The following is a 55,685-nucleotide window of genomic DNA, read 5'->3' as shown; positions in this document are numbered from 1 at the left end:
GGCCTGGAGCCCGTGGACGATCCGCTCGCCGGCAATCGGCACCAGCATCACGGTGCGCGCGTCGCCGGGCTCGAACCGCTCGGAGGTGCCGGACGGAATGTGCAGCCGCATCCCATGGGCCGCCTCACGGGGGAAGTCCAATCCCTCGTTGGCCTCGGCGAAATGGAAGTGGGATCCCACCTGGATCGGGCGGTCCTTGGGGTTGCGAACGATCAGCGACACCGGCGTCGCGCCCGTGTTGAACGCCACCCGGTGCTCGTCCTCGTCCGGCAGCAGCTCCCGCTTGCCGGGATGGACGTCCACCTTGCTGGACGCCTCGTCGAACGGACTGCTGATGGTCACCAGCTTCGTCCCGTCCGGGAACGTCGCCTCGACCTGGACGTTGTCGATCATCTCCGGCACACCGTCCATGACCTCGCTGCGCTGCAACACATGGCGCCCGGACTCCATCACCGAATCGACCGTCGCCCCAGCCCGCGCCTCCTCATAGACATGCGCCGTCAACAGCGCCATGACCTCGGGATAGTTCAACAGCAGACCGCGCTCACGCCGCCGCTGGGCAACATCGGCCGCCACGTGAATCAACAGACGCTCCTGCTCATGCGGAGTCAGATGCACGCCGATCCCCCTCTCCTGTTCGTCGCTTCACCCGCGCGGCAAGCACCAGGCAGCGGAAAGGAGATGCCGCCCGTCGTACCTGCCGCAGACCGATCCTGAGGGAGGAAAGAACTTATGGGCAGCAAAACAGGCTGGTCGGCCCGAATGGAGTGAACCGGGATCACAGGGCGCATGCGGGGCGCAAAACCCGTGTGGGGGCGGAGAGGCATCGGCGGCTTCCGCCGGTACGCCCCACGATCTTCCGCTCGGCGAGAGCGGACGGGAGATGCCCGGCCCACCTCCTCCTTTGCCGGCCCGCGGCCCGCCGGGCCCGCCCGGCTGCGGCCTGCCCTTGGGGAGAGCTGGCGGCCGGGGCGGGGGAGGGGTTGGACGGCGCGGTGATTCCTCTGCTTCCGCCCTGCACCCCGGCCCATCGGGCCGTCGAATGCGAGGACGCCGAAACCCTGGCCCGGCTGCTGGCCGACGGCGCCGACCCCGACGAGGTGTGCTGCGACCTGACGCTGCTGGGCCATGCCGTCGACATCGAGGGCGACAGCGCCCTGCAGAGCGGCCGGCCGCTGACCGTCCACACCACCGCCGTCCTCCTCGCCTTCGGCGCCGACCCCAGCTGCCGGACCCGGGTGGTCGCACCCCGATGGAGCTGGCCGCGTCCTACGACCACCGGCCGGCGATGCGCCTGCTGCAAGCCCACATCGACCGGCGCACCGGCGGCCGCGGCTGACTCCGGCCACGATGTCGTCCGCGTCGCCGACGCACTGCGCCGCAGCCCGCACATCCGGTCCGTCGCCCCGGCCGAACCCGGCGACGACACGGTCCGGTTCATCGACGCAACCGGTGTCGGCTACGCCCTGTCCCCGGCCGCCGTGGAACCGCTCCCCGATGGTGCTCAAGACGAGGCCTACGCCTGGGACGCTGTCGCCGCCGCGATCGGCTGCCACCCGGTCTTCGTCAGCGCGGTGAGCCGAAGCACGTAGTGGTCACATAGGCAGTCCTGTTGTCACTTGCGACGTGCGGCGTCGGACGTTTGTCGCAAGTTCGAGCTATTCGCCAGTAGAGCGAATTGTGTTGTCTGTGGTTGATTTGTCGCGGCGTGTACGGCGCACTGTGCGCAAGCATGAGCACCCGCGGGCACTCTGTGCGCCCTCCCGGTTTCCCAGGGTGACGGAAATGATGAGTGCACTGCACATGAGCCGGGTGATCCGCGGTCCCCCCTGTCCCTCGGCCGGGCGGACCGGCGGCGAAGGAGGTCAGGGTGTTGCTTCTCATCTCCCCGGACGGTGTCGAGGAGGCTCTCGATTGCGCGAAGGCGGCGGAGCATCTCGACATCGTCGACGTCAAAAAGCCCGACGAGGGTTCTCTCGGCGCGAACTTCCCCTGGGTCATCAGGGATATCCGCGACGCGGTTCCGGCGGACAAGCCGGTGTCCGCGACCGTGGGGGATGTCCCGTACAAGCCCGGCACGGTGGCCCAGGCCGCACTCGGCGCGGTCGTCTCGGGGGCCACGTACATCAAGGTCGGCCTCTACGGCTGCACGACGCCCGACCAGGGCATCGAGGTCATGCGCGCGGTCGTCCGAGCGGTGAAGGACTACCGCCCCGAAGCGCTCGTCGTCGCCTCCGGTTACGCCGACGCCCACCGCATCGGCTGCGTCAACCCGCTCGCCCTGCCCGACATCGCCGCCCGCTCCGGCGCCGACGCGACCATGCTGGACACGGCCGTCAAGGACGGGACGCGGCTGTTCGACCACGTTCCGCCGGACGTCTGTGCCGAGTTCGTCCGGCTGGCCCACGCTTCCGGTCTGCTCGCCGCCCTCGCGGGCAGTGTCAAACAGACCGACCTCGGTCCGCTGACCCGCATCGGCACGGACATCGTGGGCGTGCGCGGAGCGGTCTGCGAGGGTGGCGACCGCAATGCCGGAAGGATTCAGCCGCATCTCGTGGCCGCCTTCCGGGCAGAGATGGACCGGCAGGCCCGGGAGCACGCGGCCGGCGTCCCCGCCGTCAACTGACCGGCATGCCGACATCTGAGCCCGGTCGCGCTCCCGGACGCCGGGCCGCGCGTCTCGCCGTCGTCGACCCGGCCACCGGGGAGACCTTCGACGAGACCCCCGACCAGCAGCCGGACGGGTTGGACGCCGTGGTCGACCGGGCCCACCGGGCTTGGCACGGCTGGCGCGCCGACCCCGCCGCCCGCACCACCGCGTTACGCGCGGCGGCCGACGCTGTGGAGACGGCCGACGACGACCTCGCCCGGTTGCTCACCCGGGAACAGGGCAAGCCCCTGGCCGAGTCGTACGCGGAGATCGCCCGTACGGCGGCCCGCCTGCGCTACTTCGCCGACTTGACCCCCAGAACCCGGCGGATCACCGACGGCCGGCCCGTGCACAGCGAGATCCGCTGGCGTTCCCTCGGGCCCGTCGGCGCGATCGTGCCGTGGAACTTCCCCCTCCAGCTCGCGGCGGCGAAGTTCGCGCCCGCCCTCGCGGCGGGCAACACCGTGATCCTCAAGCCGTCCCCGTTCACCCCCCTCGCCACCCGGCTGCTCGGCTCCGTCCTCGCCCCCGCCTTGCCCGAGGACGTCCTGACCGTGGTCACCGGCCGCGAACCCCTCGGCGCCCGCCTCGCCTCCCACCCGGGCATCCGCCACGTCACCTTCACCGGCTCGGTGCCCACCGGACGGGCCGTCGCCGAAGCGGCGGCGGCCTCCCTCGCCCGGGTCACCCTGGAACTGGGCGGCAACGACGCCGCCGTCCTGCTGGACGACGTCGACGTCGACCGGATCGCGGACCGGCTGTTCTGGGCCGCGTTCCGCAACTGCGGGCAGGTCTGCATGGCGGTCAAACGCGTCTACGCCCCGGCCCGGCTCCACGCCGAAGTCGTCGAAGCCCTCGCCCAGCGCGCGAAGACCGTCGCCGTCGGCCCCGGCCTGAACCCTGGAACCAGGCTGGGCCCGGTCAACAACGCCCCCCAGTTGACCAGGGTCGAGCAGGTTACGAAGCAGGCCCTGGCGGATGGAGCCCGGGCGGCGGCCGGCGGCCACCGGCTGGACGGCCCGGGCTACTTCTTCGCTCCCACGATCCTCACCGATGTCCCGCCCGGCAGCCCGGTGGTGACCGAGGAGCAGTTCGGCCCCGTCCTGCCGGTGCTGCCGTACCGGAGCATCGACGAAGCCGTCGACGCGGCCAACGGCACCGGCTTCGGACTGGGCGGCTCCGTATGGGGCACCGATCTCGACCGGGCCGAGGCCGTGGCCGACCGGCTCGAATGCGGCACGGCCTGGATCAACCACCACGCCGAACTGTCCCTCGCCCAACCCTTCGCAGGCGTCAAAAGCAGCGGTGTCGGCGTCGCCGGCGGACCGTGGGGGCTCTACGGCAACCTCCGGCCGTTCGTCGTCCACCGTCCGCAGGAGGCATGAGATGAGGTTCCAGGCGGCCGTACTGCGCTCGTACGAGGACCCGTTCACGGTCGAGGAGGTGACCCTGCGCACGGAACCCGCCGCCGGTGAAATTCTGGTCGAGATCGCGGGCTGCGGGATGTGCCGGACCGATCTCGCGGTCCGGCGATCGGCCGGCCGCAGCCCGCTGCCGGCGGTGCTCGGCCACGAGGGGGCCGGCGTCGTGATGCGGACGGGCGGCGGCACGGACACCGCGATCGCCGTCGGCGACCACGTCGTGCTGAGCTTCGACTCCTGTGGGCACTGCCGAACCTGCCGCGGCGCGGCCCCCGCCTACTGCGACTCCTTCGCCTCCCTCAACCTCTTCGGAGGACGCAAGGAGAACGCGCCGCGGCTCACCGACGCAACCGGGGGAGCGCTGGCCCCCCGCTGGTTCGGCCAGTCCTCGTTCGCCGAGTACGCGCTCGTCCCGGCCCGCAACGCAGTCCGGGTCGACCCCGCACTGCCCGTCGAACTGCTCGGGCCGCTCGGCTGCGGCTTCCTCACCGGCGCCGGAGCCGTGCTGAACACCTTCGGCGCCGGCCCGGGCGACACCCTCGCGGTCTACGGCGCGGGAGCGGTGGGCCTGGCCGCCGTGATGGCCGCCACCGCCGCCGGCGCGGTGACCGTGGCCGTCGACCGGCATCCCGGGCGGCTGGCCCTGGCCGAACAACTCGGCGCGATCCCGCTGACCGCAGCAACGGCCGGACTGCCCGAGCAGATCCGGCGCCTGACCGACGGCGGCGTGCAGTACGCGCTGGACACCACGGCCTCCTCCCCGCTCATCAACGACGCGCTCCGGGCATTGCGCCCCACCGGCAGCCTTGGCCTGGTGGCACGGCTCCACACCGCGCTGCCGCTCGAACCGGGCACGCTGGACCGGGGCCGCAGCATCCGCCACATCTGCGAAGGGGACGCCGTACCCGGGCTGCTGATACCCCGATTGACCGGGCTATGGCGAGCCGGACGCTTCCCCTTCGACCAGCTGATCCGCACCTACCCACTGGCCGACATCAACGAGGCCGAACGCGACTGCGACGCGGGCCGCGTGGTCAAACCCGTCCTGCTCCCACAGCGAAGAAGCCGATGAGCCGGGCATACAGCACCACAGACTCACCGCATCCGACAAGCAGACACCTCGCGCTCCCCACCCCTGCCAACGGAGGAAACATGACCGGCACGGCGCCGCAACACACGGACGTGGAAGGCGTGAACGCAGGCGTGGGTCTGACCGCCCTCCTGGTCGCTGCGGCACGGGCGATCGAGACCCACCGCCACGACAGCCTGGCCCAGGACATCTACGCGGAACACTTCGTGCGCGCCGCCCCGGCGTGCGCAAACTGGCCGGTGCGCATCGAACAGGTCCCGGACGGGGACGGCAACCCACTGTGGGGGCGGTTCGCCCGCTACTTCGGCCTGAGGACCAGGGTCCTCGACGACTTCCTCCTCCGGTCGGTCCGTACGAGCGCCCGCCAAGTCGTTCTCCTGGGCGCCGGCCTGGACACCCGCGCCTTCCGGCTGGACTGGCCCTCCGACTGCGTCATCTTCGAGATAGACCGAGCGGCCGTGCTGACGTTCAAGCACCAGGTACTCACGGACCTACCAGCCACCCCGAAGGCAACGCGCGTCCCCGTGACCGTCGACCTGCGCGCCGACTGGGCCACCGCGCTGACCACCGCCGGCTTCGACCCAGCCGCACCGAGCGTCTGGCTGGCCGAGGGACTCCTCTTCTACCTGCCGGGCCCTGCCGAGACGTACCTCATCGACACGGTGGACAGTCTGACCACCGAAGGCAGCACACTGGCCTTCGAGGCCAAGCTGGAAAAGGACCTACAGGCGTACCGCGACAGCCCGATCTACACGGCGACGCGAGAACAGATCGGCATCGACCTGCTCCACCTCTTCGACAAGGGACCACGACCCGACTCCGCGGGCGACCTGACGGCCAAGGGCTGGTCCACCTCCATGTACACGCCCTTCGACTTCACCCGCCGGCACCGACGTGGCCCCCTGCCCGAGCTCAACGATGCGCTGGAGGGAAACCGGTGGGTGTTCGCGCACAAGCCATCGCCCTGACTCCCGCAACGCTCACGACGACGTCCTCACGGAGGCTCAGGGCAGGGCCCGACCACAGGCCCCGCCCGGCGGGACGCGTATCACCGGGCGGCAGTTCGGTCACGTCGAAGCGGTGCCGCCCACGGCCGGGAAAGCCGCTGACGGACCGTGTCAGACGGCCCGGGCAGCTACCAACCGGTCGCCCGGGATCCCGGCCATGTCCGGCGCGTAGCAGTCCTTGATGCCGGCGGCCCACATAGCCACGGTGATGCGGTCCTCGGCGTCCGGACCGAAGGCATCGAAGAGAGCGTGGATGTTCGCCTCCTCGAAGCCGATCGCCGTCATCAGCGATACGAAGAGGGGGCGCTCGATCAGGCCGTCCCCGTCGGGGTCGCCGAGTGCGGAGAGAGCCTCGGCGAACTCGGCGATCGTGGGACCGAACCGCTCGGCGTCGAGCACGAACGGACGGAACTCGTCCACGGTGATCACACCGTCGCCGTTGGCGTCCGGTTCGGTGGCCAACGTCGTCCAGTACCGGCGGAACGCGGCCCGGATGGCGGCCTTGGCACCGTCGTCCGAAGCGGATCCGGCCCCTGTCGCGGAGCGGGATCCTGGCCGGGCGCCGGTACCACGAGAGCCGCACCGCCCCGGTACTGCCACCGGGCCTGGTCGTACGGGCCGCCGGGGGCGGGGCGGGTCCCGGCGGTGGCGGCGGTGACGGTCACGGTGGGGTTCCGCGAGGGGTGCGGGCGGCGAGGTCCGCGGGCGGCTCACCGGGGCCGAGCAGGGCGTTGGGCCCACGCAGCCCGCGCAGGTGTGCGAGGTCGAAGACGAAGGGCAGCTCGACCACGTGGGCGGCACCGAGTTCCCCGCCCAGGGCGCCGGAACGCCAGGTGAACTCGTAGGTGAAGGTGGCGGCTCCCGAACGGGCGGCGTGCGCGCCGGCCAGGGCACGGCTGCCCACGCCGAACAGCGCGTCGCCCGTAATGGCAGACCGCAGCTCGCCGAAGGACGCTCCGGGGCGTGCCTTCCGATGGGTCTCGACGAGCCGCACCGGATCCGGGTGCGAGCGCGCCGCCGCGTCATGGACGTCCCCGGCGGTCGAGGTGGCGTACCTGCCCACAGGGGCCAGGTAGAGGTTCGCCTCCTCCGCGTTGGTCCCAATCAGCAGGTCGACGCCGACGCCGACGCCGACGCCGACGCCGACGCCGACGCCGACGCCGACGCCGGCTCCGGCGGCGTCGGGCTCGGCGGGCTGGGTGTCCGGGACGAGGCTGAAAGGGCTGAGCCCGGCCAGCGGGTCGTGGTGCGTGCGAACACGGCCGGCCCGGCGGCGCCAACATCGACCTGATCGACCTGACCGCTCGTTACACCCTGGACCACGGCTTCCACGTCGTCGTGGAGGGCACCCTGTACGCCGACCGCTACGGCACGATGCTCCAGAACCCGGTGCGCGCCCACCGTGGCGTCTCGCGCTGCTACTACCTGGGCGTGGCCTACGCGGAGACGGTACTGAGGCACGCGACGATGCCTGATGCCCTGTACCTCGAGCACGTCACCGCCGACCACCTGCGTGACTGGTACCGAGAGAAGGACCTGCTGCCCGAGGCCCTGGAGACCGTGATCGACACAGCCAGCACCCTGGACGAAACCATCCAGCAGATCCTGCGCGAGAGCGGCCTGGACCGGGTGCTCCCGGTCGATCGCTGACGAGCCGACTGAAGGCGCCGGGGAAGGGGTCTCGCCTGGGCTGCCGGGCGGGCGGAGCTGTACATGGGGCACACGATCATGCCGGTCACGGTGTGCCGGGTACCAGTCCGACCCGGTAGGCGAGGACGACGGCCTGGACGCGGTCGCGCAGGCCGAGTTTCGCCAGGATGCGCGACACGTAGGTCTTGACGGTCTCGGGCGTGATGAACATCGCCGCGGCGATCTCCGCGTTCGACAGTCCCTCGGCGATCAGCTGGAGCGCTTCCAGCTCGCGGGGGGTCAGCGCACGCACGACGTCCTGTCTGGCCGGCAGGGAGGTGTCGGCCGGTCGCAGATGCCGGGCGAAGTGGCCGATGAGGTGGCGGGTGACGGCGGGTGCCAGCAGTGCCTCGCCCTGGGCGACGGTCCGGATACCGTTGACCAGCTCCGCCGGAGGCGCGTCCTTGAGGAGGAAGCCGCTCGCTCCGGCGCGCAACGCGTCGTAGACGTAGGCGTCGACGTTGAACGTGGTGACGACCAGTACCTTCGGCGCGTCCTCGGTATCGGGACCGGCCAGTTGGCGCGTCGCTTGGATGCCGTCGAGCAGGGGCATCCGGATGTCCATCACGACCACGTCGGGGCGCAGCCGCCGCGCGGTCTGAACCGCCTCGTGGCCGTTCTCGGCCTCCCCGACGACCTCCATGTCGGGCTGCGCGGAGAAGATGGTGACGTAGCCGGTCCGCACCAGCGCCTGGTCGTCGCAGACGAGCACACGGATCGGTGGCGGCGCATCGCTCACGGGGTCACTCCTGAAGGGGCTTGGACGGAATCGTGGCGCGGACCTCGAACCCGCCTCCGGGCCGGGAGCCGGCCTTCAGTTCACCATCGAGCATCCGCACCCGTGCACGCAGCCCGGCCAGCCCGCGTCCGCCCGCAGGGTCCGGTTTCCGCTTGACCGGTGCGGCGGCGGGTCCGTCGGTGGTCACCTTGATCTCGATGTGCTCGTCGCCGTGCCGGAGCAGGATCCGTGTCGGCTTCCCGGCTGCGTACTTCATGGCATTGGTGAGGGCCTCCTGCACCACTCGGTACGCGGCCAGCTCCACGTCTACGCCCTGCGGCCGCCGCTCGCCCTGCTCGCTGAACTCGACCGGCTGGCCCGACCTGCGGGCCTGCTCGACCAGGTCCCCCACCTGCCCCAGGGCGGGCGCCCGACCCGCACTCGCCGGGTCCGCAGAAGCCGACTCGCCGGTCGCCTCCAGGACACCGAGCAGGTACCGCAGCTCCGTCAACGCCCGACGGCCGGTGTCGCTGACGGCCGTCAGTCCCTCACCGGCGCGTTCCGGCGCGGACGTGAGCAGGAACTGCGCCGCGTCGGCTTGGACCACCATGGCCGTCACGTGGTGGGTGACCACGTCGTGCAGCTCGCGGGCGATCCGCGCCCGCTCGGCGGCCGTGGCCGCCTCGGCAGCCAGTCGCCGTCGCTTCGCCTCTTCCGCCCGCCGCGTGCGCACCGTACTCCCCGTCAGCCAGGCTGCGGCCAGAGCCAGAGAGAACGCGAGATAGTCCGGTATCGACTGCGGTGAGCCGAGGTGGTCCAGGGCGATGGCCAGCACGGCGTAACCCGCACTCGCCACGACGACCAGGCCGCGGCGGAAGCGGATCTGATGGGCCCCGGCGGAGTACAGGGCCAGATACAGCCCCACACTCGCGAACGTCGTCGCGAAGCCCAGCGCCTGGTGCACGGCGAACGCGCCCGCGACGACGGCCAGACAGGCTGCGGGCCGTCTGCGGCGGACCGCCAGCGGCAGGATCTGGGCCAGGACCAGCCCGGCGCCCAGCGCGTTCGCCGGCCGCTCGGGCAGATCGCCGATCTGGGCACCGAGGTGGGACAGGGTCGGCACGAAGGCCAGCAGGGTGAGCGTCAGAGCGAGGACACCGTCCCTGAGGAGGGCATCCCGCCCCTGCCACCAGTCGAGCGGCGCCTGGAGCAGCGGGAGACTCCAGGGCGCCTGGCGGGGCATCACTTCCGTCTCCTCCAGTCGGCATGTCTCAGTGGCCCGCCCGCCGGCGGGCCCTGATGCCACCGTTCCGGTGGGCGAGGACGAGCATCGGGACGGCGAGAGCCACGCCGATGAGGACGGGCACAATCGATGCCTCCAGGCCAAAGCCGCCACCGGTCAGGAAGGCGGAGCCATGGACATCGACGGTGAACAGACCCTCGGGCGTGTGTCCGGAGACCGGGACGCCGAGCAGCTGCTCCGTGGTGTTCCAGGCGAAGTGCAGACCCGCGACGAACCAGATGTTACGCCGCCACAAGAACGCGGCTCCGAGCAGGACTCCCGCCTCCAGAGCGATCGCCAGTCCGCTCCACGCGCTCGCGCCCGGGGCTCCCAGGTGGGCGATACCGAAGAACAGCGAGGTGATCACGATGGCGGCCCGGCTGCCCCACAGTTTCTCCAGAGCCTGCAGGGCAAGACCGCGGAACAGCAGCTCCTCGGTGACCGCAGCGCCGGCCTGCACCGCGACTGCGGCCCAGACGACCGACATGAAGCCATTGCCTGCCCAGGAGAACGAATAGCCTCCGAACGCCGTGATCAGAAGGGCGGAGACGAGGATGAAGCCCAGGCCGATCCCGCCGCCCAGCAGCGCCTCCCGGCCGGCTCCGGACCAGGCGGTCTCCGGCGTAGGGCGTCGCGCGACACGCCGCATGACCACCCAGTACACGGCCACCGCGGCGGCTGCGCCCAGCACCGGCACCGGTCCGGGTCCGGTCGCCGTCAGACCCGAGACCAGGCCGACGCCGACCATTCCCGTCAGCATCCAGCCGAGCGGAGAGCGCACGATCCGGCCGAAACGGCCGCCGTCTCTCTCGCGGTCCTTGTCCGGGCCGGAGCCTGTGCCGTGTCGTACGGCTGACGTGGTGCCCATGGTGGCCTCCCCGGTAGTGGTCACACCCGTGGTGACCTGACGACCACGCTAGGAACCCGAGGACGTCCGCGAATCACCCCCGCATGGACAGTTCCTGTGGCTCTCACGGGGGATGCGCGACCCGCCCCCGCCCGCTCCGCCACGGGACGCGGTTGAAGCACGAACAGGACCGGACGTCGTACGAGACGGCGCGGAGCACGACGCCCCCAACTCCGGCCCGCCCCCGCACCGTACCCACGCCGAACTGGTCGGCAGGCCGCTGGACGGCCCGCTGCTGGACACCCACGGGTGGCCGGACCGGGAAAATGGACGACGCCCTGACCACCGAGCTCTCCCGGTGGCCCGGCGGATGTCGGCGCGGGCCGCTCGCCAGGCTTCCAGCATGGGGCGGATCAGCTCCCACCGGGCGTCGGACGGCCGCTGGGATAGCGTCGTCGCGGCTGCATACAGCCGGGATACGGCAAGGAGTTCACCGGCAAGCGGGGCGCACGGTGCCTGGTGGAGCGCGTCGCCGAGCCGGAGCGTATGCGGGTCGAACCGGCGGCGGTCGATCTGGCGCAGGTCCTGCTGCGAGTGACCTCCACAGCGGATGAGCAGGTGCGGCGCGCCGCGGGTGACCTGCAGCCGGACGCCGGACGCCGGACGCCGGACGCCGGACGCCGGACGACGGCCGACGGCCGACGGCCGACGGCCGACGGCCGACGGCTGGCGCGCTGGCTGCGCGAGGGTGGTCTGCCGCACCAGGACTCGACTCCGGAGAAGTGGCCGGCCGCCGATCCGGCCGGCGCCCCGCCCGGACGGTGGGAGCCCGCGCACCTCGGGCCGGATCGGGATATTCCGCCTCCGCCGGTCGCCGCGGTCGTGTTCGGTCCATACGAACGGGACCGTTCCCCATAGGCAGCCACAGCCTTCACGGCGCCTACGCTGCACCGTACTGGGTCGCTCAGCTGCCACATCACCGCGACAAGGTGGCCGCACACGCCAAGGACTCGGTGAACAGCCGCATGCTCGCGCGTCTGGCCGAAGCGGGCGGCCCGGCGGGGTACGCCCTGCACGGGCGGATCGCCTGGAAGATCGGCTGTCCCTGGATCGGCTACGACCGTGACGACGCGGTGGACGCCCTGCTCTTGCTCGCCGCCCAGAGGCGGCTGGACGGCCGGCTGCTCGCGGGGCAGTTGCAGGCGTTGATACGCAACGGATCGAGCTCACCGAAACGCGTCACCGACGGACTGCGCGCGGCAGCCGAGACCGGCGCGTACGTCACGGTCTGGTCCGTACCGGAGGCCGCCCTGCCCGCGCTGCTGCGCGGCACACCGGTCCGGGAAGCCGGGGCACTCCTCGCGCTCGCGGTCGAGTGCGCTTTGCGCTGCGCGGCCAAGAGCCGTACCCCCGAGGTCGAGGCGGTGGCCGCGCGCACCGGATCGAGCCAGACGGTAAAGCACGCCAGGCTGCTGCGAGACGTCCTGAGCTGAGACTACCGGCCCGTCCCCGCCCTCGTTGTGCCACGGCCGTGGGGGTGTCCGCGAGCGTCCATGACTCGACGGCGGTCTGAACCCGGAGCACGCGGGCGTAGGCTCCAGGAATGCGGATAGGCGAGTTGTCCAAGCGCACGGGCGTGAGTCCGCGCTCACTGCGGTACTACGAAGAGCAGGGCCTGCTGACCAGCTCACGCTCCGACGCGGGGCAGCGTCACTATTCCGATGCTGCGGTCCAGCGCGTGTCACTCATCCGACAGCTGTTCGACGCGGGTATGTCCAGCAGGGTGATCGCGACCGTGCTGCCGTGTGTGGACGTCCCGGGTGACCTGGGCGTCGCCGAGGAGACGTTCACGGCGATGATGCGTGATCGCGACCGGATCGACGCCGACATTGCGCACCTGATCGAGACCCGGGATGCACTCGACGTGCTGATCAGGGCCAACAGCCGACACCGGGTGGAGCTGTCCGCGGCCCCGGGACCGGTGGCGCGGTCGGCCTGATGCTGTGATCTGCGTCTCAGCCGGTTGCCCCTCACATCAATGTCAGAGGTGAGGATGGCGACAACGCCCGGAAACACCGGGTCGGTCATACAGGAGGCGGCGGAAGATGGGGCAGGCGTGGGGTTTCGGCAGGTACGGCGGGCCCGAGGTGCAGGAGTTCTTCGATCGTCCCGACCCTGTCCCCGGTCGCGGCGAGGTGCTGATCCAGGTCGAGGTCGCCGGCGTGAATCCCCTCGACCACCTTCTGCGCTCGGGTCTGGTCGACGGGCTCGACGGCGGGCGTCCGTTTCCCCGCGTGCTGGGCATGGAGGCAGCCGGAACCGTTCTCGCCCGGGGCGAGGACGTCAACGGGCTCGAGGTGGGTGACGCGGTCTTCGGCTTCGCACTCACCGGTGGCGGCACCTACGCCGAGACGACGGTGCTGTCCGCGCCGAACACCGCGCGCATCCCGGAGGGTCTGCCCGCGACCGTGGCGGCAACGCTGCCAGTAGCCGGGACGACCGCGGTGGACGTGCTCGACCAGCTCAGCCTCCCGGCCGGTGCCACGGTCCTGGTCAACGGAGTCGGGGGCGGGGTCGGCCTCGCCGTCGCCCGGCTGGCTATCGGGCGCGAGCTGCGTGTGATCGGCACCGGGAGTACCGCCAAACGCGAGCATGCCGAGGCCATCGGGGTGCGGTTCATCGACTACACCGCCGAGGACGTCGCCGCCGCGGCACGCGAGCTGGTTCCGGACGGCTTCGACGGGATCGTCGACCTGGCCGGAGGCCCCTCGCTGCGGACGGTCGCTCCGCTGGCCCAGGATCCCCGCAACGTCATCGCTGTGGGTGATATGTCTGTGCCCGATCTCGGTGGGCGTTTCGTCGAGCGTCGCGTCGACCGCGAGAACCTGGAGTGGTCGGCCCGGCTGGCCCTCGACGGACTCCTCGTACCCGTCATCACCGCGGTCCATCCGCTCTCCGACGCCCCGGCCGCCCTCGCCACCGTCGAGAACGGTCACACCTCGGGCAAGGTTGTCATCAAGGTGGCATGAGAAGTGCCCGGCCGTCGGACGCCGTCGACCGTCCACTGCGGACTGACGAGAACCCGTGGTCAACGCATCATCAACTGAGCACGTTCACCTCTGTACGGGGTTGAGCACGTTCAGGCGTACGCCGACAGGGGCCGGATCGCCGGCACCGCACCCGCGGCCTGACCGGTCCACCGGCCGCCGACTGCGGTCGTCCGCCCGGCCGGTCAGCTGCCGGCCGGGCGGACGAGGTCTGCGCGGCAGGGATACGGGGGGCCCGGCGTGCAGGTCGGCGCACAGCTCGTCCAGCAGGGCTTCTTCGTAGGCCGGGCGGGCGCGGGCGCGCATGGCACCGGCCAGGGCGGGGTCCCGGCCGGTGGCGGCAGCTGCCCGGTTTCCAGGCGCGCGGGCCGGTAGGGGGCAGGGTGGAGGACGGCGCGAACATGGGCCAGGCCCGCGGGGTCGAAGTCGGTGCGGGCGGCGATGCGCCACCCTCGTTCGGCCAGGCGGGCCAGGGCGGCCAGTTCCTGCGCCGAGGGGGTGCCCACCGTGCGCAGCAGCCGGGCGTGCCGCGCCCCGTCGTGTTCGAGGGCGGCCGCTGTCACCGAGGGGTTCTCGGTGACGAACACCCACCGCTCTCCCGCTCCGGGGGCGGGCCATGCGGCGCGCTGCAGGGTCCAGGGGGTGAAGCACCACGGGCTCCCCGGCGGGGATGCGCCGGGTGGCGGGGGAGAGGTTGAGGACGAGCAGGCCGCCGGTGAACCGGTCCTCGTCGACACCCAGCCGCGCCCAGGCCGCACGCCGGCCCCCGCCGGGCGGTGCGGGCCGGCAAGCAGCGATGGCTGGGGCCAGCCCGCCCAGGTCGGTTCCGGGATCCAGGCCGTGGGGGTCGCCGGCCGCCTCGTGGACCAGGCGGCGGCGGTCTGCCCGCCCCGTTGCGGACCTGTTGGGCCAGGGAGGCGGCCTCCTGCGGCCAGCGCCCGGTCAGGAGGTCCGGTGAGGAGCCGGCGGTCAGGGCGAGCCAGACGTACAAGGGGGCGAAGGCTGCGTCTCCGGGGTACCGGGCGTCTGGCTGCTGGGAGCAGGCGGGGGGTTCGGTGGGCAGGAGGCTGGTGGCGGTTACCGCCCGGGTGTCCGGCGGGTCGGGCTTGACCATGCCGAACTCGATGCGCGCGGGTGGCTGAAGACCGGCGGTTTGCAGACGCTCGGCCGCGTCGGTGGCCTCGCGGACGAAGACGTCCCTGCGCGGTTGCTGTTCCGGCCACGGGCACACCCGCGGCGCGTCCCCGGCGCACCGGAGGGCGGAGGCGTCACGCGCCTGGGTGCCGTCGAAACTCAGGGGCATGGCCAGCGCGGCCGCGGCGGGAGTGCAGGCCAGGAACAGGGCCCATGCCGATGCGGTCCGTCTCCTGTTCTCCTTGAGCAGCAGCGCGGCCAGGGCCGCGGCGACCAGGCCGAGGCTGGAGGCCGCGGTCGCGCCGAGACTGCGCGGGGACGGTTCCTGGTTCAAGGAGCGGCATTCGCCGGTGCCTTGCCCGTTCAGGTGGCGCAGCCAGGCGGTTTCCCCCGGGGCCGCCGGCCAGAAGCCCCGGAGGTGCCCGTCGATCAGCATCACCGCTGCCGCGAGGAGCCTGGGGGCTTTGGGACCGAGGAGGTAGAGGCGAACGTGGTGACCGAGCCTCCGCTCAAGGCCGTGAACGGCCGGCGGGCCAAGCGGCGCCGACCGTCAGCCGGTCCTCTCCCCGCTCCGCTTGTTTCTGGCCCGCACGATCAGGGTGAGGACCAGGGCGCATCCGGCCAGCGAGAACGCCCACGCGTTGACGTAGCCGGGAACGATCACGTCGACCGTCCGTCCGTCGTCCAAGCGGCACCCGAAACGCAGTGGGACGAACGAGGGGTCGTAGCCGACGACATGCTTCCCGCCGACAGCATGGCACGCCATGGACTCGCCGTAGTCGTCGGTGAACATCAGGTGCAGCAGTCCCCAGGTGTACATGCCGACCGCCCCGGCCCACACCAGGAGCGCAGCTGACTTCAGGGCCGCCGTCCACGTCGCTGCGGCCGGAGCCTTCTTGATGCGAACCAGCAGCACGATCCCGGTCCAGAGTCCGCACAGGAGGAGTGTCGGGGTGCCGACGACACCGGACAGAGTCAGCACCAGTGCTGCGAGGGGGTTGTACTCCGCGAACGGCTCGTCCGCTGACAGCATGCGCTTCGTCTCCGTTGGGTGTACTGGGAACGGAACTGCGACTCCCCAGGGCAGCGCGTCCTACGACCACCGGCCGGCGATGCGCCTGCTGCAGGCCCACATCGACCGGCGCACCGGCCGCGGCTGACTCCGGCCCGGCTGCGGAGCAGAGGGCCGGGGCAGTCGGTCAGGTGCTGAGGCCGGCGGCGCTCCTTTGCTTCGGCTGCCACTCCGCCGAGTGGCTCAGGTGGTGGTCCAGGTGCGCAGTCGGCGGGCGATTCCGGCGACTCCGAGGGCGCCGCTAGCCGCGTCCCGTACCAGGGCGACGGCTTCCTTGGGTGGGTAGTCCAGCCGGTGGCCGTTCAGGGCGAGGAACGCCTCGGTCGAGTGCCAGGCGAACGCCTCGTTCGAGTGCTCCAGGCAGGGGAGCTTGGCCAGGGTCTGCAGCAGCGCGCCGGCCTTGAGGTGAGGTGAGCCGTAGACGTCGTGGTCCAGAGCCCGGGCGCCGGTGCGGGCGACCGCCGCGTACAGCGGCCCCAGATCATCGACCTGGGGGTCGCCGTCGAGGAGCTCAGCGGCGTGCAGCAGGAAGGGAACATCCAGCCGGTGGACCGGGTCGGGCTCGCTCACGCGGCGTCGCCCCGCCCCGGCTGCGCGCGCTGGCCCATCTCGTGCCGGGCGGCCCGCTCGGAGGCCCGCTGCTCGGCAGTGGGATCGATAGTGGCGGGCTCGGCGGCGAACGCCGCGCCGCTGCGGTCCATCGACATCCTGAAACCCTCCAGGAACCGCCGCTCCACCGCGGTGGCACGGTCGTAGGCGGCCGACAGGATGTACTCCTGCATGCTCACCCCCGCTTCCCGAGCGGCCGCCGCGATCGCGGCCCGCTGCTCGGGGTCGGGGAACCGCAGATTCATCGCCTTCGATTCCGTCATGGCCCCCACGGTACCAGCGGTACCACGCCGTCGTCAGGGGCACGGCCGTAGGACACGCACCCAACCATTCGCGAGGAAGGCCTGACCGATGTCGACCTGCCTCTCACCCGACACCCCCGGCTGGGCGCCGAAGACCGAGGCCGACCTGCGCACCGTCTTGGAGCAGGGCCTGATCGGCGAGTCGCACCACCTGGACGCCAAGGAGGCCCCGGGCCCCGGGCGAGAGCTCCAACAAGGAACTCGCCCGGGACCTGGCGTCCTTCGCCGTCGACGGCGGCACCCTGCTATCGGCGTCGCCGAGGACACCGAACACCGCACCCTCACCCTTGCCCCCCAGCCGCCGACGGGCCCGGCCGAACGCGTGGAGGCTGTGGGAGGAGATCGTCCCGCTTGGCTACCAGGGCAACTGCCAGCGGGTTCGCGCCTACCTGCACGACAAGCGCACATCACCGCAGCCGGTGACCGCCCGGCCACCCTCGCCCCGGACCGTCGCGGGATGGATCCTCCGGCACCCGGAAACCCTCACCGAGGCCGAGCAGCACCAACTCAAGGCCATCCGGACGAACTGCCCCGAACTCGACGCCCTCGCCCGGCACGTCCGCACCTTCGCGACCGTGCTCACCGGCTGCCAGGGCGAGCGGCTGCCCGATTTGCTCGACGCCGTCCGGCAGGACGACCTGCCCAGCCTCCACACCCTCGCCGCCGGCATCGACCGAGACCGCGACGCGGTCATCGCCGGTCTCACCCTGCCCTGGAACTCGGGCGTCATCGAAGGCCGTGTCAACCGGATCAAGATGCTCAAGCGCCGGATGCTCGGCCGCGCCGGCCTGGCCCTCCTGCGGAAGCGCGCCCTGCTCTCCCTCTGACAACCGCTGTCAGTGGCCGCTGCGATGATCACCGCACGTCAACGCGAGGAGAGCGCCATGGGAACCTGGGACATCGGCCCTTTCGAGAACGACATGGCCGCGGACTTCGCCCACACCCTGGACGAGGCGGCCCCGGACAGGCGCGAGGGCCTCGTGCGCACGACGCTCAGCCGCACCATCCAGGCCCGGGACTACCTCGAAAGCCCAGAGGGCGCAGAGGCTGCCGCAGCCGCCGCTCCCATCGCTGCACAGTGCCCGGGCGGTGAGCCGATCAGCACAAGCTACGGGCCCAAGGAGACCCTTCCGGTCTTCGCCGACGGTCTTCGGCCGCTTGCTGTCGAAGCGCTCGACCGCGTGGTCGCCGAGGAGTCCGAGCTCGCCGAACTCTGGGACGAGACCCCCGGTGGCCCGAGGTGGCGGCAGGGCGTCAGCCGCCTTCGCGCCGTCCTCGCACCCGAATCCGGCCCTCAGGAAGAGGTACTGTTCGACAGTCAGCTGGTAGCCCGGTGTTGCGGATCACAGGACTTGAGCCAGAACCGGTGAGGGCCCTGTCCCACTTCCTGTCGCACAACCTGCGGAGAGTCGGATCGTTCGGGCAGTCCATGCAGTAGGCGCGTACAGACCCGTGGTAGTCCGCTGCAACGGCTTCGGCGGGCACCTCGCGATGTGTAGGACGTGTCACCCCCGGTACTGCTGTGCGACTGCCGTGAAGGCGGCCTTGGGCTCCCAGTCCATGTCGGGGTAGGTCCGGCCCCGGTGCCCTTCGAGGTGTTTGACGATGCCCAGGCTGGCCCGGTCCAGGTCGTCCCGGGGATCGCCGTTGGGGCGGTGCGGGTAGCCGGACAGGGCGAAGAGGTACACGAACGCGGCGTCCACGCCCTCGGACTGGAAAATCTCCAGCAGTTCGCTCAGGTACGCGGCCTGGCCGGCCTCGTCACGCTCGTACACGCCGTTCAGCCGTAGCGGAGCTTTGGTCTCCGGATCGTGCTCGACCACTTCCAGCACCCGCCCGCCACGGTCGCCCGCGCCCCGGTAGGCCGCAGTGCCGAACCCGGTGACGGCGAGCGGCTTCGGGCCCTGCGCCAGCGTTCGCACCGCGTCCCGGAACCGGTCGGCGACCTCGGCGGAGCGGATCAACTCGTACGTCACAATGTCGAAGGGAGCCCAGTCCACCTGCTCGAACTGGATGGCCGCGTAGGTGAGCCGGCCTCGGAAGCGTTCACGGACCGTGGCCACGGCGTCGGCGAGGAACGCGTTGACCCGCTCGCCGAGTACGCGTATCGCCTCGGCCCGTCGCTCGGGGTGGCGCATCAGATACCCGACCCGCTCCTCGGGGTTTTCGCCGGGCAGGAATCCTCTGTTCATCACGCTCAGCTCGACCCCCGCGACGAATACGACGGTGGCTCCCCGCCGGCGGAGCCGTTCCGCTCGCTCGGCGCAGTCGCGGAAGAGCGTGAGGATCTGCTGGGAATCCAACTCCAGCGGATAGGGCGAGAACCAGATCTCCAGGCCGAGTTCGGCGGCGGCAGTTGCGGCGAGCTCCAGCCGTTCCGGGTCGCCGCCGATGATCTGCACCGCGTTGCAGTGCAGGTCGTCGCGGATGATGGCGAGTTCGCGGCGGACGACCGTCGGATCGAAGCAACCGCGGGAGGCTCGGCCGTGCAGGACGAATTCGGTGTCGTAGGTCATTCCTCTTGCCCGCATGGTGACGTCCTTCCTCGGCCGCTCTCTGGTCGAGAGCGAGACTGACAGAGAAAAGTGCGCGCACGCAAGTTTGCGTGCGCGCAGTCTTGTGTGGGAGTCTGGCATCGTGACGACGCCCCCACCGCGGCTGCGGGAACGGAAGAAGCAGGCCACGCGTGCGGCGCTGCGCGAGGCGGCCCTGCGCCTGGCCATGGAGCGAGGGCCTGACCAGGTGCGGGTCGAGGACATCGCCGAAGCGGCCGGGGTCTCGCCGCGCACCTACAACAACTACTTCTCCAGCCGGGAGCAAGCGATCGTCTCCGCCGTCACCGCCGACCGGGAGGCGCGCATCGCGGAGGCGGTCGCGGCCCGGCCGGCGGAAGCGCGTCTGGCCGACGCCGTCACCGAAGCGGTGATCGAGCAGTACACGGACACCGGTGAACGCGCACGCGAGGCACTGTTGTTGATCACCTCCCGGCCCGCGCTGCGCGATGCGTTCCTCGATGCCGCCGCCGGTATCGAGCACCCTCTCGCCACGGTGATCGCCGAACGTCTGCCTGAGACCGGCGCCCACACGGCCCGGGTGCTGGCGGCGAGTGTGGCCGCGGCGGTGCGCATCGCGCTGGAAGGCTGGCTCCGGCCGGCCGAAACCGCGCAAACGCCCGAAAGGCGCACTGCTGGAGCGCTGGTCGTACCCTCCGGCTCACTGCCCGACCAGCTCCGCGCGGCACTGGCCCCGCTGGCGCCCGCGTTCGACGCCGCCGAACGGCGCACCCGGCCATAGTGGTCCTGGTGAGGCACTCGCCGAGGTTTCGTCCGTCCGGCATGCTCAGCGGGTCAGCAGGACCTGCCTGCGGAAGAGGTGGAAGCCGCCGATTCGCACCCGTCCGACAGCAGCGCGCCGAACTCGCCGATCAGCCGCGCCGGCTCGGGGCCGTCGACGTGGAACCGGGCGGGCTTGGCCTTGTGTCCTGCTCGCTGCCCTGTTCCTGCCAGACAAGTTCCACGTAGTCCCAGGCCCGCGCGATCTGCTCGGGGTGAGGGCAGACGGCTTAGAGGTCCTGACAAAGGCGTTTCACGTGCCGGTGTGTGATGAGGCAGGTGGCGAGGCCGAGGAAGGCTTCATGGATGTCGTCTCGTCGTTCCCAGCGGATGCGGAGTCGCCGGAAGCCGTGCAACCAGGCGATGGTGCGCTCGACGACCCAGCGGTGCATCCCGAGGCCGGATCCGTGGTCGACACCGCGGCGGGCGATGACGGGTTTGATGCCCTGCGCCCAGACCAGGCGGCGGTACTTGTCGTGGTCGTAGCCGCGGTCGCCCAGGAGGATGTCGGGCCACCGGCGCGGCCTGCCCACGAGTCCCGGCACGGAGGGAATCTTCGCCAGGAGGGGCAGGAGCTGGGTGACGTCGCCCTCGGTTGCCGCCGGTCAGCGACACCGCGAGCGGGATGCCCTGGCCGTCGACGAGGACATGGTGCTTGCCGCCCGGCCGGGCGCGGTCGACCGGGCTGGGGCCGCTTTTGGGCCGCGCCGAGCGGCCCGCACGTGGGAGGAGTCGATCACCGCCCGCGACCAGTCCAGCCGCTTCGCGGCCCGCAGTCTCGCCAGCAGCACGAGATGCAGCCGGTCCCAGACGCCGGCCTCGTTCCAGGCCGCCAGCCGGCGCCAGCACGTCATGCCCGAGCCGAACCCCAGCTCCTGCGGCAGGTACTCCCACTGGATCCCGGTGTGCAGCACGAACAAAATCCCGCACAACGCCTGCCGGTCCGGAACCCGCGGCCGCCCCGCCACCAACTTCGGCCCCGGCTCAGGCAACAACGGCTCGACCAACGACCACAATTCGTCCGAGACGATCCACGGACGCGACTCCCTCTTCCACACACCAACCAACGAGTGACCAAACCGACAGCCACACCATCAGACACTTCTGTTAGCAGTTCTTACAGTCCCCCAGTTGAGGGAACTGGACCGCAAGGGGCGCTTGCGGTGCGGTCCGTGCTGTTCCGGGCCTGCGAGGTTGTGTGCTGCGGGGCGAGTGCACCGGTTGGGCCATCGGCATTCCCTCGTCCTCGTTCTCACGGTGGCCCGGACCGCTGTCGGCGCTCGATGGTTTTCGGGCTGGGTGTAACGGGTGCAGGGGTGCCGGACATCTACCGGGGCGGAGGGCAGATGGAATCGACGATCGAGGAACAGTTCACCGCCTTGTACCGGCGTCATCGAGAGGCAGTGGAGCGGTACGTGCTGCGGCGGGCCGGACCGGAGGAGGTGGGGGATGTGTTGGGGGAGGTCTTCCTGACCGCGTGGCGCCGGTTCGACCAGATACCGGATGAGCCGTTGCCGTGGCTGTACGGCGTGGCCCGGCGGGTGCTGGCCAACGACCGCCGCGCCGCCCGGCGCCGCACCAACCTGGAGGACTTACTGGCTGTCCAGCCGCACCGGCCCGATGCCGGGCACGCGGAGGAGGTAGCCGCCCGCACCGACCTGGCCCAGGCCTTCGGCCGACTCGGCACCGTGGACCAAGAGGTGCTGCGGCTGGCGCTGTGGGAGGAACTGACCCCCGCCGAGATCGCCCGGGTGCTGGGCCAGAGCAGCGTGGCGGTGCGGGTGCGGCTGCACCGTGCCCGCGGCCGGCTGCGCAGGCAACTCCAGGCGCACCCCGCCGCCTCCGCCCCGACCAGCACATCCGTCCAGCAGGAGGTCACCCATGCGCGACACTGACAGGCTGCTGCGCGGCCTGGATCCCGCCCGTAACAGCACCCCTGTGATGACCGATGCCGAAGCCGAGGCGCTGCTGGCCCGTATCACCGCCACCCCCCGCCAGCCGTCGTCTTCCCGCGCGCGGACCCGCCGACGTCCACTGGTGTGGACCGCGGCAGTCGCGGTCACCGCTATGGCGGTGGTCGGCGGCATCGGCCTGTTGGACAGCCCCGTCCAGACCCCCGCCTACGCCGCCACCCCGGCCCCACTCCACCTGCAGGACCCTGCAGGCACCCCGGCCGCGCAACTGCTCCGGCAACTGGCGAGCAAGGCGGAACAGCAAACGGCTCCAGCCGCACGCCAGGACGCCACGGCGCACTTCGCGTACGAGATGTGGTCACTGTTCACCACTATCGACGGCAAGCGGGTCACCTCCGAGGTCGTCCCGCAGCGCTATGAGACCTGGCACCGGCCCGACGGATCCACCCGCCAGGTCATCACATGGGACGGCGGTCGGGAGGCGGACGACTTCCCCGCGGGAGAGCAGCCCGCCCGGCCGCCCATAGGTGGGGGTGCGCAAGCCATGAAGGACTGGGTCCTCTCCCAGGGCGACGGTCGGGGAGCAGGCGCGTTCCTCAGCCGCCTCAACGAACGCGCTCTGAACACGATCCTGTCCCCGCGCCAGCAGGCCGGAGCGCTACGCGCGCTGGCCACATTCGACGGGGTGGAGTACCACGGCACCGTCCGGGACCGCTCCGGCAGGCCGGGCATGGCCTTCTCCACCGACTCCGACTTCGGCGGGCTGCCGAAGAAGCAGACCGTGATCTTCGCCCCGGACACGGGCAAGCTCCTGGCCTACGAGGAGATGCTCACGAAAGACGCCGGCGCACTGAACGTCAAGATCCCATCGGTCACCGAGTACGTCACCCACCTCGACCACGGCTACACACGCGGCGGCTGAAGAATTACCACAGGGCCCCTGATGCCCCCTCCCACCGCGTACGTGGTGGGAGGGGGCATCAGGGGCAGTGCTAGAGGCTCAGCCCACCGGCTATCCCTTTGCGGTGAAGCAGTCAGCCCGATTGTCGACGACACCACCGACGTACCTGTTCTTCATGTGCTGGGACTCAGACCACAGGTAGTCGGTGCAGCTGCTGTCGTCGCCGCTGCGGGTCCGTCCGTAGACAACGATGGTCTTTCCCCCGCCATTGACCCAGGAGGATGTCTTGTTGACGAAGTCGTACTTGGAAAAGTAGACCGGTTTTTCGTGGGTGGCGTTCCACTGCAGACGTCTCCCGCCGTAATTCTCGTACTGGTAAAAGCAGTACCAGTCGTTGCCGAATACCTCGGTCGGACAGCCCTCGTGGTCGCCAGCCACCCACTCTGCGACGAGGGGGCCCATCTGCGGTTTCCCGGCGAGCTTGGCCTGGAGCTTGCGTGCTGTGGGCGAACTGGTCGGCGCCTTTGCCTCTCCCGGGCGAGGGAAGGACATGATGACGGCTCCGCCCTCCCAGGAGATCTCGTAGGGACTGATCTGCGTGCCCCCCTCGGTGCTGGCGAGCACCTCATCGATCGACTCCTGCAGTGTCCCAGTAGGTGCTGCGGGGTCATCTGCCCCGGGCGCTTCAGACGCCTGGGCCTGGGTGATGCCCGCCAGACTTGCGATGGCGGTGACCGCCACGGCAGCGGTACGTAACGAGCGACGATTCGTACGCAAGGATTCCCCCTCATGAATGGTGGTTTTGGGCATGCCTAGACGGTGTCCCGTAAATTCTCAGGGACGTGTCGGCTGACCTGCTTGTTTGCTCGTCATCCGGTGAGGGTGAGGTTGTGCAGGCGGGCGATGCCGAGCATGGCGCGGTGGACGCCGTCGTCTCTGAGGCGGCAGTCGCGCAGGATCTTCCAGGTCTTCATGCGGGCGAAGGTGTGCTCGACGCGGGCGCGGACCCGGCGGTGGGAGGCGTTGTGCTCTTCCTTCCAGGCGGGCAGGTCCTCGTCCTGGTGCCGGCGGTAGTGCGGGATGGTCAGGCCGGTGCCGCGGTAGCCGCCGTCGGCGATCACTGTGGGGGTGGTGCCGACGGCGTCCTTGGCGCCGGATTCTTCCCAGGTCCGGCAGTCGTTGCGGTTGCCCGGCAGCGGCTTGCCGACGGCGACGACCAGGCGGGTGTCGGCATCGATGACGACCTGGTGGTTGGTGGAGTAGCGGTAGTTCTTGCTGGAGGCGGCCACGTTCCGGTCGCGGGTGGGGACCAGGGTGCCGTCCACGATGAGCACGGTGTTCTTGCGGTACCGCTTGCGGGGCTGGAGCGCGAGGGCCGGACCGAGGTGGTCGACGATCCGGTCGGCGGCCGACTTGGAGATCCCGAAGAGCGGGGCGAGCTGGCGCAGGGTGAGGTTGGTGGGCCAGTACGCGGCCACCAGCAGCACCCGGTCCTCCAACGGAAGCGACCACGGCCGGCCCCGGCGCACCGGGTCCGCTCCTTCCCGCCGCAGCGCGGTGACCAGCTTGGCGAACTGCCGCGGGCTCAGCCCGGTGAACGGGGCTATCCAGGACGGCTCCGACGCCGTGATCACACCAGCCACAACAAGATCATCTCATCCATGACCAGCAGTTACGGGACACCGTCTAGTAGCGCCAACTGACGACTTCTGTACGTCTGAGGTGCTGCCAGGCGGTCCGGGCATGAACACTGCATCACTGATCGATCACTCATAGCAATCAGTTTTAGGTCACGTTGATCACAGCACTTCGATTCCCTTCAGCACTGTCCAAGAGGATGAGGTCAGAAGCAGGTCGCCTGACCTGGGCTGATCAGGATGATGCCGCCCCCTTGGTAGACCGCGGTCAAGCCACGCGAGTCTCTCGGCGACCGTGGTGATCATGGAGTGGCAGTGATCTCTGGCCTGCGGCTTTGTCTGATACCGGGTGGTGTCGGCCTGTAAGCACTCCAGCATGCCACCGCACGGGGGTGTTCTCGGTCGCAGTCAAACCGTGCGAACAAGGGGCGGTACAGGGGCAAAGCGGACACCGCCAGTTGTGAGCGATCAAACTGCGCACCAGGGGTGGCTTCGCACGGTAGTCCCGGCCAGGAGGCCGGAGGAATCCGAGGCCACCCGGGTGGCGAAGGGCGGACGGAGTCGGACGGCAAGGTGAGCCACCCAGCCGACGCGTGGTGGTATTCGTGGTATGGACGACCGTCGACGCGTGGTGATCGTGGCCTATGAGAACGCGCAGATCCTGGATGTCGCCTGCCCCAGCGGTGCTCTGGACATCGCCAACCGCTACGGCGCGGCGCCGCCGTACACCATCGAGCTGAGCACTCTCGACGGCCGGACGGCGGGCACATCGGCCGGCATCGGCTTGGGACCGGGGCGGCGGCTGGCGGCGGTGACCGGCCGCCTGGACACCCTCGTCATCGTCGGCGGCCTCGGGGCGGAGACCGCCGCGCAGGACCGGCGGCTGCTGGCCCAGGTGCGCCGCCTGGCTGAACGCAGTCGGCGGGTGGCCTCGGTGTGCACCGGCGCGTACGTACTGGCGGCGGCCGGACTGCTCGACCACCGACGGGTGACCACGCACTGGGGGCATGGCAACCGGCTCGCCGAACGCCACCCGACCGTGACCGTGGACCCGGCTCCGCTCTTCGTACGCGACGGCAACGTCTACACCTCGGCCGGGGTCACCAGCGCACTGGACCTGACGTTGTCGCTGATCGAGGACGACCACGGGCCGACACTGGCGCGCGCGGTGGCCCGCGAACTGGTCACCTATCTGCACCGGCCGGCGGACCAGGCCCAGATCAGCATGTTCCTGGCGGATCCGCCGCCGGGGGAGAGACTCGTACACGACCTGACCGGCTACATCGCGGGCCATCTCGCCGACGACCTGTCCCCGAGGGCACTGGCCGAGCGGGCGGGAATCAGCACCCGGCACCTGACCCGCCTGTTCACGGCGCACCTGGGCACGACACCGGCACGTGCTGTACGAGCGGCCCGTGCGGAGGCCGCCGCCCACCTGCTGCGCTCCAGCGGCCTGCCGGTGGCGGCCGTAGCCCGGCGCTGCGGCCTCGGTTCGGCCGAGACCCTGAGGACGACGCTGCTGCGCCACTACGGCGTCGCGGGGGACGTGCTTCGCAGGATGCCGGACATGCCGAGGGCGCGCGTGCCCGCGCAGCGGCAGACTCCCCGCCATGGCAGACACAACGACACGTAGGACCGTACTGGGGGGCATGGCCGCCGGCGCGGCCCTGGCCACCGCCGGCGGCCTCACCACGGCCGGAGACGCGCAGGCCCGGCAGCGGCGCCGCCCGCGCACAGACGGACCCGAGATCGGGATCCTGCTGTACGACGGCTACAGCCTCCTGGATCCGACCGGGCCGGCCGAGGTGCTCTCCCGGCTGCCGGGCGCGACGGTCACGATGATCGGGCAACGCCGCGGTGCCGTCCGCACCGACACCAGGGACGTGGCCATACTGGCCGACCGCTCGATCGACGAGGTCGAGCGGTTGGACGTTCTGCTGGTACCCGGCGCCGGGGCGGACGGCACCGTCAACGCCATGAACAACCCCGCCCTGCTCTCCTGGATCCGCCGAACCAATCGATCCACCCGCTGGACGGTATCGGTCTGCACCGGCTCGCTCGTCCTGGCCGCAGCCGGCCTGCTGACAGGAGGCGAAGCGACGACTCACTGGGCCTCCGCCGACTACCTGAGCACCACGTTCGACGTCACCTACCTACCCGCGCGCTACGTCCGCTCGGGGAAGATCATCACAGCCGCCGGGGTCTCGGCGGGGGTGGACATGGCTCTGTACCTCGCAGCGCAGATGGCCGGCGAGACCGTGGCCAGAGCGATCCAGCTCGCCGTCGAGTACGACCCCCGGCCCCCGTTCGACTCCGGCAACGCCGCCGAAGCCGCCCCGGAACTCAAGGAGATGGCCCTACGGCTCCTCGAAGCCTCCCAGGCGCGGTAGGGCTCCGCCAGGTTCCCCCTGCCGGTTCCGTTCGGAAGACAGGGCGGGTGCGTGGACGTGCATGAAGGGGACGGGAGCCGGGCCGAGTCGGCCGTCAGTGAACTGACCGTGCAACTGCCCGCTGCGTTCTGGGCCTTCCACCGCCGGTGGGGACAGGCGGGAGTTGTACGGGTGGTCTACGGGTGAAAACACCACACGGCCGGTGCGCGGTGGGCCATGATCCCTCCCCATGAGAGCCGGGGGCAGCAGCCCCGCGGTGTTGGGGAGGAAGGAGCGGGCGGGGACGACCGACAAGATCACCGGCGGGCAGTGGGCGGTGCTGGAGCACCTCGCTGCGGCGGAGCGGGCCGGGGAGACGGTGCGGCAGACCTGGCTACCGGTGGGCGGCCCCTGGACGAGCGGGCGGTGCGGGCGCTGGAGTGGGTAGGGCTGTGCCGCACCGTCTCCGCCCCCGAGGTCCTGCGCGCCCACGCCGCCCGCCTGGAGGCGCTGGCCGGACAGGTGACCGCCCGCAACCGCCTGCACCACGCCTGTGGCCTCACCCACCCCCACCCCACCCCCTCCACCCCGACTGCCGAGACTCCGGTCGGCGCGGTGGCCCTGGAATGAGCAGCGGCCGAAGCCCCCGAGCGTGCCACCCCCCAAAGGTCGACCAGGCCCGGTCTGGCCCTACTGCCGGGTTTCGGTGTTCTTCCGGATGCCGGTGGCCACCTTCAAGTACCGGGGTCAGAGCAACAGCATCACTCTCCACAAGGCGGAGATGCCCAGTTCTCACGGACCGCCACCGAGTGTGGGACAGAGCCGTTTACTGGACAGGCCCCATGCCGACGCCTGCCAGGCTGCGGCGGTCCGGCGCCTTCTCGCGCCGGCGATCGCATCAGAGGGGCTCAGCTGTGGGGTGTCGCGCGACTTCGGCAACGTCTGTTTCAACAGGTGTACGCGAACATCCGCTGCGGATGAACGACACCGAGCACCGGTTCGGCGGACCCGAGCGGCCGCCCCGTCCCGCTGACACGGGCCGGGGCGGCCCGGTGCAGGCACGCACCTGGGGTCGCCGGTCAGGTCCAGGGGTTGGTGCAGCCCGTCGACCAGCGGTGGGAGCTGATCCTGTTGTTCGCGATGGCGTCGCCGTTGCCCCGGAAGCGGTTGTCGCGCAAGTCGTCGACGTAGTGCTCGCCCCAGGCCACGCAGCCGGTGCCACCGTCGTAGCCCGCGTTTTCAAAGAACTGGACGTTGTTGATGCCGCCGGCTTCCGACCCGGTGTTCAGCAGCGAGGTCGCCTTGTCGTTGGCGGGGCTGCGGAACGGACCGGCTGCGTCGTTCCAGTTGCTGTCGTCGCCCTTGGCCTCACCGAGGCGCTGGGAACAGTCCGTCGAGTCGTACGCCGTCACGTACCCGTCCCACGCCTTGAGGTTCCACAGGTAGGCACAGTTGGAGGCGGCGACCTTGTCCGGAGCCGCCTGGGCCGGGGCGGCGAGCATGGTGCCCGTCGTGAGGGTGATCGCTGCCGCCGTGAGGACGGCACGGAAATGGCGCATCGGTCTCTCCTTCGTTCGGTTTCGTTCAGTTTTCGCTCGGGGTGATCATTCGGTTCAGTGGCGGTGGTCCATACCGTCCGCTCGCCGCAGAGCCGCCAGCCTCATGCGGCTGCTGGTGGAGATCTCCTGGGCGTACCGCTCGCGCACGGGATCGCCGTAGTGGCGGTCCAGTTCCCGCAGGGTCGTCGTCAGTGAGGTCCTGCGCGCGCAGGTGGCCTCGGCGACGGCAAGAGCCACTTCGAGGCGGTGCGCGTCGGCGGCGTCCAGCCTCGCCGACCGCTCGTTCAGGTCGTCGTGCAGAGCGGCGGGATCGGCGTATGCGCGGCCGGTCGCCTTCCGAACGCAGGCGGACCACGCCTTCACAGCCTTTGTGAAGCGCGGGTCGCGCACCAGGCGCGGCGTGTACACGGGGACGAGGTTGGTGGCGACCTTGTCGGCGTGGAAGAAGACCTCCGTGTCGCCGTAGAGCTGCCGGCGGGCGGAGTGCACGCAGCCGCCGTCCTGGCTGCGGACGGACGCCCCGGTCGGCAGGCGCACCGACAGCATCCGCGCGTGCGGGCCTCCGGTGAGGGTGGCGAGGTACCTCTGCCGTTCGGCGGGAGACAGGCGGTTGCGGTACGGGATGTTGGGGTCGCGCTGCTTCGCCTTGAAGAACGACTGTCGCAGCCGCTCTCCGTACCCGTGCTCGCGCGCCCACCCGACGTCGTCCTGGACGAAGCGGTAGGTGAAGGCGTGGGCGGTGTCGGCGTCGACGCGGGGTGCGACCCAGTACCGGAAGCCCTTCCGTTCCATGCACGTCTGAATCAGGTGTTGTTCGGCGAGGTCGACGCGGTCCTGCTCGGCCCGGGTGAGTTCCCGTACCGGACCGGAAGGCTCGGTACCGGTGTGCTGGGACCCGGTGGATCCCGGTGCACATCCCGTCGGCCCGGCCAAGGCCGCCATCGCCGTGAGCACCATGGCCGCTGTGACGGCGGCCGGCCCATGGCGTCGTGGCCCGGCGCCTGTCTCCCCCGTTCCCATGCCACGCCCCCTTGTGAAGCCCTGATGCCTGCTTTCCGGATCAGGTCTAGCGGCTGGCCTTTGTTCGCGTTCGGGGCACTGGTGCCGAACAAACAACTCGTGAAAAATGTGGTACGGCCGTGAGGCTGTGATCAGGGGGACCGGGGGAGCGGGATGCCGCGCAAGGAACGACCGACAGACGCGGAGGGCGGCCCGTTACGGGAATTCGCGGCGGATCTGCGGCAGTTGCGGCACAAGGCGGGCAATCCGCCGTACCGGACGCTCGCGGAGCGGGTGAACTACTCGATCTCGACCTTGTCCCCCGCCGCGTCCGGGCGGCGGCTGCCGACTCGGGCGGTGACGCTCGCGTATGTCCGTGCCTGCGGCGGGGACGTGCGGGATCGGCAGAGGCATTGGCGTGAGGCAGCGAAGCTGCTCAGGGAAGGCCATGCCGCTCCCGACCCCCAGGAGGGATCTGGCAATCCCGCGCCGTACGCGGGATTGCGGTCGTTCAGGGAACAGGACGCCCAGTGGTTCTTCGGCCGGGAACGGCCGGTGGAGGAGTTGGCCGGACGGATGGAACGGCAGCCCTTCATCGTCGTCGTGGGGCTTCCGGTTCGGGCAGGTCGTCGCTCCTCAGGACGGGCCTGGTGCCGCGTGTGCGGGAGTCGGCCAGGGTGGTGGTGCTGACGCCGGGGCCTCGGCCGCTGGAGGAGAGTGCGGTGCAGCTCAGTGCCCTGACCGGCGCCGCACCGGGCGGGCCGGTCCTGCAACCGCTCGAACGCGAGACGCCCGGCGGCATCCCATACGACAAGCTCGCCGTCCAGCGCGGTCGTGTCCGGCAGCTGCTCGGCCCCGGCCACGATCTCCGGAAAGGCCGGCCCCATTTCCGTGCCGCGCCTGGAGCGCAGCACCACCCGGCCCGCGGCGACGGAGACGAGCGCCCGGAACCCGTCCTTCTCCAGTCTGCGGCATGTCTCAGGGACACCGAGTGGGAGGTCTGTTTCGGCACGGGCACAACGGCGGCGGAGTGCTGCGCGGTGACAGGGTGACACCCTTACGGCGAGACGGTCATCGTGCCTGGAGCCGGGGCCGGGTCGGCGTTCCTATGTCCCTTTGGAAGCGCAGCAGGCGACGTCCCTGACTGCTTGGCCGCAGCGTCTCACCGGTTGAAAGGCTGTCTGACCTGCCTCATTCCTTCAGGCGGGCATGGATGGCTTCGCTGATGGTCCGCACCGCACGGTCAACATCTCGCGCTGTGGCCTCGGGGGTGAGCTGTTCGGATTCGTAGATGAACGCTGTGGAGCCGCGCCGGCTGCCGCAGTAGTCGACGATGCCGTGCTCGATCTGCGTCCGCAGTGCGCTCTCGTATCCGTGGCGCTCGTATGCACCGGAGTCGTCGCCGGCGATGGGTAGAAGATGTGTGGTGAGGCCCTGCAGTTTCGGCTGCAGACCCGAAGCGGGGGAGTGTTCGAAGGCCCAGCCGTTGACGAAGACACGGTCGATCCACCCCTTCAACAGTGCAGGCATCGACCACCAGTACACGGGGAAGATCAGCACGAGATCGGTGGCGCGCTCAAGACGACGGTGTTCAGCCGCGACGTCGGCCGGATAGTTGCCGCCGTCGTGGTACGCCCGACGATCCGCCGGAGTGAACCGGGGGTCGAACCGCTCCTTGGCCAGGTCGGCGATCTCGACCGAACCGGGTTGAAGCGCTGCCTGAAGTTTTCCCAGCACGTGATGCGTCAGGGACCGGGGGTCGGGGTTGGCGGCGACCAGCAGGGTGTGCATCGATGGCTCCCGTTACGTGAGGATACGGACGTCGGCAAGTGGTGTGGATGTGCGGGATGGCGTGCGGTGCTCCGCTTCCCGGAGCCCGGTACGCCAGGCCAAGGCCCGCGGGACTCAGCACCGCCAGGCTTCCGCTGCCGTGGCCCGCAGGACGAAGTCCTCGAAGGTCCGCGGCGCGCACCCCAGCACGGTGGCGACGTCGTCCGACGTCCAGGCGGCGGCCCCGCGTTCAAGCAGCACGAACATCTCGGTGAGGTGCCGGGCCTCGTCCTCGCCCCAGCCCTCCTGGACCAACGTCGCGGTGTACTCGGCCGGGGAGATACGCCGGTGGACGATGGGCAGCCCGGACGCCCGGGAGATCAGCTCGACTGCCTCCGCCCAGGTCAGCCCGCGCGGCCCGGTCAGCTCATAGACCCGACCGGCGTGCTGTCCGGGCTCGGACAGCACTGCGGCCGCTACGTCGGCAACGTCCTCAAGGTCGATGAACGGCTCGGGGACCGCACCCGCCGGAAGCGCCGGCTCGCCGGCGGCCAGCGGGGCGCGGAAGGGGTGCCCGTCGAAGTTCTGGGCGAAGTTCGAGGCACGCAGGATGGTCCGTTCCAGCGCCGAGCTGCGCACGGCGTCCTCGGCCGAGCGCATGTCCAGACCGAACGCGGAGTCGCCCCAATCGTCGGCGCCGTGACCGGAGAGCAGGACCAGGCGCCGCACACCGGCGGCCTCGGCCCGCGCCACGAAGTCGTGCACCGGACCGGGCACGGGCGGAGGCACCACGTAGGCGGTGGTGACGCCCCGCAGGACCTGGTCCCAGCCGGCGGGGTGGAACCAGTCGAACGGGGTCCGACTGGAACGGGAGGCGGCGCGCACGGGCGTGTCGCGCAGCCGCAACCGGGCGGTCACCCGCCGGCCGGTGTTGCCCGTCGCGCCGAGGACAACAGTGATGGCGTTGCTCATGGCAGCGAGTCAACGGCATGCACCCGGACGGTTCCATAGGTAATACGCCAGATCACCTGGGTAATCGTCTGAATCGTTTAGCCTTGGCGGGTGGATGCTTTCGGCGACCTACTGCGCGGAGTGCGGGCCCAGGGTTCGTTGTTCGGCAGCTCGACCCTGACCCCGCCCTGGTCGCTGCACTTCGTGGACGGCGCGCCGCTGACCTTGTGCACCGTCCTCTCCGGAGGCGGCTGGATCGTGCCGGAGCGCCGCCCTCCCGAGCGTCTGGGCGTCGGCGAGACAGTGATCGTGCGGGGCCCCGCGCCGTTCCTCTTCGTCGACGAGGTGGGCACTCGGGCCGAACCCGTCGAGTGCGGCGCGTTCTGCTCGACGCCCGAGCAGGGCGGGACCCGCTACCGGCTTGGCTGGCACGACGCCGGTACCGGCGGGGAGGGCACGACGACCCTGGTCGTCGGCGCCTATCCGGTGCGCGGGGAGATCAGTCGCAGGCTGCTGGACGCGCTGCCCGTCGTACTGCGCGTGGGGTCCGGCGGCGGGCCCGACCCCGTGTGGGACCATCTCGCCGCCGAGGTCGCCGCCGACACCCCGGGCCAGCAGATCGTCCTCGACCGGCTGCTGGACTGGATGCTGGTGTGCGCGCTGCGCGAGTACTTCGACCGGCCCGGCGGTACTCCGCCGGGCTGGTACTCCGCCGGGCGCGACCCGGTGGTGGGCGGCGCGCTGCGCCTGCTGCACGGGGAACCGGCAGCGCCGTGGACGGTTGCCTCGCTGGCCAGCCGGACCGGGGTGTCGCGGGCCACGCTGGCGAAGCGGTTCACCGACCTGGTCGGCGAACCGCCCCTGACCTACCTCACCCATTGGCGCATGACGCTCGCGGCGGACCTGCTGACCGAGCGCGAGACGGCGACTGTCGCGGAGATCGCCCGCGCCGTGGGCTACTCCGACGCGTTCGCGTTCAGCGCGGCGTTCAAACGAATCCGCGGCATCAGCCCCAGCGCGTATCGGCGCACCGCGACGACCCCACCCCCACCCCCGCAGCCGGCCGGCACACCTCCATGACAAGGCCCCCAGCATCCGCCCCCTCGTCCAGGACCCTCCGCTGGTCAGCGAGATAGAGGTGCAACAGCCTCCGAGCGCTCACCCGCCCAGATGGACAGCAGGCGCTTCGACCGACAGGCAGCAATCACCCTGCCCGGCACACCTTCTCGTGTCTGGGGAACCGTCCCACTTCGGCTCCCCCGTCCACCCCGGCCGCAGATCCGGCACCGGGACGGCCACGCTCAGCATCGGCTCCGGCAACGTCGACGTCGCGCGTGATCCCTTCCACCGAGGACCCCAGTGCTGTCGCTTCGCTGCCGAGTCCCGCTAAGGGGTGAAGGCGGGAGGAGGTCCCGCCAGCAGGGAGGTACTGCTGTGATCGTCCGACTCGTGGGCGGCCCGCTCGGTGGCCGCGAGCTGTCGATTCCGGGCCCGTGGGCTGGGGGCCGGCTCACGGCTGGTGACGCCGACTGGGGTCTGTATGCCCCGGTGCACCACGACCCGGTCACCGGCGTCGTCCTTGCGGAGGTCCGCGTCACCGCGCCCCGCCGGCAGTAGCCGCGGCTTGGCTCGCGACACCATCGGCCTTGCAACACGGAACCGCGTTGCACTTCTGCCCTGCTGCAACATCGCCCAGAGCCGGGGCAGGGCACGCGTTGCACCCCGCGTTGCACCTGACCGCCAGCCCGTACGACAGCAGAAGACCCCGGGCGCTGCCATGACGGCCCGGGGCCTGCGCACCGGTGTGTCCGCCAGATCAACGACCTGCGGCCTGCGGCGTCACGCCCACTCCACCCCCAGCTCCCGCAGTGCGTTCCGCTGCTCCTGGGTGAGCTTGTCGCGCCTGGACTTGGTGTTCGAGACCCACACTGTGGGTTCTCGCCTGTGAGAGGGGGTGTCGGGTGAACTGCGGGGGTGTGCGTGGGGGAGTGGTGGTTACGTTCGGCATGTGGAACGCATCTACGCGGGTGAGGACGACATCCGGAGTGACCCTGGCGTGGCCGATCCGCCTGGCCCCCGTTGCCGGGCCTTGACCTGCTTGAGTGCCCGGACAGGTCTTCCCTTCGCGCACGCGGGGCAGTCCAGGCCGCCGACCTGGGGATATAGGAGATGCTGACACGGAGAGCGGAGTAATGCGTTCCGCTTTCGGGTAGTGACCCAGTGTGAACAGCATGTTGAGGATCAGGGAAGAGGGTGCCACCGCCGAACGCGTGTGGCCCGTGGTGACGGCCATGGTCGGGGATCTGCGGCGGCGGACGCCGCGAATGCTGGGCTTCCCGGCCAACCTCGCCTGGGACGCCTCCTCCGCACACAGCCTGCTGTCCATGATGATCAACAACGCCGGTGATCCGTCGGCCCATGACGACTCGGGAAACGACGCCAAAGCCTTCGAGCAGGCGGTGCTGTCCTGGTTCACCGACATCGCGGGCGGAGACCGGGACACCTATGGATACGTCACGGCCTCCGGCAGCGAGGGCATCCTGTTCGGCCTGTTCGTCGCACGGCACAGGTTCCCCCGAGCGCCGGTGTACCTCTCGGCGGACGCGCACCACAGCGTCCGCAAGGCGGCCGCCATCCTGCGGATGGAAACCGTCACCGTGCCCTGCCGGGACGACGGGACGATGGAACCGGCAGTATTGGCACGCCTGTGCCACGAGGCCCGGAGGGCAAAGGGCGGGCGGAGCGGGGACGGCGCGGTGGTCGTGGCCACGATCGGCACGGTGATGCGCGGAGCCGTCGACGACCTGCCCGCACTGCGGGACGCCGGCAGCGAGGCGGGTGGTGTCCACCTCCACGCGGACGCCGCCCTGGGAGGTCTGGTGGCCGCCTTCTCCCGCCCGGAGCCCGCCTGGAACCTCGCCCACGGTGCCGACAGTGTGTCGGTGAGCGGGCACAAACTACTGGGCTGTCCGGTGCCGTGCGGCGTCGTGCTGACGCGTCGGCGGTTCCTGCCGCCGCAGCCGACCGGCCAGTACCTCGGTGCTCCCGACCACACCCTGGGCTGCTCCCGCAGCGGCCTCGCCGTCGCCTTGCTGTGGTGTCGGCTGCGCGAGATGGGCACGCGAGGCCTACGAGAGACCGTCGGCCGCTGCCAGCAGACTGCCCAGTACGCCACCAAAGCCCTGGCGGCGGTGGGGGCACGTCCTGAGCGCTTCCCCGGCGCCCTCACCGTCACCTTCGACCGACCCGACTCACCCACCTGCGCCACCTGGCACCTGGCCACCGAGGGTGACCGTGCCCACCTGGTAGCCATGCCACACGTGACACCGAAGGCCATCGACATGCTATGTGCCGACCTCAGGTAGCCGGCTGCGAGGGCGGCGGCCGCGGTGACGACGACGCCCATCACGACCACCGCATCCCGATCGCGGACAGCAGCTCCACCCGCTCCGGGGCCAGCGCCGCCGAACTCACCAAGGACGGACCCAAGGGAGACGGCGAGGTGCACGTCGGCACGATGCACCGCTTCAAGGGTCTCGAGTACCAGAAGCTGGCCATCGTCGGAGCACGACGGCGTCATCCCCCGCACGGAGGTCATCGAGCGCTACCGCGCCACCGACCCCCAGCGCTGTGCCCGCGAAGAACTCCGGGCGCGCTCGCTGCTCCTCATGGCCGCGGCCCGCGCCCGCGATACCCTCCGCATCAGCTGGCACGACGAGCCGAGCCCGTACCTGCTGCTCTGAGCAGCCCTATGGCCTCGGGCCCCGACGGTACAGCCGGGGGCCTCCAGACCGAGCCGCTTTGTGTAATCCGCTTCGGCCTCCTGGCAGGCCGGCTCGGGGCGCTCGTCGTCCGATCGGCCTCCGCGATGACCGTCGGCTGCAGACAGGGCCGCGCGGATCCACGCCGAGTCCGGCCAGGCGCATGAGCCGGGCCACCCTGCGGCGTCCGCAGTCGGGGCCCTCGCGCTGGAGAACGGCATGGACGCGCGGGGCCCCGTAGGTTCCGCAGGACTGCGCGTACACGGCCGGGATCCGCTGCGCCAGCTCAGCGCCCCGCACTGCGCGGGAGCCCGGGGCGCCAGTGCGGCGCGGGCATAGAAGGCGACTCGGGAGACCTTGAGCAGTTCATACGCACGCTTGACGTTGTGACCTGCGGGTTTCTCCGCCTTGATGAACGGATGCACCGTCACCGGGTCTCCTTCGCGAAGAAAGCCGTGACCCGCTTGAGGATCTCCACGTCCTCCCGCAGCCTGCGGTTCTCCCGACGCAGTGCGGCCAGTTCCTCGCGTTCGCTGCCGGTCGTCAGGCCGTTCCGCTCACCGGCGTCGACCTCAGCCTGCCTGACCCAGTCCCGCACCGCGGTTTCGGTCAGGCCGAAGTCCTTGGCGACCAGACCGACCGAGCGGCCACCCCGTCGGCACAGCTCGACCATCTCGGCCTTGAACTCCGGCGTGAACGAGCGGCGAGAGCGAGGCTTCTTCCTCATGCTCTCCATGACGGACATCATCTTTCCGGGACCCAAGCCCCTCATCTCTGATGTCCGTCAAAGCGGATCAAGCCCACTACCGGCTGCGCAGCCCGCGCAAGGCTTGTCTCCACCCGCTTCACACCGCGAGGACACAGCCAGCTATATCAAGAGCTTGCTGCCGGTGGCGTTCGTGGGGGCTGCGTGTCCACGCCGCCGCGGGGGCATCAGATGGTCCGTGTCACCGCGGTGTGCAGCTCGCGTACGCCGCTGGTGCGCGGGTGCCGCTCGGCGAGCTCCGTGATGATGTTACGGATCGCGGGCCGGTCGCGGACCTCGCCGGGACTGGCCCGGTAGGCGTCCAATAGTGCGCGAGCGGTCTGTTCGGGCCGGTGCCAGGCCCACCAGGCGCGCGCCATGTCGGTGCCCAAGCGGGCTTTGCGTTCGGCGGTCGGGAACTGGTCGGGCCGCAGGTTCTTTCCGGCGTCGAGTGCGGCGCCGGCGTCGCCGAGTGCCCAGTGCACGCCGACCGTGTACAGGTCAACGGCGGCCGGACTGATGGCGAACAGCCAGCCAGGCGGAGCGGCCTGGGGTAGGGAGCGGGCGGCACGGCGGGCCTCCTGTGCCATCGCCAGGGCCTCGGTGCGCTGCCCGGCCCGGGCGGTCGTGTAGGCCAGGGTGCAGAGCATCTGCGCGTAGGCGGCCGCCGTGGCGTCGGTGCGCAGCCCGCTCGCCTCAAGATCGCCGGCCGCCGAGGACATCAGACGCTGAGCGGCACCGTGCTGGTCTTGGTGGCGCAGCACGATGGCCAGTTCTCGTGCTGCGGCCGCGGCTGCGAGCGGGGAGCCGGAGATCTCGGCCCAGGTACGGGCGCGGTCGGCGGTGAGCCGGGCGCGGTCGTAGGAGCCGAGCTTGATCAGCACGGCGGAGGCGAGGCTGTAGACGGCTGACAACCGGGCCTGGTCGAGACTGCGGCCAGAAGTGGCGCCGTGGTGCGCGTCGGCGACAAGGTCGGGCAAGGCGGCCAGGAGTCGTGCATGCGCGCCTTGGTCGTACAGTGCGCGGGCGCTGGCCAGGCGACTGTCCAGCGGCCCGGCGCCAGGCGGGGCCGGGGTGTCGGCCAGGGCGTCGTCCAAGCCCATCAGCAGGGCGGCGGGGCCTGCGGCCGCCGTGGCGGTGAGCAGCATACGGCGTCGCATGGGATCCTCCTCGGCGTCACGCTGACTGGCCGTCACTCTAGTGGCCGCCGTTGCTGTAGCGGGCAGTGGCGCGAGGGATGTCATGAGGATGTGCCGAGGCACGCCGACTTCCTGTGCGGCACGGTGTACCAGGGCCAGGTCGGCGATCCGGGTGCGGCGCTCCAAACGGGAGACGGTTGCGGGCGAGCAGCCGATCCGATCTGCGAGCACAGCCAGCGTCCAGCAATGGTGCTGGCGTCCGATCCGGATGAGTGCGCCGGGGCGCCGCTGCGCGGCTAACCGCAATGCTGTCGTGCTGTTCCAGAGCGGGTCAACGGGCACGCGTCCCTCCCACACCGCACAGACGGGGGCCTCCACGCTACGGGTACTGGTCGGGCGCGTCGAGGCCTCCTTGCACGATGTGCAAGCGCCTTGCGCAGATGGGGAGTTGATCACCGCCCGGCCGGTGGGCGCGGTGTGCTGGGTGCACCGCCCCGAACCGCGGGGCACCGTCCATCGGAGGCACACCATGGCAGCCACCACCGTCGTCGCATCCCCTCCAGCCGCCGCCCCGGTCCGCTGCGCACGCCACCTCGTGCCGACCGACCTGTGGGACAAGCAGGTCGGGCTCCTCATGCGGGACCACCCCTACGACTCGGTCATGGCCGCCCGGGTCCTCGGCCAGGGCTACGCCTACCTGCTGACCGCGATGAACCACCGGGGCGAGGGGCTGGGCCTGGCGCCCAGCAAGCTCGTCGACATCGGCGTCCACACGATCATCCTGGACACCGTCGCGTATGCCGAGCTGTGCGAGAAGTTCAACGGCGGACAGTTCCTGCACCACGTGCCCGAGGTGGACATGAAGAACGACGGCTCCGTGATCAAGACGGCCCACATCGTCGCCGCCGACGGCTGGGAGGTCGACCTGCAGCTGTGGACGGACGCCGCCACCTGCGGCCCGTGCCACCCCGGCAACGACTCGCACTGACCGCCCCGCAGATGCGGGCTCCCCGTGCCCCGGCCATAGGGCCGGGGCACGGGGACACGCCCGGGTGAGATTTCGGCGAACCGCCCCGCGGCCCGATTGCGGCCCGCCAGGATGGTCCAGGTGACCACCAGCACCGCAGACCTCTGGCACCACTACGGCCGCGCCCGTGCCACCAGTGACCGCGCGGTTCCCGGCACCTTCCACTGGAACTGGGGCCAGAACGCCGGCCCCGGTCCGGAGGTCCTCGGTGACCTGACCGGCCGCTGTGTGGGCGATCTCGGCGCCGGCCCAGCCCGGCACGCAGCACACCTAGTGGTTCACCATCAGCCGGCCCGGGTCATTGCCATCGACGCCTCGCCCGCCCAGCACGCCATGGCAACCGACCTCTACGCCCACCTCGCGCCCCGTCTGCGCATCGTGCAGTCCGACGCGGTACCCCACCTGCAGGCGATGACCGGTACATACGACGTGCTGTACAGCGTCTTCGGCGCCCTGGACTTCACCGACCCACACGAGTTGCTGCCCGCGGCGGCAGCCTCCCTCAAGCCGGGCGGACGGCTGGTCTTCGCAACCCTCGCCCACTATCTGAGCGGGATACCTGCCGAACCCGATGCGGTGGCTGCCGGCATCCCGGCAAAGACACCGGACGGCGAAGCCACCACGATGCGCCGCTGGGTCCTCCAGGAGCATGTGTGGACCAAGTTGCTCGACGAGGCCGGATTCACCAACATCACCATCGACGTGCTGCCTGCCACCACTAGCGGGCCGCACGCCGCCAACACGCTGTTGGTGAGCGCATACCACCCATCCTAAGGACTTGCCGAAGAACAACATGCGGGCGAGTGGCGGGCTGACCCGCGAGGTCAGACCCCAAAACCCACAGGTTGATTCTCTGCAAGCCCTTATGGGTGCCTGCCGGTGGCCGAAGAACCGTCTGAAAGCGGGCGGTGATGTCCTGAATCCCGTGCCGACGGGAGGGGATCCCTGCGCACGAGCTCGCCCACGAGCGCGGCGACCTGCTCCACCTCGATCAGGAAACCGTCGTGACCGCAGGGGGATTCGATGAGCCGCAGGTGATCCGCCGTGGCGATGCCCGCCGCCAGCTCCGCTTGCTGGGACGGCGGATAGAGACGGTCGGAGCCGACTCCGGCCACGAGCGTCCGGGCGGTCACTCGGCTCAGGGCGGCTCGCACCCCGCCGCGCCCGCGGCCGATGTCGTGGCTGTTCATGGCCTCGGACAGCACGACGTAACTGCCCGCGTCGAAACGGTGCACCAACTTGGCCGCGTGATGGTCGAGGTAGGACTCGACCCGGTACCGGCCGCCGCTCCAGGGGTCCTCCGTGCCCTGGGGCGAACGGCCGAAGCGGACCTGGAGTTCCGGCTCGCTGCGATACGTGACATGGGCGATCCGCCGGGCCAGGCCGAGTCCGGCGTGCGGGCCCCGGCCGGTGTCGTGGTAGTGACCGCCGTGCCAGTGCGGGTCGGAGCGGATGGCGTGCAGCTGGGCGTTGGTCCAGGCGATCTGCTCGGCGCTCGCCGCGGCCGTCGTGGCGAGCAGCAGGAGCGCGTCCGTCCGCTCGGGATGCGACACCGCCCATTCCAGGGCTCGCATCCCGCCCATGGAACCGCCGACCACCAGGGCCCAGCGGTCAATGCCCAGCACATCGGCCAAGCCGACCTCGGCCGCGACCTGGTCACGCTGTGTCAGGAAGGGGAAGTCGCCGCCCCAGCGCCGACCGGACGGGCCCGAAGAGGACGGCCCGGTACTGCCCTGGCAGCCACCGAGCACGTTCGGCGCCACGACGAACCAGCGGTCCGTGTCGAGCGCCCGCCCGGGGCCGACGAGGCCGTCCCACCAGCCGGGGGTGGGGTGACCGGGCTCGGCGGGACCGGCCACATGGCCGTCACCGGTGAGGGCGTGCAGCACCAGCACCGCATTGGACCGGTCCGGCGCGAGCTGTCCCCAGGTCTCGAACGCCAGACGCACACCGGGCAGTTCGCCACCCGCCTCCAGAGCGAGCGGCTTCTCCCGCTCGTGCCACTGGCGGCGCCCGGGCGGATCCCCCTCCCGCCAGGCCCCGGAAGCCGGCGGGAGGAGAACCTGGGACGGCGTCGGCACGGTGTTCAGGACGCGCCCTTCGCCGCGCGGAACCCGGCCTCCAGATCAGCCTTGAGATCGGCGAGGTTCTCGATGCCGACCGAGAGGCGCACCAGGCCGGGCGAGGCGCCGGTGGCCGCCAGCTGCTCCTCGTCGAGCTGGCTGTGGGTGGTGGAGGCCGGGTGGATGATGAGACTGCGTACGTCGCCGATGTTGGCGAGATGGCTGAACAGCTCGACGGCGTCCACGAACCGCTTGCCGGCCTCGATGCCGTCCCGCAGCTCGAAGGAGACGATCGCGCCCGCGCCGCGCGGGAGGTACTTCCGCCCGGCCTCGTACCAGCGGCTGGAGGCAAGGCCCGGGTAGTGGACGGCGGCGACCTCGTCGCGCTGCTCCAGCCACTCGGCGAGCGCCAGCGCGTTCGCGGAGTGCCGCTCGATGCGCAGGCTGAGCGTCTCCACACCCTGCAGGAGCAGGAAGGCGGAGTGCGGGGAGAGAGCCGGACCGAGGTCGCGCAGCAGCTGCACCCGCAGCTTGATGGCGTACGCGCCCGGGCCGAGCGCCGGCCAGTACTGCAGGCCGTGGTAGCTCGGGTCGGGCTCGGTGAAGTCGGGGAACCGGTCCGCGTGCGCCCCGAAATCGAAGGTGCCGCCGTCGACGACGACCCCCGCGATGGCCGTGCCGTGACCTCCCAGGAACTTGGTCGCCGAGTGCACGACGATGTCCGCGCCGTGCTCGATCGGCCGCAGCAGATAGGGAGTCGGCACGGTGTTGTCCACGATCAGCGGCACGCCCGCCTCGTGGGCGACGTCCGCGACCGCCCGCACGTCCAGGACGTTGCCGCGGGGGTTGCCCAGCGTCTCCGCGAACAGCGCTTTGGTGTTCGGCCGGATCGCCGCCCGCCAGGCCTCGGCGTCGTCCGGGTCGTCCACGAAGGACACCCCGATGCCCAGCTTCGGCAGCGTGTGCCGGAACAGGTTGTACGTGCCGCCGTACAGCGAGGTGCTGGAGACGATGTGGTCACCCGAGCTCGCCAGCGTCAGGATCGCCAGGGTTTCCGCCGCCTGACCGGAGGACAGCGCCACCGCCGCGACCCCGCCCTCCAGCGCGGCGATCCGCTGCTCGAAGACGTCCTGGGTGGGGTTGTGGATGCGGGTGTAGATGTTGCCGGGCTCGGCCAGGGAGAACAGGTCGGCGGCATGCCGGGTGTCGCGGAACACGAACGACGTCGTCTGGTAGATCGGCGTCGCCCGCGCCCCGGTCGCCGGGTCGGGCGCGGCACCGGCATGGACCTGCTTGGTCTCGAAGGACCAAGCCGAGGTGGCGGGCCCGGCGGGCTCGCCGTCGGGGGTGTGACCGGCGGTGACGGAGTCGATGGGCTGGCTCATGGTTCTCCCTTGTACGGGTACGGCGGTGCACGGAGTGCGCAGAAGGGGAAGGCGAAGGAACCGCAGGCTGAGAGCACGCGCCCGGAAGAAGGCAGCGCTCAGCGCGCGATACGGTGAGAAAAGGCTGGTCGAACGCCGGAGGACGGAGTCAGCTCACGGCGGAACAGCCCGTGGTGGTGACACGCACGTAGTCGACGTGGCGGCGGGTCACGAGCACGGTCATGGAGCCAGGTGACCACACAGGGGCATGCGCGCACCAGCTCAATTCAGGTGTCCCACCCGTCAGGACGCAGAGCGGACCGACGTCGCCGTGTGCGCTGTGGCCGGGCCGTGCCCTGCGCCGGGCGCGGTCGCACGCGGTCACAGTGCCCGGGCCGCATAGGCTCTGACGTCCGCGTCCGGGTCCGACGTCGCCGTGGCCAGGGCCGCTCGGGCGTCCTCGGTGGCACGGTGCCGGGTCAGCGCCGCCACGGCGGCCTTGCGGACGTCGGCGTTGGGGTCGGCGAGGGCCTTGGCGAGGGCGGGTACGGCGAGGCTGGGAGCCGCGAGGGAGAGGGCGGCGCCGGCGCCGGCCCGCACCTGCCAGGCCGGGTCGGACAGGGCCGCCTCCGCGCGTGCGGCCAGGGGCGCCGGGCAGCCGGTCGTGCCGAGTGCTTCGTAGGCGGCCGCACGCACCAGGGCGTCGGGGTCGTCGATGAGCCCGGCGAGGGCCGAAAGGACCACGTCGGGTCCGGCGCCGGCCGGCGTGATGCCGTCGGGCTGTCCCGCGGTCACGGCGGCCAGGGCCTTGGCGATGGCGACGCGGACCTCGCGGGACGGGTCGGCGGTCGCCGCGCGGGCCAGCTCCCCGGCGGCGTCGACCGACACGAGTGCTCGCACGGCCGCGATGCGCACGGCGATGTCCGCGTCCGACAGGGAGCCCGTGAACAGCCCGGTGTCACCGAGGCGCAGGACCCGCAGGACGTCGAGTGCGGCGGCACGGGCGACGGGGTCGGGCTCGGACAGGGCGGCGACGAGGCCGTCGCGCAGGGCTGGTTCAGGGGCCAGCGTCTCGACCAGTTCGCGCAGTGAGGCGGCCGCGGCAGCGCGGACACCGGCGTCGGGGTCGGCGAGCGTGGCGGCCAGTGCCGGCCCGGTGCCCGGCGGCAACGTCTCCGTCAGCACGGTGACGGCCGTTCGGCGAACGGTGGGTTCGGGGTCGGTCAGGTAGGGGGTGAGGGCGCGGAGCCGGGGCTCGTCCTCCGCGAGGGAGAGGAGTTCGAGCAGGCGCGGTGTGGCCGGCGTGTCCGTGTCGGTACCGGGGCGGGCGGTTGTACCGGTCGGGGCGGGCTCCTGCCGTAGCGCCACCGGCGCCGCTTCCCGTGCCCCCGCGGTCGCCACCTGTTCCGGGCGGACCTCGCCGAGACGGCGGGAGGGCCCGCCGACCGCGGTGAAGCCGTCGACCGGAACCCGGTAGGGAGCCACGGGACGCGCCGTGAACTCCATCGCACCGGTGGAGGACTTGCGCAGATCGAGGTGGTGGAACCAGGACGCGTCGTCACGGTGGGGGTGGTCGAGACGGTCGTGGTAGAGGCCCCAGCGGGACTCCGTGCGGGCCAGGGAGGCGCGGGCGGCCATCTCGGCGCAGTCGCGGATGAAGCTCACCTCCGCGCAGCGCATCAGCTCGTGCGGGGTGCGGGCGCCCATCGCGGCGATGTCGGCGCGCATCCGCTCGAACGCCTCCAGGGCCAGCGACAGCCGTGCGCCGGATTTCGGCGGGGCCACGTAGTCGTTCACGAAGCGGCGCAGCTTGTACTCGACCTGGGGCTGCGGCGGGCCGTCGGGGTTGCGCAGCGGGCGGTAGATCAGCTCGTGCGCCTCCTGGAGCTGGTGGGAGGGCAACCCCCCTGCGTACGGCGTGTACTGGGACGCGTCCGCGCCCGCCAGGTCTCCGAAGACGAACGCGCCGATCATGTAGTTGTGCGGGACACAGGCCAGGTCGCCGGCGGCGTACAGGCGGGGGACGGTCGTACGGGCGTGGTCGTCGACCCGTACCCCCGAGGCCGAGTGGCCGCCGCACAGGCCGATCTCGGAGATGTGCATCTCCACGTCATGGGTGCGGTAGTCGTGGCCCCGGCCCGCGTGGAAGGTGCCACGGGTCGGGCGCTCCGTCGAGTGCAGGATCGACTCCAGGGCCGAGACCGACTCTTCCGGCAGGTGGCTCAACTTCAGGTACACCGGGCCCCGGTCACCGGCCACCTCGGCCGCGAACTCGGCCATCATCTGGCCCGACCAGTAGTCGGAGTCGACGAAGCGTTCGCCGTGCCGGTTGACCTGGTAGCCGCCGAAGGGGTTGGCGACGTAGGCGCAGGCCGGACCGTTGTAGTCCTTGATGAGCGGGTTGATCTGGAAGCACTCGATGCCGGTGAGCTCGGCGCCTGCGTGATACGCCATGGCATAGCCGTCGCCCGCGTTGGTGGGGTTCTCGTAGGTGCCGTACAGGTAGCCGGAGGCGGGCAGGCCGAGACGGCCGCAGGCGCCGGTCGCCAGGATCACCGCGCCCGCGCGGACGGTGACGAAGGCGCCGGTGCGGGTGTGGAAGCCCACCGCGCCCACGGCACGCCCCTCGGCCGTGAGCACACGCACCGGCATCACCCGGTTCTCGATCCGGATGCGCTCGCGCATCTCGCGCCGCCGCAACTGTCGGTACAGGACCTTCTTGACGTCCTTGCCCTCCGGCATCGGCAGCACGTAGGAACCGGAACGGTGCACCTGGCGGACCGCGTATTCGCCGTGCTCGTCCTTCTCGAACTTCACGCCGTAGGATTCCAGCCGCTGGACCATGTTGAAACCGCGGGTGGCGGTCTGGTGGACGGTGGACTGGTCGACGATCCCGTCGTTGGCGCGGGTGATCTCGGCGACGTAGTCGTCGGGCTCGGCGCGGCCGGGGATGACCGCGTTGTTGACGCCGTCCATGCCCATGGCCAGCGCGCCGGAGTGGCGTACGTGCGCCTTCTCCAGCAGCAGGACGTCCGCGCCGTGCTCGGCCGCGGTCAGGGCCGCCATGGTGCCGGCGGTGCCGCCGCCGATGACGAGGACGCCGCAGGTGAGCTCGTCCGCGTCGGCGAGGTCCGGGATCTGCAGGGGAGTGTCCACCAGGGTGCCTTTCAAGAACCGAGTGACGTGAGGACTTCGCGCCGCAGGGCGATACGCGCCGGATCGCCGTGGGCGGCGCGCTCGCGCGGGCGCGGTACCTCCCGTACGGCGATGAGGCGGCCCGCGCCCAGCAGGGCCACGCGGTCGCCGAGGAAGAGGGCCTCGTCCACGTCGTGGGTGACGAAGACGACGGTGGCGCCCGTGCCGCGCAGCACCTCCACCAGCAGGTCCTGCATGCCGGCGCGGGTCTGGGCGTCGAGGGCGCCGAACGGCTCGTCCATCAGCACGGCACGGGGGTCGGCGGCCAGGGCGCGGGCCAGCTGCGCTCGCTGGCGTTGGCCACCGGAGACGCGGTGCGGCCAGCGCCGGGCGTGCTCGGCGAGTCCGACCCGGCCGAGCCACGCCTCGGCCTGGACAAGGCGTTCGGCGCGCGGCAACCCCGCGATGGCCAGCGGCAGTTCGACATTCGCGCGCAGGGTGCGCCATGGCAGCAGGGCGTCCTCCTGGAAGACGAGGGCGCGTTCGGCGGACGGGGCGGTCAGGGAACGTCCGTCCTGCGTGATCTCCCCGGAGAGCAGGGGCAGAAGGCCGGCCAGGGTCCGCAGGAGGGTCGACTTGCCACAGCCGGAGGAGCCGACGACGGTCAGGATCTCCCCGGGCGCCACATCAAGGTCGACCCTTTCCAGCACGGGCGCGCCGGGGCGTCCGAGAGCGGCGCCGCGCAGGGCGAGGCGGGTGCCGGTGCGGGACGGTGGACGGACGTCAGACGAACTGGTCATGAGGGACGCCCTCCTTGGGCCCGGGACCGACCGGTGTGGGCGTGAGGGCTCCGCGCGTGCGCCGCGGGACGCGTGCGCCAGGGATGTACGACGTGCGCGGCAACCAGCGGGTCAGGCGGCGGCCCAGGAGTTCCACGGCCGTGGAGGTGAGCCAGCCGAGCACGCCGATCGTGATCATGCCGACGAAGACGCCGGAGTAGTCGACGACCGTGTAGTCCTGCCAGGTGCGGTAGCCGACGCCGTACTGGCCGGAGATCATCTCGGCGGAGATCACGCAGATCCACGAGACGCCGATGCCGACCGACAGGCCGCCGAAGACGCCGGGCAGGGCGCCCGGCAGGACGACCGAGCCGAGGATGCGCCACCGGCCGCCGCCCATCGTCAGCACGGCCTCCTCCCATACGGGCGTCAGCGCACGGACGGCGTGCCGGGTGGAGACCAGGACCGGGAAGAAGGCGGCGGTGAAGGTGATGAAGACGATGCCCTGCTCGTTGGAGGGGAACAGGAGGATCGCGACGGGGACCAGCGCGATCGCCGGAATCGGGCGGACCACCTCCAGCAGGGGACCCAGCAGGTCCTCGGCCAGTCGGGAGCGCGCCACGACCACACCCCCTGCCACCCCCATCACCGCCGCCAGCAGGAAGCCGGAGAGGATGCGGATCAGGCTGTCGGTGAGGTCCGTCCAGTAGTCGGCCCCCCTCAGCCGGTCGGCGAAGGCGTGGGCGACGTCGGCGACCGTGGGGAACTGCGAGAAACGCAGCCACAGGCCGACGTCCAGGCTGGTCAGGAGCTGCCACACGCCGAGAGCAGCGGCGAGGGCGGCCACCCGCAGCGCGTACCGGGCGGCTCGTGGTGCGGTCCGGCTCACGAGGCACGCTCCAGGGCGTCGGCATACGTGATGACCCGGGCCCCGTCATGTCCGTCGGCGTACGCCTGCGCGGTCGCCGGAGCGACGAACGGCAGCAGCTTCTCGCCGTCGGCCACCCACACCGCCTTGTCGGCGAACCAGAGGGTGCCGGTGGTGGCGTCGGGGACGTAGGCGGCGCGGACGCCATCGGGGCGGGCGGCCACGTAGGACAGAAGCCCCGCCGGGGACTTGAAGGTCCTGGTCTCCTGGGCACCCTTCGGCCATGCCTCGCCCGCGGTGGCGGGCGGCGTGGCCGAGAGCCGCTTCGCGTACGACGCCCCGAGCGCCTTCTTCACGTACTGGTCGTCGACGAAGGAGTCCACATCCACGTCGCCGGTCAGCTTCGCCGCCTTCAGGACCGCCACGTCCTGCTTCAGCGCGGAGACGAGCTGCGGCTTGACCGCCGGGTCGAAGGTGGAGATGCCGTGGGCGCCGTTGTAGAGGTACACGACCTCGGCGGGCAGGCCGGTGGCCTCGGCGACCTTCTCGGCGGCGGCGACGGGGTGGGCGTTGAGGTAGTCGGTGGCCTGGGCCTGGGCCTTGAGGAACGCTTCCAGGGCGGCCGTCCGGCTCTTGGCGAAGTCCTCGCGGGCGGCGACCCCGTGGAAGGTGGGCAGGTTCAGCTGCGCACCGTCGTACAGGGCCTTCGCCTTGCCCTGATAGGTGAGCAGGCCGGGCCAGGCGACGAATTGCGACAGCGCGTCAGCGCTGCCTGCGGCCAGGGCCGACGCACCCACGGCGGGCTGCTGGTTGAGCTTCTCGACATCGTCGTTCGGGTCGATGCCGGCGCGCTGGAGGGCCCGCACGAGCGTGCCGTCGGCGGCGGAGCCGACGCTCGTGGAGATCCTCCTGCCCTTGAGGTCCTTCAGGGAGGTGAGCTCGGAGCCGGGGGCCGTGACGATGGTGTTGAGACCACCGCGCAGGTTGTAGCCGGTGACCGAGACCAGGCGGGTGGGGTGGTTCAGCTGCTTGCCGCGGGCCGCGTTGATGAGCAGCGGAAAGTCGCCCATCGAACCGATGTCGATCTTCCCGGCGGTCATCTGGGCGGTGATGGGGGCGCCGGTGGCGTAGTCCTGCCAGACGACCCGGTAGGTGACACCGTCGCCGAGCGAGTTCAGCTGCTTCTCGAAGTAACCGAGGGAGCGGAGCAGAGTGCCGGCCGTGACTGTGTTGATGGTCTTGGACTGGTAGCCGACGGTGACGGTGACCGTGGAGCCGTTGCCGGCCTCGGCGTCACCGCCGCAGGCGCTGAGCGGGAGCAGAAGGACGACCGAAGATACTGCGACTGCCGTGCGTTTCATGATGGTTCGGCCTCTCACCGGAACAGGTCAAAAAGATCAGCGGAGCAAATAGGGCATGTTGACCGTGACGGCTCCGGTGGGGCAGCGGGCCGCGCACGGACCGCAGTACCAGCACTCGTCGACGTGCATGTACGCCTTGCCGTTGTCGGCGTCGATGGCGAGGGAGTCCAGCGGGCACATGTCCACGCAGAGCGTGCAGCCGTCGATGCACTTCGACTCGTCGATGGTCACGGGCACGTCGGCCCGCTGGGGCACCAAGGGCATGGCTGTCTCCGGGAATGTCGCGCTGTAGGTCTTGCTGTCGAAAGAGGGCGGTGTCAGAGGGAGCGGTGCAGCAGGCCGCCCATCGTGATGCGGTCGCCGCGGAAGCGGATGAACTCCAGGTCGACGGGGCGGCCGTCGGCGAGGTGCGTGAGGCGTTCCAGCATCAGGACTGCCGCACCGCGCGGGGCCTGAAGCACGGCGGCGGAATGGGCATCCGCGTTGACCGCCTCCAGCGTGATGTCGGCATGCCCCAGGCGCCGACCGGTGAGGGACTCCAGGAGGCGGAAGACGTCGGTGTTCTCCAGGTCGCAGCCGAGCAGGGCCGTGCCGATGTCCAGGGGGAGGTAGGTGAGGTCCAGCGACAGGGGAAGGCCGTTCAGGCGGCGCAGGCGTTCGATGTGGAGGACGTCGGCGCCGGGAGGGACGCGGAGGCGCCCGGCGACCGGGGCGGGGGCCGGGACCGGGCCCATGGCGCGGATCTCGTTGGTGACGCGGCCGTGTTCGTGCAGGGTCTCCGCGAGGCCCATCAGCCGGTCGAGCCCATGGGGGTACTTCTGGGCGACGACCACCGTGCCGACGCCGGGGAGGCGTTCCACCAGGCCCTCGGCGCGCAGGAGGTCCAGGGCCTGGCGGACGGTGTTGCGCGAGGCCCGGTACTCGGTGGCGAGGATCGATTCGTGCGGCAGGGCACCGGCCGGAAAGCCCCCGGTGAGGAGCTGGCGGCGCAGCAGGTCGGCGAGCTGGCGTGCCCGGTCTGCGCGCAGCCGGCGCCGTGTGCGCTGGGCGGCGACGGTGGGCGCGCCCTGGCCGGCGTGGTCTCGGACGAGGTCGGTGGGTGGCATGCTCGAAACCATACCTTCCCGGTAGGAATAGTGGTGTTAACAAAGTGTTGCGCCACCTGACGCACCGCCGGACACGTCGCCGACCTGGGCTTTCGGCAGGCGGGAGGGAAGATCCGCCAGGGTCCGCCGGCACCCCACGGGAAGGACCTGTGCCCGCCCGGGCCTGCCACGCCAGCCGGGCGCGCGGCAGGCCCCAGGCGGTTGATCTCGGCGTCGGCGTTCGCGCGGCACCGCCCCGGATCCTCGACCGGGAGCCGGATCCGGGGCGGCGACGCCGCGCAGGTCCGCGACGATGAAGCCGAGGCCGAGCAGCTCACGGACGACACAGACCCGGGCGTTCGCGTCCGGCCGTACCGTCATCGGCCGGTGCCCGTGCGCGGCGGCGCGGGCAGGAGGCCCCACTCTCCGCGGAAACGCAGGGACTCCGGGGTGACTCCGGCTGCCGCCGTGTCTGGGACCCGCATGCCGGCCCTCGCCTCGGTCCGTCCTTCCGGGGCGGTGGCGAGCCGGATCCCGCGGGTGGCAGAGGGCAGGGCAGTAGAGCTGCCGGGCGAGGACGGCCCAGGCCCCGAGACCGTCGTCATCGGCACCACCGAGCACGGCGCCGACCAGATCCTGCCAGTGCTCATCGAGGCGGTACGGGAGGAGCGGGCCGGCGGCACGGACCAGAACACCAACCGCGCCTACCGCTACGACGCGGTAGGACGGCTGGTGACCGTGGAGGAAACCGCGGACAGCGTCTGCACACGCCACTCGTACACCCGGGACAAGCACTCCGACCGCACTTCCGTCACCACTGCGGCCGGATCTCCCGGAGCCGATTGCCCGACGACCTGCGGTACCACTGTCAACAGCACTTACGACACCGCGGACAGGCGTACGACCAGCGGCTACGGTTACGACGCGTTCGGCCGGGCCACCACCGTCCCAGGCGAAGGCACGCTCAGCTACTACGCCAACGACCTGGTACGGCAGCAGGTGCTGGGCGGCCAGCGGCAGACCTGGGTCCTCGACGCCACACGTCGCTTCCGCTCCTGGACCGTCGAGTCCAACGTCTCAGGCAACTGGCGGTACTGGGAGTGGGGCCGGCTGCTGGCACCGGACGCGGACAGGCTCACCGTGGACCCGGTCCGCTCCCAGCCGGGCGCGATCGAGGATGTCGGCCATGAGAAGCGGCTGTGGCGGCGGGTCTATCCGCAGACCGGCCGGGGAGGGTCTGGTGCCCCTCGCGTTCGTGTTCGCCGATACCACCGAGGCGAAGGTCGACAACACGGTGAAGGTCCTCGAGGAAGCCGGCCGTCGCTACTGGGCGCCGCGCCGGTACGAGACCTACTACCGCGAGGCGATCACGGCGAGGGACCACAGTCAGGCCGTGCCGGTCGTCTTCACCACTCTGGAGCAGCTGACGGGGTACGGCGCTGGCGCGGCGGCCGGTGTGCAAGCGGTGTGGGCAAAAGTTCACCGATCAGCGCTGGGAGGAGACCACCGCGCACCGGACGGCCTGGAAGGCCGGGGACGTGTCCGTGTGCGGCACCTGCTACGCCGACGACGTTGCCCGCAAGGAAGCCGCCGCCGAAGCAGCCCGCCTCGAGGCCGCCACCGTGCCGGACGATGCGGTGCTGGACCCGGCCTGGGCCTGAGGCTCGCCCCGACCCGGTGGTCGGACCCGGGCAGTGCCCGCAGGCCGGTGTGGGAGTACGTCGCGGCCGCCACCCCGCCGAAGGGCGCCACCGAGCCGGTCGGCCGGTGGGAACAGCGCCTGACCGTCTAGCGGGCGCGTTCCCTGCGCTGGGCAGCGAGTACGTCGGGGTGGCGGGTGTTGGCGTTGCGCCAGCGGAGGTAGCGGTGCAGGGCCTGGGTCTGCACTGTGTGGTTGGGGTGGTGGGAGTTGGCCAGGGTGAACTGCCGCAGCGGGCCGAAGTGGGCCTCGATCGGGTCGGCCCATGAGGCGTAGGTCGGGGTGAAGCACAGCTCGACCTTGTTCTTCGTCGCCCAGCGGCGGATGCCTGCGCCGGTGTGGGCGGAGAGGTTGTCCAGGATGATGTAGATCGGGGCGCCGTCGGGCCGGGCGGCTCGGATCGACTTCAGCGCGGCCAAGGTGTTGGCGGTGCCCTTGCAATGGCGGTTGGCACCCCGTAGCCGGCCGTCGCCGACGGAGTAGCAGCCGTGGAAGTAGGTGACGCCGTGCGTGCGGCGGTAGGTCGCCGGTAGCCGGTCGGGTTTGCCCTGCTCCGCCCAGCGGGAGCCTGCGGTCGGCCCGATTCCCAGGGGCCCGAACTCTCGCCGAAGGCGAAGATCCGGTCCGGGAAGCGGTCCAGCACCTGCTCGATGCGGTCGAGCTTGGCGTCGCGATCGGGGGACTCCTTCCAGGTCTTGGTGTGCTGGAACGTGGTGCCGCGGCGGAGGAGCAGGCACCGTAAGGCCTCGCAGCCGATGCGGATGACGCGTCCGTGGGCGCGGCGCAGGTAGTCAGCGAGTTTGCGGATCGACCAGCGGGTGAAGGGTTGGCCGAGCTTGGTCGGGCGGGTGGTGGCCGTCTGGATGACGAGGGGCCTTCACCCCTGATCTTGGACACACGGGAGACTGGATCCTGAGGATCTGAGAACGGACATCCCATGGTCATGAAGAACTATCCGCCGCAGTTCAAGGCGGACGCGGTCGCGCTCTACCAGTCGCGGCCCGAAGCGACGATCCGGCAGGTCGCCGCCGATCTGGGGAACAATCCCGAGACCCTGCGGAACCGGGTCCGGGCCGCTGGTGCGAGCCGGCCCCGGGGGCGCCGGGCAGAGCCGGCCGAGCCGCGGTGGCTGGCCCGCTCGGCCGGCTTCCTGGCACCCTTCCGCCTGACCGGGGCCAGCGGGCCGTAGACGTGGTCCCGCATCCGTCGCCACAGATTCACCCGCCTGAATCGCCCCGACTCCTCCCGATGGATGGGCGTGGCGTGTCAGGCGCTTGAGTGGCAGCAGGAGTTCCGGGGGGTGCGAGCGAGGTCGAGCCAGGAAGTCAGGTCCCTGGCTGGTGTGTGGATGGTCGTGAGGTCGGTTTGCTGGTAGGGAACGCCGTCGCGTAGGACCAGGGAGATGTTGACGAGGCTGGCGAAGTTGCTGAAGGGGTCGCCGTCGACGACGGCGAGGTCGGCGATCTTGCCTGGTTCGACGGTGCCGAGGTCGGTGTCGAGGCCGAAGATCCGGGCGGGAGTGCTGGTGGCGGTGTGCAAGGCCTGGGAGGGGGTGAAACCGTAGGTGTTGAGAGCGCGCAGGGCCAAGTGCAGGGACAGGCCGACTGGGACCAAGGGAGAGTCGGTGCCCAGGGCAAGGGTGGCGCCATGGGCGGCGAGCTGCCGGTAGTTACCGATCTCGACGGCCAGGGCCCGCTGCTCCTCGGTGGTGGGGGCGGTCTTCGCCCGCTCCCGAGCAGCAGCGACGTCCCAAGGCGGCAGGAGGGTGAGAACGCGGGGGTCATCGGCCAAGACGGGGTCGGCCCCGAGGAGGAACTGCGCGGTGAACGGGGTGGCGATCAGGGCGAAGGTGCCGTCGGCGTACTGCTGCAGAAGGTCGTGGTGGATGTGACCGGCGGGGGTGGTGGCGTGGCCGTATGCCAGGCGCTGGGTGGCCTGCAGGTGGGTGGTCAAGTCCTGGCCGGCGGCCCGGCCCGGGGAGCAAAGGTGACTGCCGCAGGGCACGCCGAGGCGGTGGGCGGCTGCGGCGGCTTGCGCCATGGTGCGGCCTGGAGCGCGCACGTAGGTTTTGACGAAGTCGACGTCGAGTGCGGTGATGCGCTCGAGGGTGCGTCGCAGACCGGCGTGGGTGCGGTGGGCGCGGCCCTTGGCGTAGGCGGTGCGGGAGCCGTCGACGAGCTCTGCGCAAGCCAGCATGCGCGGACCGATGCTGTGGCCCGATGCGAGGGATTCGCGCAGCCGGATCGCCTCGTACAGCGGTGCGCCCATGCAGGCGGTCGAGGTGATGCCGTAGGCGAGGGCCGCCAGGTGCTGTCGAGCGCCGTAGGTGGCGCTGTAGGGGTGGGTGTGGCTGTCGAACAGGCCGGGGATGACGGTGTGCTGCGAAGCGTCGAGGGTCCGGTGGCCCGGACGGCGCGTCCGGTGGGATTCGACGGCGGTGATCCGACCCTCCTCGATGAGGATGTCGACGTCCTGACGCGGTGCGTTGCCGGTGGCGTCCCATAGCTGGCCCGCGTGGATACGCAGCGGCCCGAGGCCGTGGTGGGACGGTCGGCGCCGGGTGGTCAGCGGGACGGGCAGCGTGCGTGTACGGGCCGGCATTCGACTGGCGTCGAGGGTCATCAGACGCAGACGGCCGGAAGAGAGGTAGAGCAAGGTGGTGGCGTCGCCGGCCCAACTGGGATGGTCGGCCGGCTCGCCGGTGAGGCGGCGAGCGGGGCCGGTTGGAGTGCCGTCGGCGGTGACAGGCAATAGGCACAGGGCGGATTCGGCGATCAGAGCCATCCAGCGGCCGTCGGGTGACCAGACGGGTCCCGCGGCGGCGCGGTCGGACAGCGACTGGTGGTCGGCAGGCAAGTGGCGGCGTTCGGTGCCGGTGCGGGTGTCGATGACGCGAATGAGGTGGTACCCCTCGCGGAAGCGGTGGTTGAGCCGGTTGCGGTCGCAGAAGGCCACGTACCGGCCGTCGGGCGACCAAGTGGGCGCGCCGGGCGGCCCGTCGGCGGCCAGCGGCCGTGCCAGCAACCGCTCGGCGCCTGTGGCCAGTGTGCGCAACAGCAGGTTTCCGGCGATGTCCTGGCAGGCCAGCAGGGAACCGTCTGGGGACAAGGACGGATACAGGCGGCCCCCGTCTGCCACCGGTTCGTCGCGCCCGTCGTCCAGGTGCAGACGGCGGATGGCCATCAGTCCGCTTCGGTCGGTGCAGTACAACAGACTGCGCCCGTCCGGGGACCACACCGGCGTCTGCACGTGATGGACGTCGGCGGCCTGCACGAGCCTGCGGGGTGCGCCGCCGATGTCCATCAGCCACAGCGCGTTCAGCGCCACGAACGCCACGCTGCGGCCGTCCGGGGACAGAGCTGGCAGGTGGATGCCGCGCACCGGAACCGGCCGGGCCGGGTTCCAGACCCGAGCTTTGGGTCGCCAGCGCGGCCGACGGATCGGCACACGGGCAGTGAAGGCGACCTCCTCCACCGAGGGCGTGCTCAGGGTGCGGATGCGGATACGGCCGTCGGCCACGTACAACAGCCGGTCCTCACCCAGCCAGCACGGCGGCGCCGCCGCCAGGTCCTCCTCCGCCGTGACGACCTGGTCATCGACCATCAGCGCGGCCCGCGCGGCCGGCATGGACGGCGAGCCACTGACACCGGACAGGTGCAGATAGGCGATCCGTCCCGACGGAGAGACCGACGGGCACAGCAGCCGACCCGAGGAGACTGCGCGCACCACCCGTGCCGTCCCGCCCACGGCGGGCACGCGGACCAGTGCCATGCCGCCGTCGCTGGCGCCGTCCGGTGTGTGGGCGGCCCGGACGCACACCACCGAATGCCCGTCCGGCCACCACGTCGCATCGAGGTCCTCGAAATCCCCGCCGGTCAGCCCCCACATGCGGCCGCTGCTTACATCCAAGGTCCACAGGCCGAAGGATCCGCCGTCCACCGCGCTGCCGCCGCGTTCGGAGGAGAACACCAAGCGGGTGCCGTCGGGCGACCAGGCCACCCCGCGGTCGTCCCAGGGACCGTCGGTGAGTCGACGCAGCCCGCTGCCGTCGGCCCGCATCATCCACAAGTCGAAGGCGCCGCTGCGGTAACCGCACAGCGCCACCGTCTCGCCGTCGGGCGACAGCGCCGGGCAGGTCGCCTCCAATTCCCAGTCCGTGAGCCGCACCGCCGCACCGCCGCCGCGGGGAACGCGCCACAGCACACCCTGCACTTCGGCGATCAGAACGCGTCCATCGCCGGAAGCGGTGATCGACCCCCCGGTCATCTCCCGGTACTCCAGCACGCACTCCCCCGCAGTGGCGGGAGTGGAAGAGGCGTCCGCGGTCGGGCTGACGACCGGGGACACGCCGGTCGTCAGC

53 protein-coding genes and 9 pseudogenes (1 of these 62 running past the window's edge) are annotated in these 55,685 nt (G+C 71.0%); 28 read left to right on the top strand and 34 right to left on the bottom strand.

Going from position 1 to position 55,685, the window contains the following annotated elements; translation table 11 throughout:
• Positions 1-618 carry the 5' portion of an urease subunit gamma gene (locus QC029_RS16950; RefSeq protein WP_279556508.1) on the bottom strand. The gene continues 45 nt to the left of window position 1, outside the view, so 618 of the gene's 663 nt are visible here — the first part of the coding sequence; it begins with the start codon at positions 616-618; its stop codon lies beyond the left edge, outside the window.
• 377 nt (positions 619-995) lie between these two features.
• Here QC029_RS16950 and QC029_RS31125 point away from each other — a divergent pair, with 377 nt between their 5' ends.
• The 5 genes from QC029_RS31125 (at position 996) to QC029_RS16925 (ending at position 6,129) form a co-directional block, all read left to right on the top strand.
• Positions 996-1,592: a hypothetical protein gene (locus QC029_RS31125; protein ID WP_336621593.1), complete on the top strand. Its 597-nt coding sequence runs from the start codon at positions 996-998 to the stop codon at positions 1,590-1,592.
• Between the two features lie 278 nt (positions 1,593-1,870).
• Positions 1,871-2,626 carry a (5-formylfuran-3-yl)methyl phosphate synthase gene (locus tag QC029_RS16940; protein WP_279556507.1) on the top strand — a complete coding sequence of 252 codons (756 nt, stop codon included), beginning with the start codon at positions 1,871-1,873 and terminating at the stop codon, positions 2,624-2,626.
• A gap of 5 nt (positions 2,627-2,631) precedes the next feature.
• On the top strand, positions 2,632-4,035 hold the full coding sequence (locus QC029_RS16935) for an aldehyde dehydrogenase family protein (RefSeq protein ID WP_279556506.1): 1,404 nt from the start codon (positions 2,632-2,634) through the stop codon (positions 4,033-4,035).
• 1 nt (position 4,036) lies between these two features.
• Positions 4,037-5,143, top strand: coding sequence for an NAD(P)-dependent alcohol dehydrogenase (locus tag QC029_RS16930; protein WP_279556505.1), 1,107 nt, complete (start codon positions 4,037-4,039; stop codon positions 5,141-5,143).
• An 80-nt stretch (positions 5,144-5,223) separates the two neighbouring features.
• Positions 5,224-6,129: a class I SAM-dependent methyltransferase gene (locus tag QC029_RS16925; protein ID WP_279556504.1), complete on the top strand. Its 906-nt coding sequence runs from the start codon at positions 5,224-5,226 to the stop codon at positions 6,127-6,129.
• Between the two features lie 150 nt (positions 6,130-6,279).
• Here the strand turns inward: QC029_RS16925 and QC029_RS16920 are convergent.
• Positions 6,280-6,690 (bottom strand): annotated as a pseudogene (locus QC029_RS16920) (EF-hand domain-containing protein); the annotation flags it as partial.
• Between the two features lie 163 nt (positions 6,691-6,853).
• Positions 6,854-7,420 (bottom strand): annotated as a pseudogene (locus QC029_RS16915) (carboxylesterase/lipase family protein); the annotation flags it as partial.
• An 86-nt stretch (positions 7,421-7,506) separates the two neighbouring features.
• On the opposite strand from QC029_RS16915, the gene QC029_RS16910 reads away from it, so the two are divergent.
• Positions 7,507-7,818 (top strand): hypothetical protein, encoded by a 312-nt coding sequence (locus tag QC029_RS16910; RefSeq protein ID WP_279556503.1) that lies wholly within the window; start codon positions 7,507-7,509, stop codon positions 7,816-7,818.
• Positions 7,819-7,903: 85 nt separating this feature from the next.
• Here the strand turns inward: QC029_RS16910 and QC029_RS16905 are convergent, their stop codons facing one another.
• The 3 genes from QC029_RS16905 to QC029_RS16895 are packed head-to-tail and all read right to left on the bottom strand — an operon-like array spanning position 7,904 to position 10,725.
• Positions 7,904-8,596, bottom strand: a complete 693-nt coding sequence (locus QC029_RS16905; protein WP_279556502.1) for a response regulator transcription factor — start codon at positions 8,594-8,596, stop codon at positions 7,904-7,906.
• A 4-nt stretch (positions 8,597-8,600) separates the two neighbouring features.
• Entirely contained in the window at positions 8,601-9,818 is a 1,218-nt protein-coding gene (locus QC029_RS16900; protein ID WP_279556501.1) for a sensor histidine kinase, read from the bottom strand.
• Between the two features lie 28 nt (positions 9,819-9,846).
• The gene (locus tag QC029_RS16895; protein WP_279556500.1) at positions 9,847-10,725 is read right to left on the bottom strand and encodes a CPBP family intramembrane glutamic endopeptidase; all 879 of its coding nucleotides are present in this window, start codon (positions 10,723-10,725) and stop codon (positions 9,847-9,849) included.
• A gap of 498 nt (positions 10,726-11,223) precedes the next feature.
• Here QC029_RS16895 and QC029_RS16890 point away from each other — a divergent pair, with 498 nt between their 5' ends.
• The 4 genes from QC029_RS16890 (at position 11,224) to QC029_RS16875 (ending at position 13,733) form a co-directional block, all read left to right on the top strand.
• Positions 11,224-11,622, top strand: coding sequence for a hypothetical protein (locus tag QC029_RS16890; RefSeq protein WP_279556499.1), 399 nt, complete (start codon positions 11,224-11,226; stop codon positions 11,620-11,622).
• Between the two features lie 71 nt (positions 11,623-11,693).
• Positions 11,694-12,197, top strand: coding sequence for a hypothetical protein (locus QC029_RS16885; RefSeq protein WP_279556498.1), 504 nt, complete (start codon positions 11,694-11,696; stop codon positions 12,195-12,197).
• Positions 12,198-12,307: 110 nt separating this feature from the next.
• A complete protein-coding gene (locus QC029_RS16880; protein ID WP_279556497.1) occupies positions 12,308-12,703 on the top strand; it encodes a MerR family transcriptional regulator in 396 nt (131 codons plus the stop codon).
• A 106-nt stretch (positions 12,704-12,809) separates the two neighbouring features.
• Positions 12,810-13,733: an NADP-dependent oxidoreductase gene (locus tag QC029_RS16875; protein ID WP_279556496.1), complete on the top strand. Its 924-nt coding sequence runs from the start codon at positions 12,810-12,812 to the stop codon at positions 13,731-13,733.
• Between the two features lie 203 nt (positions 13,734-13,936).
• On the opposite strand, the gene QC029_RS16870 is transcribed toward QC029_RS16875, so the two are convergent.
• From QC029_RS16870 to QC029_RS16855, 5 genes and pseudogenes are all read right to left on the bottom strand, one after another.
• Positions 13,937-14,488 (bottom strand): DUF2399 domain-containing protein, encoded by a 552-nt coding sequence (locus QC029_RS16870; protein ID WP_279556495.1) that lies wholly within the window; start codon positions 14,486-14,488, stop codon positions 13,937-13,939.
• Positions 14,451-14,621: pseudogene (locus QC029_RS31210) on the bottom strand (hypothetical protein); the annotation flags it as partial. The pseudogene QC029_RS31210 and the gene QC029_RS16870, both read right to left, overlap by 38 nt.
• Before the next feature lie 814 nt (positions 14,622-15,435).
• On the bottom strand, positions 15,436-15,918 hold the full coding sequence (locus tag QC029_RS16865; RefSeq protein WP_279556494.1) for a hypothetical protein: 483 nt from the start codon (positions 15,916-15,918) through the stop codon (positions 15,436-15,438).
• 222 nt (positions 15,919-16,140) lie between these two features.
• Entirely contained in the window at positions 16,141-16,527 is a 387-nt protein-coding gene (locus QC029_RS16860) for a fic family toxin-antitoxin system, toxin component (RefSeq protein WP_279556493.1), read from the bottom strand.
• Positions 16,524-16,829, bottom strand: coding sequence for a DUF1778 domain-containing protein (locus QC029_RS16855; RefSeq protein WP_279556492.1), 306 nt, complete (start codon positions 16,827-16,829; stop codon positions 16,524-16,526). Before QC029_RS16855 ends, QC029_RS16860 begins: the two co-directional genes overlap by 4 nt.
• A gap of 326 nt (positions 16,830-17,155) precedes the next feature.
• On the opposite strand from QC029_RS16855, the gene QC029_RS16850 reads away from it, so the two are divergent.
• Both QC029_RS16850 and QC029_RS16845 read left to right on the top strand, forming a co-directional pair.
• A complete protein-coding gene (locus QC029_RS16850; RefSeq protein ID WP_279556491.1) occupies positions 17,156-17,695 on the top strand; it encodes a transposase in 540 nt (179 codons plus the stop codon).
• 57 nt (positions 17,696-17,752) lie between these two features.
• Entirely contained in the window at positions 17,753-18,238 is a 486-nt protein-coding gene (locus tag QC029_RS16845) for a DUF4259 domain-containing protein (RefSeq protein WP_279556490.1), read from the top strand.
• A gap of 135 nt (positions 18,239-18,373) precedes the next feature.
• Here QC029_RS16845 and QC029_RS16840 read toward each other — a convergent pair whose 3' ends face one another.
• Positions 18,374-19,384 carry a hypothetical protein gene (locus QC029_RS16840; RefSeq protein ID WP_279556489.1) on the bottom strand — a complete coding sequence of 337 codons (1,011 nt, stop codon included), beginning with the start codon at positions 19,382-19,384 and terminating at the stop codon, positions 18,374-18,376.
• 121 nt (positions 19,385-19,505) lie between these two features.
• Here QC029_RS16840 and QC029_RS16835 point away from each other — a divergent pair, with 121 nt between their 5' ends.
• Positions 19,506-20,162: a TetR/AcrR family transcriptional regulator gene (locus tag QC029_RS16835; RefSeq protein ID WP_279556515.1), complete on the top strand. Its 657-nt coding sequence runs from the start codon at positions 19,506-19,508 to the stop codon at positions 20,160-20,162.
• A gap of 268 nt (positions 20,163-20,430) precedes the next feature.
• Here the strand turns inward: QC029_RS16835 and QC029_RS16830 are convergent.
• A pseudogene (locus tag QC029_RS16830) lies at positions 20,431-21,258 on the bottom strand (IS5 family transposase).
• A 288-nt stretch (positions 21,259-21,546) separates the two neighbouring features.
• Between QC029_RS16830 and QC029_RS16825 the strand changes: the two are divergent.
• Positions 21,547-22,095: an RNA polymerase sigma factor gene (locus QC029_RS16825; protein WP_279556488.1), complete on the top strand. Its 549-nt coding sequence runs from the start codon at positions 21,547-21,549 to the stop codon at positions 22,093-22,095.
• Positions 22,082-23,035, top strand: a complete 954-nt coding sequence (locus tag QC029_RS16820) for a CU044_5270 family protein (RefSeq protein ID WP_279556487.1) — start codon at positions 22,082-22,084, stop codon at positions 23,033-23,035. The genes QC029_RS16825 and QC029_RS16820 overlap by 14 nt, the downstream gene beginning before the upstream one ends.
• Before the next feature lie 90 nt (positions 23,036-23,125).
• Here QC029_RS16820 and QC029_RS16815 read toward each other — a convergent pair whose 3' ends face one another.
• Positions 23,126-23,824 carry a peptidase inhibitor family I36 protein gene (locus tag QC029_RS16815; RefSeq protein ID WP_279556486.1) on the bottom strand — a complete coding sequence of 233 codons (699 nt, stop codon included), beginning with the start codon at positions 23,822-23,824 and terminating at the stop codon, positions 23,126-23,128.
• Positions 23,825-23,883: 59 nt separating this feature from the next.
• Complete coding sequence (locus QC029_RS16810) at positions 23,884-24,657, bottom strand: transposase (protein WP_279556485.1); 774 nt, start codon at positions 24,655-24,657, stop codon at positions 23,884-23,886.
• Between the two features lie 604 nt (positions 24,658-25,261).
• On the opposite strand from QC029_RS16810, the gene QC029_RS16805 reads away from it, so the two are divergent.
• The 4 genes from QC029_RS16805 (at position 25,262) to QC029_RS16790 (ending at position 27,650) form a co-directional block, all read left to right on the top strand.
• Positions 25,262-26,284 carry a DJ-1/PfpI family protein gene (locus QC029_RS16805; protein ID WP_279556484.1) on the top strand — a complete coding sequence of 341 codons (1,023 nt, stop codon included), beginning with the start codon at positions 25,262-25,264 and terminating at the stop codon, positions 26,282-26,284.
• Complete coding sequence (locus QC029_RS16800) at positions 26,262-27,041, top strand: DJ-1/PfpI family protein (RefSeq protein ID WP_279556483.1); 780 nt, start codon at positions 26,262-26,264, stop codon at positions 27,039-27,041. Before QC029_RS16805 ends, QC029_RS16800 begins: the two co-directional genes overlap by 23 nt.
• A 229-nt stretch (positions 27,042-27,270) precedes the next feature.
• The gene (locus QC029_RS16795; RefSeq protein WP_279556482.1) at positions 27,271-27,468 is read left to right on the top strand and encodes a hypothetical protein; all 198 of its coding nucleotides are present in this window, start codon (positions 27,271-27,273) and stop codon (positions 27,466-27,468) included.
• Complete coding sequence (locus QC029_RS16790; RefSeq protein ID WP_279556481.1) at positions 27,447-27,650, top strand: hypothetical protein; 204 nt, start codon at positions 27,447-27,449, stop codon at positions 27,648-27,650. Before QC029_RS16795 ends, QC029_RS16790 begins: the two co-directional genes overlap by 22 nt.
• A gap of 449 nt (positions 27,651-28,099) precedes the next feature.
• Here QC029_RS16790 and QC029_RS16785 read toward each other — a convergent pair whose 3' ends face one another.
• Both QC029_RS16785 and QC029_RS16780 read right to left on the bottom strand, forming a co-directional pair.
• Entirely contained in the window at positions 28,100-28,579 is a 480-nt protein-coding gene (locus QC029_RS16785) for a hypothetical protein (RefSeq protein ID WP_279556480.1), read from the bottom strand.
• 54 nt (positions 28,580-28,633) lie between these two features.
• The gene (locus QC029_RS16780; protein WP_279556479.1) at positions 28,634-29,371 is read right to left on the bottom strand and encodes a hypothetical protein; all 738 of its coding nucleotides are present in this window, start codon (positions 29,369-29,371) and stop codon (positions 28,634-28,636) included.
• Between the two features lie 381 nt (positions 29,372-29,752).
• On the opposite strand from QC029_RS16780, the pseudogene QC029_RS31120 reads away from it, so the two are divergent.
• Positions 29,753-30,306 (top strand): annotated as a pseudogene (locus QC029_RS31120) (helix-turn-helix domain-containing protein); the annotation flags it as partial.
• A gap of 45 nt (positions 30,307-30,351) precedes the next feature.
• Here QC029_RS31120 and QC029_RS31110 read toward each other — a convergent pair.
• From QC029_RS31110 to QC029_RS16760, 3 genes and pseudogenes are all read right to left on the bottom strand, one after another.
• Positions 30,352-30,633, bottom strand: a pseudogene (locus tag QC029_RS31110) (ATP-dependent DNA ligase); the annotation flags it as partial.
• A 136-nt stretch (positions 30,634-30,769) separates the two neighbouring features.
• Positions 30,770-31,369 carry an NAD(P)H-dependent oxidoreductase gene (locus QC029_RS16765; RefSeq protein ID WP_279556478.1) on the bottom strand — a complete coding sequence of 200 codons (600 nt, stop codon included), beginning with the start codon at positions 31,367-31,369 and terminating at the stop codon, positions 30,770-30,772.
• 114 nt (positions 31,370-31,483) lie between these two features.
• Positions 31,484-32,320: an NAD(P)H-binding protein gene (locus QC029_RS16760; protein ID WP_279556477.1), complete on the bottom strand. Its 837-nt coding sequence runs from the start codon at positions 32,318-32,320 to the stop codon at positions 31,484-31,486.
• 90 nt (positions 32,321-32,410) lie between these two features.
• Between QC029_RS16760 and QC029_RS16755 the strand changes: the two genes are divergently transcribed.
• Positions 32,411-33,379 (top strand): AraC family transcriptional regulator, encoded by a 969-nt coding sequence (locus QC029_RS16755; protein WP_279556476.1) that lies wholly within the window; start codon positions 32,411-32,413, stop codon positions 33,377-33,379.
• A gap of 759 nt (positions 33,380-34,138) precedes the next feature.
• On the opposite strand, the gene QC029_RS16750 is transcribed toward QC029_RS16755, so the two are convergent.
• A complete protein-coding gene (locus QC029_RS16750) occupies positions 34,139-34,228 on the bottom strand; it encodes a helicase (RefSeq protein ID WP_279556475.1) in 90 nt (29 codons plus the stop codon).
• A 302-nt stretch (positions 34,229-34,530) separates the two neighbouring features.
• On the opposite strand from QC029_RS16750, the gene QC029_RS16745 reads away from it, so the two are divergent.
• Both QC029_RS16745 and QC029_RS31205 read left to right on the top strand, forming a co-directional pair.
• Positions 34,531-35,664, top strand: coding sequence for a pyridoxal-dependent decarboxylase (locus QC029_RS16745; protein WP_279556474.1), 1,134 nt, complete (start codon positions 34,531-34,533; stop codon positions 35,662-35,664).
• Positions 35,665-35,741: 77 nt separating this feature from the next.
• Positions 35,742-36,042: pseudogene (locus QC029_RS31205) on the top strand (3'-5' exonuclease); the annotation flags it as partial.
• Between the two features lie 6 nt (positions 36,043-36,048).
• Here QC029_RS31205 and QC029_RS31200 read toward each other — a convergent pair.
• The 3 genes from QC029_RS31200 to QC029_RS16735 form a co-directional block, all read right to left on the bottom strand.
• A complete protein-coding gene (locus QC029_RS31200) occupies positions 36,049-36,360 on the bottom strand; it encodes an IS3 family transposase (protein ID WP_369281318.1) in 312 nt (103 codons plus the stop codon).
• 127 nt (positions 36,361-36,487) lie between these two features.
• Positions 36,488-36,787, bottom strand: a complete 300-nt coding sequence (locus QC029_RS16740; protein ID WP_279556473.1) for a transposase — start codon at positions 36,785-36,787, stop codon at positions 36,488-36,490.
• Between the two features lie 206 nt (positions 36,788-36,993).
• Entirely contained in the window at positions 36,994-38,286 is a 1,293-nt protein-coding gene (locus QC029_RS16735; RefSeq protein ID WP_279556472.1) for a helix-turn-helix domain-containing protein, read from the bottom strand.
• 187 nt (positions 38,287-38,473) lie between these two features.
• Between QC029_RS16735 and QC029_RS16730 the strand changes: the two genes are divergently transcribed.
• Both QC029_RS16730 and QC029_RS16725 read left to right on the top strand, forming a co-directional pair.
• Positions 38,474-38,932 (top strand): hypothetical protein, encoded by a 459-nt coding sequence (locus QC029_RS16730; protein WP_279556471.1) that lies wholly within the window; start codon positions 38,474-38,476, stop codon positions 38,930-38,932.
• 111 nt (positions 38,933-39,043) lie between these two features.
• The gene (locus QC029_RS16725; protein WP_279556470.1) at positions 39,044-39,745 is read left to right on the top strand and encodes a class I SAM-dependent methyltransferase; all 702 of its coding nucleotides are present in this window, start codon (positions 39,044-39,046) and stop codon (positions 39,743-39,745) included.
• A gap of 89 nt (positions 39,746-39,834) precedes the next feature.
• Here the strand turns inward: QC029_RS16725 and QC029_RS16720 are convergent, their stop codons facing one another.
• From QC029_RS16720 to QC029_RS16685, 8 genes are all read right to left on the bottom strand, one after another.
• A complete protein-coding gene (locus QC029_RS16720; RefSeq protein ID WP_279556469.1) occupies positions 39,835-41,052 on the bottom strand; it encodes a homoserine O-acetyltransferase in 1,218 nt (405 codons plus the stop codon).
• A gap of 5 nt (positions 41,053-41,057) precedes the next feature.
• Complete coding sequence (locus tag QC029_RS16715) at positions 41,058-42,419, bottom strand: bifunctional o-acetylhomoserine/o-acetylserine sulfhydrylase (protein WP_279556468.1); 1,362 nt, start codon at positions 42,417-42,419, stop codon at positions 41,058-41,060.
• 360 nt (positions 42,420-42,779) lie between these two features.
• Positions 42,780-45,554 (bottom strand): fumarate reductase/succinate dehydrogenase flavoprotein subunit, encoded by a 2,775-nt coding sequence (locus QC029_RS16710; protein ID WP_279556467.1) that lies wholly within the window; start codon positions 45,552-45,554, stop codon positions 42,780-42,782.
• Between the two features lie 11 nt (positions 45,555-45,565).
• Positions 45,566-46,333, bottom strand: a complete 768-nt coding sequence (locus tag QC029_RS16705) for an ABC transporter ATP-binding protein (protein WP_279556466.1) — start codon at positions 46,331-46,333, stop codon at positions 45,566-45,568.
• Positions 46,317-47,201, bottom strand: a complete 885-nt coding sequence (locus tag QC029_RS16700) for an ABC transporter permease (protein WP_279556465.1) — start codon at positions 47,199-47,201, stop codon at positions 46,317-46,319. Before QC029_RS16700 ends, QC029_RS16705 begins: the two co-directional genes overlap by 17 nt.
• A complete protein-coding gene (locus QC029_RS16695) occupies positions 47,198-48,541 on the bottom strand; it encodes an ABC transporter substrate-binding protein (RefSeq protein ID WP_279556464.1) in 1,344 nt (447 codons plus the stop codon). Before QC029_RS16695 ends, QC029_RS16700 begins: the two co-directional genes overlap by 4 nt.
• A gap of 36 nt (positions 48,542-48,577) precedes the next feature.
• Positions 48,578-48,805, bottom strand: a complete 228-nt coding sequence (locus QC029_RS16690) for a ferredoxin family protein (protein WP_279556463.1) — start codon at positions 48,803-48,805, stop codon at positions 48,578-48,580.
• 53 nt (positions 48,806-48,858) lie between these two features.
• Positions 48,859-49,647 carry a GntR family transcriptional regulator gene (locus QC029_RS16685; protein ID WP_279556462.1) on the bottom strand — a complete coding sequence of 263 codons (789 nt, stop codon included), beginning with the start codon at positions 49,645-49,647 and terminating at the stop codon, positions 48,859-48,861.
• Between the two features lie 684 nt (positions 49,648-50,331).
• Between QC029_RS16685 and QC029_RS16680 the strand changes: the two are divergent.
• Both QC029_RS16680 and QC029_RS16675 read left to right on the top strand, forming a co-directional pair.
• Positions 50,332-50,697, top strand: a pseudogene (locus QC029_RS16680) (hypothetical protein); the annotation flags it as partial.
• 169 nt (positions 50,698-50,866) lie between these two features.
• A complete protein-coding gene (locus QC029_RS16675; protein ID WP_279556518.1) occupies positions 50,867-51,418 on the top strand; it encodes a hypothetical protein in 552 nt (183 codons plus the stop codon).
• On the opposite strand, the pseudogene QC029_RS16670 reads toward QC029_RS16675, so the two are convergent.
• Positions 51,415-52,193, bottom strand: a pseudogene (locus QC029_RS16670) (transposase); the annotation flags it as partial. The gene QC029_RS16675 and the pseudogene QC029_RS16670 sit on opposite strands and share 4 nt — an antisense overlap.
• A gap of 69 nt (positions 52,194-52,262) precedes the next feature.
• Here QC029_RS16670 and QC029_RS16665 point away from each other — a divergent pair.
• A complete protein-coding gene (locus QC029_RS16665) occupies positions 52,263-52,514 on the top strand; it encodes a transposase (RefSeq protein WP_279556461.1) in 252 nt (83 codons plus the stop codon).
• A 77-nt stretch (positions 52,515-52,591) separates the two neighbouring features.
• On the opposite strand, the gene QC029_RS16660 is transcribed toward QC029_RS16665, so the two are convergent.
• Complete coding sequence (locus QC029_RS16660) at positions 52,592-55,609, bottom strand: amidohydrolase family protein (protein WP_279556460.1); 3,018 nt, start codon at positions 55,607-55,609, stop codon at positions 52,592-52,594.
• Positions 55,610-55,685 lie beyond the last annotated feature (76 nt).

This window comes from Streptomyces sp. DH37, from assembly GCF_029813835.1.
Classification (GTDB): domain Bacteria; phylum Actinomycetota; class Actinomycetes; order Streptomycetales; family Streptomycetaceae; genus Streptomyces.
The sequence above is the reverse complement of the archived record's forward strand: the minus strand, read 5'-3'. Positions and strand labels throughout refer to the sequence as shown.

What these genes read in the sequence shown, in the direction of transcription:
- QC029_RS16855 (WP_279556492.1), bottom strand. Translation starts at nt 16,829, where the DNA reads ATGACGGAATCGAAGGCGATGAATCTGCGGTTCCCCGACCCCGAGCAG.
- QC029_RS16805 (WP_279556484.1), top strand. Translation starts at nt 25,262, where the DNA reads ATGGACGACCGTCGACGCGTGGTGATCGTGGCCTATGAGAACGCGCAG.
- QC029_RS16760 (WP_279556477.1), bottom strand. Translation starts at nt 32,320, where the DNA reads ATGAGCAACGCCATCACTGTTGTCCTCGGCGCGACGGGCAACACCGGC.
- QC029_RS16705 (WP_279556466.1), bottom strand. Translation starts at nt 46,333, where the DNA reads ATGACCAGTTCGTCTGACGTCCGTCCACCGTCCCGCACCGGCACCCGC.
- QC029_RS16745 (WP_279556474.1), top strand. Translation starts at nt 34,531, where the DNA reads ATGTTGAGGATCAGGGAAGAGGGTGCCACCGCCGAACGCGTGTGGCCC.
- QC029_RS16785 (WP_279556480.1), bottom strand. Translation starts at nt 28,579, where the DNA reads ATGCGCCATTTCCGTGCCGTCCTCACGGCGGCAGCGATCACCCTCACG.
- QC029_RS16930 (WP_279556505.1), top strand. Translation starts at nt 4,037, where the DNA reads ATGAGGTTCCAGGCGGCCGTACTGCGCTCGTACGAGGACCCGTTCACG.
- QC029_RS16665 (WP_279556461.1), top strand. Translation starts at nt 52,263, where the DNA reads ATGGTCATGAAGAACTATCCGCCGCAGTTCAAGGCGGACGCGGTCGCG.
- QC029_RS16780 (WP_279556479.1), bottom strand. Translation starts at nt 29,371, where the DNA reads ATGGAACGGAAGGGCTTCCGGTACTGGGTCGCACCCCGCGTCGACGCC.
- QC029_RS16795 (WP_279556482.1), top strand. Translation starts at nt 27,271, where the DNA reads ATGAGAGCCGGGGGCAGCAGCCCCGCGGTGTTGGGGAGGAAGGAGCGG.
- QC029_RS16935 (WP_279556506.1), top strand. Translation starts at nt 2,632, where the DNA reads ATGCCGACATCTGAGCCCGGTCGCGCTCCCGGACGCCGGGCCGCGCGT.
- QC029_RS16825 (WP_279556488.1), top strand. Translation starts at nt 21,547, where the DNA reads ATGGAATCGACGATCGAGGAACAGTTCACCGCCTTGTACCGGCGTCAT.
- QC029_RS16925 (WP_279556504.1), top strand. Translation starts at nt 5,224, where the DNA reads ATGACCGGCACGGCGCCGCAACACACGGACGTGGAAGGCGTGAACGCA.
- QC029_RS16845 (WP_279556490.1), top strand. Translation starts at nt 17,753, where the DNA reads ATGGGAACCTGGGACATCGGCCCTTTCGAGAACGACATGGCCGCGGAC.
- QC029_RS16695 (WP_279556464.1), bottom strand. Translation starts at nt 48,541, where the DNA reads ATGAAACGCACGGCAGTCGCAGTATCTTCGGTCGTCCTTCTGCTCCCG.
- QC029_RS16690 (WP_279556463.1), bottom strand. Translation starts at nt 48,805, where the DNA reads ATGCCCTTGGTGCCCCAGCGGGCCGACGTGCCCGTGACCATCGACGAG.
- QC029_RS16765 (WP_279556478.1), bottom strand. Translation starts at nt 31,369, where the DNA reads ATGCACACCCTGCTGGTCGCCGCCAACCCCGACCCCCGGTCCCTGACG.
- QC029_RS16715 (WP_279556468.1), bottom strand. Translation starts at nt 42,419, where the DNA reads ATGAGCCAGCCCATCGACTCCGTCACCGCCGGTCACACCCCCGACGGC.
- QC029_RS16865 (WP_279556494.1), bottom strand. Translation starts at nt 15,918, where the DNA reads ATGCTGTCAGCGGACGAGCCGTTCGCGGAGTACAACCCCCTCGCAGCA.
- QC029_RS16730 (WP_279556471.1), top strand. Translation starts at nt 38,474, where the DNA reads ATGGCAGCCACCACCGTCGTCGCATCCCCTCCAGCCGCCGCCCCGGTC.
- QC029_RS16900 (WP_279556501.1), bottom strand. Translation starts at nt 9,818, where the DNA reads ATGCCCCGCCAGGCGCCCTGGAGTCTCCCGCTGCTCCAGGCGCCGCTC.
- QC029_RS16815 (WP_279556486.1), bottom strand. Translation starts at nt 23,824, where the DNA reads ATGCCCAAAACCACCATTCATGAGGGGGAATCCTTGCGTACGAATCGT.
- QC029_RS16880 (WP_279556497.1), top strand. Translation starts at nt 12,308, where the DNA reads ATGCGGATAGGCGAGTTGTCCAAGCGCACGGGCGTGAGTCCGCGCTCA.
- QC029_RS16895 (WP_279556500.1), bottom strand. Translation starts at nt 10,725, where the DNA reads ATGGGCACCACGTCAGCCGTACGACACGGCACAGGCTCCGGCCCGGAC.
- QC029_RS16875 (WP_279556496.1), top strand. Translation starts at nt 12,810, where the DNA reads ATGGGGCAGGCGTGGGGTTTCGGCAGGTACGGCGGGCCCGAGGTGCAG.
- QC029_RS16740 (WP_279556473.1), bottom strand. Translation starts at nt 36,787, where the DNA reads ATGAGGAAGAAGCCTCGCTCTCGCCGCTCGTTCACGCCGGAGTTCAAG.
- QC029_RS16800 (WP_279556483.1), top strand. Translation starts at nt 26,262, where the DNA reads ATGGCAGACACAACGACACGTAGGACCGTACTGGGGGGCATGGCCGCC.
- QC029_RS16685 (WP_279556462.1), bottom strand. Translation starts at nt 49,647, where the DNA reads ATGCCACCCACCGACCTCGTCCGAGACCACGCCGGCCAGGGCGCGCCC.
- QC029_RS16840 (WP_279556489.1), bottom strand. Translation starts at nt 19,384, where the DNA reads ATGACCTACGACACCGAATTCGTCCTGCACGGCCGAGCCTCCCGCGGT.
- QC029_RS16820 (WP_279556487.1), top strand. Translation starts at nt 22,082, where the DNA reads ATGCGCGACACTGACAGGCTGCTGCGCGGCCTGGATCCCGCCCGTAAC.
- QC029_RS16725 (WP_279556470.1), top strand. Translation starts at nt 39,044, where the DNA reads ATGGTCCAGGTGACCACCAGCACCGCAGACCTCTGGCACCACTACGGC.